This is a genomic window from Kaistella montana (assembly GCF_024436175.1).
Classification (GTDB): domain Bacteria; phylum Bacteroidota; class Bacteroidia; order Flavobacteriales; family Weeksellaceae; genus Kaistella; species Kaistella montana.
On sequence record NZ_JANFQP010000001.1, the window covers coordinates 173014 to 230684 of the forward strand.

Here is a 57671-nt window from a genome sequence, read left to right on the forward strand (position 1 = left end):
TTCTTTCTCTTTTCGTATTCGATTAATTCTCGTCACCTCGCTCGATTTTTCTTTTAATTCATTTTCAATATCGTAATCGTCTTGCAGTCCGAGCCAAAATTTTGGGGAATTTCCAAAGTAAGCACTTAGTCTCACTGCGGTATCAGCGGAAATTCTTCTATTTCCTTTAATGATTTCTGAAATTCTGGTTTGGGGAATTTCCAAATCTTTCGAAAGTCTATATTGCGAAATTTCGAGCGGAACCAAAAATTCCTCTAATAATATTTCTCCGGGCGTTATATTTCTTAATTTTTCCATGTTTTTCAATTTAATGATAATCTAAAATTTCAACTTCAAACGCATTTCCATTTTCCCATTTGAAAATAATTCTCCATTGATTGATAAATGGATTTCTTTGAATTATTCGTGTTTCAAAATTATAAATTCTATCACAAATTTTCTTCATAAAAAAACACCCCTAAAAAGATTAAACTTCTTAAGGGGTATTTCAAATTTTTCAAATCTAAATATCAATTAATAACTGTCTTCGTGAACGCTTATTACGGCTCTACCACTTGGATCGTTGGCGTTTTTAAAGGCTTCATCCCATTCTAAAGCGATAGGTGTGGAGCACGCAACCGACGGAACCGACGGAACTGTAGCCGCTGCGGTTTCGCTAGGGAAATGCTCTTCGAAAATCGTTCTGTAGCGGTATTCTTCTTTGTTTTGAGGCGTGTTCAGCGGGAATCGGAATTTTGCGTTCACCATCATCTCGTCTGTCACTTCTTTTTCGGCAACTTCTTTTAAAGAATCAATCCATGAATAGCCAACTCCGTCGGAAAACTGCTCTTTTTGCCTCCAAGCGATGGATTCCGGCAACAAATCTTCAAAAGCTTTTCTCAGCATCCATTTTTCGATTTTTGGTTCGTGCGCGGTAACCATTTTGTCTTTTGGATTTTGGCGCATCGCAACATCCATAAATTCCTTATCCAAGAAAGGTACGCGGCCTTCGATTCCCCAGCTCATCAATGCTTTATTGGCACGCAAACAATCGTATAAGTGAAGTTTTCCTAATTTTCTTACGTTTTCTTCATGAAATTCTTTCGCATTTGGCGCTTTGTGGAAATAAAGATAACCTCCGAATAATTCATCACTACCTTCGCCCGAAAGCACCATTTTTATTCCCATCGATTTGATGACTCTTGCTAATAAATACATCGGTGTGGAAGCCCTTACGGTAGTTACATCATAAGTTTCCAAGTGATAGATCACATCGCGAACCGCATCCAAACCTTCCTGAACGGTAAAATGAACTTCATGATGAATAGAGCCGATGTGATCCGCAGCTTTTTGTGCAGCAACCAGATCTGGGCTTCCTTCCAAACCTACCGCAAAACTATGTAAACGCGGATACCAAGCTTCCTGAGTATCGCCACTTTCGATACGGTTTCGCGAATATTTTGCAGTTACCGCAGAAATAATCGAAGAATCCAGTCCTCCGGAAAGCAAAACGCCATAAGGAACGTCGCTCATCAATTGTCTGTGAACGGCTTCTTCCAATGCTTTTCTCAATTCAACTAAATCGGTGGTGTTGTCTTTTACGTTTTCAAAATCTTCCCAATCTCTTTTGTACCATTGCTGCAACTCGTAACCATCGAGGCTGTAAAGAAAATGTCCCGGCAAAAATGTTTCGATGGTTTTGCAAACGCCTTCCAAAGCTTTCAATTCAGAAGCTACATAATAACTTCCGTGTTGATCCCAACCTTGGTAAAGCGGGCAAATTCCCATGTGATCGCGGGCAACGAAATAAACATCATTTTCGATATCATATAAAGAAAAAGCGAAAATTCCATTCAGTTTATCCACGAAATCTTTCCCATATTTTTTGAATAAAGGAATGATGACTTCGCAATCCGATTCGGTTTGAAATTCGTAATCGGGAAATTCTTTTCTGAGTTCTCTGTGGTTATAAATTTCACCATTTACGGCAAGAACGATTTTTTTATCATTCGAAAACAAAGGTTGTTTCCCGGAAGTTGGATCTACAATCGCCAATCTTTCGTGAGAGAAAATTACTTTTTCGTCTTGAAAAATTCCGCTCCAATCCGGTCCGCGGTGACGAATTTTCTTAGACATTTCTAAAACCTGAGGTCTTAGGATTTCGGTTTTTTGTTTGGCATCAAACAAACATACAATTCCGCACATAGATTTATAATTATAAGTAATTGTTAATAATTGATTAATTTTGTTCTGCAAACATAAAGTAAATGTTTATAAAACAAAATAATGTTAAGCAAAATAAGAATATTTTACTAAAATTAGCTTTTAAAGCGGAAAAAATTAAGTTGAAAGGAGAAATTTAGAGAATCTGGTGGAAAAAATTCAAAAAAAAAGCAGACAAATGCCTGCTTTACGTTTCGTTAATGACTTTTATTTAAGTATTCCGCTGAATCAGCGCCATATAAAACCCGTCGAAACCTTCGCTCGGCATTATTTTTTCTTCTTTTATTAAAGAAAATCCGTCGTTGTTTTTCAGGAAAGTTTCTACTTGTTCGTTGTTTTCGCTTGGCAAAATTGAGCAAGTTGCGTAGATCATTTTCCCTCCTTTTTTAATGATTTTCGAATAATCTTGAAGAATTTGCTGTTGTTCTTTTTTAATTCTGTCGATGAAATCTTGGTCGATTTTCCATTTAGAATCGGGGTTTCTTTTCAAAACTCCCAAACCGGAACATGGCGCGTCAATCAGCAATCTATCGGCTTTTTCGTGTAATCTTTTGATGACTTTCGTATCGGTAATTTCTCGGGTTTCGATATTGTGAGCGCCGGCTCTTTTTGCTCTGCGTTTCAGTTCAGCCAATTTCCAACCATGAATATCCATCGCGATAATTTGACCTTTATTTTTCATCAAAGCCGCTAAGTGAAGGGTTTTTCCGCCTGCTCCAGCGCAAGCATCTACGACGCGCATTCCTTCGTGAACGTCCAAAAGTTCACCGATTTTTTGCGAAGAAGCATCCTGAACTTCAAACAAACCATCTTTGAAAGCCGAAGTTAGAAAGACATTCTTCTTTTCCGCGAGTTGAATCGCATCGGGATAATTTCTAATTTGGAAACTTTCTACATTTTCATCATTCAAATCGGAAACTAATTCTTTTGCGCTGGTTTTCAAAGTATTAGCTCGTAAAATTGTCGGAGCTTGCTCGTTCAAAGCTTCCATTTCGCGTTCCCATTTTGAGCCCAATTCTTTTTCCAAAGTTTCGGCGAGCCATTCAGGAATCGAATATTCCACAGCTTTCGTAGGAACCGTATTTTTCTTGAGTTTATTGAGGATATCGGCGTTTTTAATTCCGTCGAACTCTTCAAATTTTTTGTAATGCGTTTTGGTCCAAAGGCAATAAGCGAGAATCATTTTGTAGATATTTCCCGGTTTTGCGCCTTCTCCCATGTAATATTCGAGGCGTTTTTTCCAACGGATGATGTCATAGAAAATCTGTGAAACCACTTTTCGGTCTTCGCTGCCCCATTTTCTGTTGGCTTTCAAAAGTCGTTCTATGACCTTGTCGGCGTATTTTCTGTCTTCAAAAAAAGTTTCTTGCAAAGCATCGTGAATTCCGATGAGGAGGTTTCTGTGTATAAGTTCCATTGGGAGATTTTAATAATTGAATTTTAGTTTTTTATCCTAAAATTTTTGCAAAAATACGGAATTTATATTTTAAAGTTTTAAAGGTCTTGTATCTATAAATATTCAGGAAAATGAGGATTTGACGGGAATGATAAAAAATATTACTTTTGCATGATAAAAATAGAAGAAATGAGCGATACTATTATCTGCCCGAAATGCCAATCTGAATTCACTTATGAACAGGATAATCTGATGGTTTGTTCCCAGTGTTTTCTCGAGTGGGATCCGAAAGAAGCATCAAATGATGATAAAATTTTAGACATGAATGGAAACGAGTTGCAAAACGGAGATTCTGTAATCGTGATGAAAGATTTGCCGGTGAAAGGCGCACCAAAACCGGTGAAAGCTGGAACAAAAGTGAAAAATATCCGTTTGAGACCGGATTCTGATCATAATATCGATTGTAAAATTGATGGTTTCGGAGCGATGGCTTTGAAATCTGAGTTTGTAAAGAAAGCGTAAGCAATTTTCCAAATAACAATATTAAACACGTTTCGGCGTGTTTTTTTTTGTCGATAAGACATAAAAAAAGGAAAAGTTTGGACAGGGTTCTTTTCCGGACTTGGTTGTTCGAGAACCGAACTAATTTCGTCTTAAAGTTGGAAAGAGAATTAACCAAAATTTTCCTTATTCGGGAAGTGTAAAGTTAAGTTTTTTCAAAGATAATGCCAATGATTTCTATTGAAAATCTTTCATTGTTGGGAAAATATCAGGTGAATTCTAAATCAACTGTATTTTTTAGTGGCTGTTCAGAGTAAACAACCAGTTTTTTTTCGTTCAAGGAAATTTTGTTCCAGAAATGGTTTCCTGCGAAGCGACTTTCCAAAACTTCAGCTTTCATTTTTTGGTCATTATTTTCTCCATTTGAAATTTTAATTTCGTGTGGAAACCAGAAGTTTTTTGTAAGATTCCAATGCTTTTTTTCATCATCAGAAAATACATTTACTTCACCAAATAATTTCGCAACATATTCATTATAAGGGTTTTTGTAAGTTTCTTCAGGCGAATCGTTTTGAATGAGTCTGCCTTCCTGAAGCACAATAATTTGATCGAGCCACGGCATTACTTCCTGAATCTCGTGCGTAGAAATCAGCATTGAGATATTTTTTTCCTTTACATAATTAAATAATCTTTCTCTAAGTTCTACTTTTCGTGAAAAATCGAGATTGCTGAAAGGTTCATCCAGCAAAAGCAGTTTAGGCATTACCGAAAGCGCGCGCGCAATCGCAACTCGTTGTTGTTGACCGCCACTTAAATATTTAGGTAAAACTGAAGCGTATTCTTCCAAACCAACTACCGCGAGCAATTCCATCACTTTTGTCTTTTTTTCAACCAAATTAATGTTCGACAGGAATTTCCCGACATTATCAGCGACGGTTGCGTAAGGCATTAAATCATAATTTTGTGCCACCAGTTTCATTTCCGGTTCACCTGGAACAAGGTTTTTCTTGGGGCCGAAAATAGGTTTTCCATCGAAGATGATTTCGCCTTTTTCCCAATCGAGTAAGCCGTAGATTAGGTTCAGTAATGTAGATTTTCCGCAACCGCTTTCACCTGCAAGAGCAATGATTTTGCCTTCGCTGATTCGCAGATTGAGGTTGTGAAAAAGCTTTTTTTCAGGATTGTATGAAAAAAATAATTGATTGATTTCTAAAAGCATATTGCGAAAATAACATTTTTATAAATAATCTAAATTTTTTTTATTAATTTAGCAAAACAATTAAAATTTGATTTTTTAAATGAAAACGGTAATCAAAACTACGATATTTTCAGCATTTATAGCAGGGATTTTATTGATTTCCTGCGGAAAAGACAAACCTTTATCCAGCGAAAGCAACGTGGTTTCTACTTCAAAAGAAGGAGATGTTTTTGTGTTGGATACGCTCAACAGCCGTATCGAATGGAAAGGTTTCAAAGTTGTGAAAACCGATAATACCAGTCATTTCGGAACATTGAAATTTGAAAGTGGAGAAGTAACGGTCAATAAAGGCAAGTTGGAAAGCGGAAAGTTCGTTGCTGATATGAATTCCCTAACATCAGTTGATTTAAAAGATGATGCCGAACAAATGAGTAAATTGAATGGACATTTGAAAAGTGGCGATTTCTTTGAAGTAGAAAAATTTCCAACGGCTTCTTACGAAATTACCAAGGTTTCAGAAAATACTTCCGGAGGAGATTACAATACCGTTTTAGATGGTAATCTTACCATTAAAGGAATTACAAAACCGGTTCAGTTTAATGCAAATGTTGCCCTAAAAGAGGGTGTTGTAAGCATTGCAACCGAACCTAAAGATATAAATCGCGAAGATTTTGGAGTGAAATTCCAAATGCCTGTTGCGAATGGTTTGATCAAAGATGAAATGAACCTACAGATCTTAGTGAAAGCCATGGAAAAGAAATAAAAAAAAATTTTTTTTATTTAAGTGTAATAAGTGATGTAAATCCGTCTCATTCTGTGGGGCGGATTTTTTAATAAACTTTTGTTCTTCAAGATATAAGATTAATTTTCAAGACTATAATTTGCCTTCATTTTTTACCTTAAAATTTCCTAAATTTGCATTCTTACAAAAACGCCAAAAAGCAATCGCTAAAAGCAAAACTCAACTATGACTTCACAACAGATACGAAAACAGTTTTTAGATTATTTTAAAGAAAAGGGACACCTTATCGTTCCTTCCGCGCCAATTGTACTGAAAGATGATCCAACTTTGATGTTCTCCAACTCGGGAATGACGCAGTTTAAGGATTATTTTCTTGGTTACAAACAACCGAAAGCTCCCCGAATTGCCGATACTCAAAAATGTTTAAGAGTTTCCGGTAAACACAACGATTTGGATGATGTAGGTCGCGATACTTACCATCACACAATGTTCGAAATGCTTGGGAACTGGTCTTTTGGCGATTATTTCAAGAAAGAAGCCATTGCTTTTGCGTGGGAATTGTTGACTGAAGTTTATAAAATTCCAAAAGAAAATCTTTACGTTACGATTTTTGAAGGTGATGCTTCTGAAAATTTAGAACGCGACCAAGATGCTTACGATTACTGGAAATCCCACATCGACGAAAGCAGAATTATCAACGGAAACAAGAAAGATAATTTCTGGGAAATGGGAGAGAGCGGACCTTGTGGACCTTGTTCTGAAATTCATGTTGATTTGAGGTCTGATGAGGAAAAAGCGCTTGTTCCTGGAATCGATTTGATCAATAACGATCATCCGCAAGTGGTGGAAATCTGGAATAATGTATTCATGGAATTCAATCGAAAAGCTGATGGTTCATTAGAGAAATTGCCTTCACAACACGTGGATACCGGAATGGGTTTTGAGCGTTTGTGTATGGCTTTGCAAGGAAAAAAATCCAATTATGATACCGATGTTTTCACGCCTTTAATTGCTAAAGTTGAAGAACTTTCAGGGAAAAAATACACTGGGATTTTAGAAGATGAAAAAGACATTGCGATTCGTGTTGTGGTAGATCATATTCGTGCTGTAGCATTTGCAATTGCCGATGGACAGCTTCCTTCGAACGGTGGAGCAGGTTATGTGATCCGAAGAATTTTAAGAAGAGCAATTTCCTATTCTTACCGATTTTTAGGAATGAAAGAACCTTTCCTTTTCGAATTGGTAGCGGTTTTAAAGAAAGAAATGGGCGAATTTTTCCCAGAATTGGTGAAGCAAGAAAAATTGGTAACCGAAGTAATCAAAGAAGAAGAAACTTCTTTCTTGAAAACCATCGAACACGGTTTGAAAAGAATCGATTTAATCATCAACGAAACTCTTTCCAGAAATGAAAAAACACTTCCTGGAGCCGAGGTTTTTGAATTGTATGACACTTATGGTTTCCCTGCAGATTTGTCGAGAATTATTGCCGAAGAAAAGAATTTAACCGTTGACGAAAAAGGTTTTGATGAAGAAATGGAAAAGCAAAAACAGCGTTCCAAAAAATCATCGGCTCAGAAAGTTCACGATTGGGTTATTTTAGAAGAAAAACAAGAAGTTTTTGTTGGTTACGACCAAACAGAAGTTGAGACATACATCACCCGTTACCGAAAAATAGAGAATAAAGATGGAGAATTTTACCAAATTGTACTCTCGAAATCTCCTTTCTATCCGGAAGGTGGTGGACAAATCGGTGACAAAGGAATCCTGATTCCAAGCTATACTGAAGGTTTTGATATCGCAAACCCTGATGTTTTTGATATTACGAATTGTAGCGAAATTGTTGAGGTTTTGGAAACCCGAAAAGAAAACAATTTGATCGTTTCTTTAATTAAAGATTTACCGAAAGATGCAGGTGCCGTTTTTTATGCAAAAGTAAACACCACAGACCGTAAAAATACTCAAGCGAACCACTCGGTAACGCATTTGTTGCACGAAGCTTTGCGCGAAGTTTTGGGAACTCACGTTGAGCAAAAAGGATCTTTCGTAGGTCCAGACTATCTTCGTTTCGATTTCTCGCATTTCTCGAAAATGAGCGATGAAGAACTGAAACTGGTTGAGGAAAAAGTGAATACGAAAATTAAAGAAAACATTGCGTTGCAGGAGTTTAGAAATATTCCGATTGCAGAAGCGATGGAGAAAGGTGCGATGGCGCTTTTCGGTGAAAAATATGGCGATACCGTGCGAATGATTCAGTTTGGAACTTCGCGGGAACTTTGTGGGGGAACTCATGTGAAAAGCACCGGTGAAATCGGTTATTTTAAAATTCAGAATGAAAGTTCAACTGCGGCGGGAATTCGCAGAATTGAAGCAATTTCTGGAGATAAATCTGCAGAATATTTCCAAAATTTAGAACTTCAGATTAAAGAAATTTCTGCATTATTGAAGTCCAAAGATTTAGCAAAATCAGTAGAAAAATTAATGGAAGAAAATTCCGCTTTGAAATCAGAGGTAGAATCATTGAAAAAAGAAAAAGCCAAAGGCGAAACCGCTAATTGGAAAAACGATTTTACAGAAAGTGGAGATAAAAAACTTTTGGTAAAAAAAGTTTCAATGGATGCCGGAAGTGTGAAAGACATCGTTTTCCAACTGAAAAAAGAGGTTGAAAACTCCGTGATCATCATTCTTTCCGATGCTGATGGAAAACCTATGATTACGGTAGGCGTTTCGCAAGATTTGGAAGCCAATTACCACGCAGGAAATATCGTGAAAGATTTAGCGAAAGAAATCCAAGGCGGTGGTGGAGGAAATCCTGGATTTGCTACTGCAGGTGGAAAAAACCTAGATGGAATTGAAAATGCTTACCAAAAAGCTTTAGCATTATAAAAAGTCAATTTATAGAGCAAAAAAAAATCCCGAAACTTCATTCGGGATTTTTTTTGATATTGTTTATTATTTGTTTCCGCCTCCTCGGGTGATTAATGCGATAATAATGATAAGAACTAAGGCTCCGATTACCCAAACTATTGGGTTGCTCATCCAATCAGCACCCATTGCATCCGTTCCTTTGTTTACATCTACATCAACCTTTAAATCTGCAGCTTTATCTTGTGCTTTAACTGCAATTGTAGCAAAATTTGCAAATAATGCTAATGCGAAAATCTGAATTTTGGTAAATAAGTTAGCTCGTGTCATAAGTTTATTTTTTAATGTTATGAATTGAGACATTCTAAAACTGTACCAAAATATATTAAATGAGAAATTTAATGATGATTAAAGATGCAATTCCATCAAAAAATCATCCATCACATAGCCGTTTCCGATGTCGAAAACCCCTTCCTTATAAACCGTAAATCCTTGTTTTTCATAGATTTGCTTCGCTGAATTGTTTTTGTTGACATTCAGAATGATTCGGTTGTTGGATGTTTCCGAAGTTTTTTCTTTAAGGAAATTAATTGCAGCTTTTCCAAGACCAAGACCTTTGAAATCCTCTAAAAGATAAATGCGATGGAGTTTGGTGGTGTTTTTTTCGTAATGGAATTCAAAACCGATAAATCCGGCTGCAATATTATCTTTTAGAATTAAATAATATTGATAATTGGGATTTTCGAGTTGCTTTGAAATTTCTTCATGTGAATACATTTGCTGCAACATATAATCGATTTGTTCTTGCGAAAGAATCTTTTTATATGCAGCATTCCATGATTGATTTGCCAATTCCCGAATCTGCGGAATGTCTGCTTTTATAGCTTTTTTAAATGAAATCATTGGGTTTAAAAAAGAATTAAACAAGTTCAATTAAAGTAATTTCCGGCTCAATTCCTACTCTTCCCGGGAAAGCAATTACACCGAAACCGCGGTTTACATAAAGATATTTGCCGGAACTTTCATATAAATCTGCCCATTTTTTGTAGCGATATTGCACCGGCGACCAACGAACATTTTTTAAATCAAGGCCAAATTGCATTCCGTGGGTGTGTCCGGAAAGCGTGAGTTGTACATTGGAAGGATGGTTTTTCACCACCGCATCGAAATGGGTAGGATCGTGGCTCATCAATATTTTTGCGGTATCAGCGGGAATTCCGGCGGACGCTTTATTTAAATCGCCGTATTGCGGAAATGGTTTTTCGCCCCAGTTTTCAACTCCCAAAATATAGAGTTTTTCCCCGTTTTTCTCGATAATCCGGTGTTCATTTCTCAACATTTCGAAGCCGGCTTGCTTTTGTAATTTAATTAAATTAGGAATGTTTTGGGCTTTTTCTTCAGCAGAATTCCATTCGGCATAATCACCATAATCGTGGTTTCCCAAAATTGAAAACTTACCATCTTTCGCTTGAATTGTAGAAAATAATGGAACGAACGGTTCAAATTCACTGGCGAAATTATTGACCATATCGCCGGTGAATAGGACTAAATCTGCTTTTTGCTCATTTATTAAATCAATGGCTTTTTGCAATTTTTCTGGATGAAAAAAACTTCCTGAATGCACATCGGAAATCTGTATGATTTTGTAACCTTTGAAAATTTCTGGCAAACCTGCGATTTTCAATTTTACTTTTCTTACGCTGTGGCGGTACTTTCCGAAGATAATTCCATCGATCACTAAAGCAGAAAAAATTCCGGCAATTCCTAAACCGATGAGGCTTATGAATTGTCTTCGCTCTGGAAAATAGGTTTCCGGTTTTACGAAAAAGGTAAAAAGATATCTGAAAAACCTTCCGATGTCTTCAATTAAAAGGAAAAATACAATGAAAAGCTTAGGAAGCAGAAAAATTAAAAAAATGGAAGAAACGATTTGTATCCGATGATGATCGCGGTCGCTTCGTTTGAAATTGAGTAATTCGTAGATGAAAAATCCGTACACAAAAAGCGTTACAATCCAATACCCAATACGCAACCAGTTGTTGGAGGTGAGGGTTTTAAATGCTTGATAAACATAGAATTCCAGAATAAAAATAATTCCGGTGATGATTAAAAAATTTTTCTGCATAAGTAGATTTCAATAAAAAAGCACAAAATGGTTTTTTGTGCTTCTTATGTTTTGTTTAAATATTTTATTTCGAAAAATAGGTTTAAGGAAATCTGTAAACAATTGCATTAATGTTCATTCCTGCGCCAACTGAAGCGAAAACGATATTGCCTTTGTCTTTGAATTGGTGACCTTTCATATTTCCTTTTCTGATCAAATCAAACATCGTAGGAATCGTAGCTACAGAAGAATTTCCGAATTCTTGAATTGTCATTGGAGCAATGTCGTGATCATAATCGGATTTTCCGTAGAGTTTGTGCAGCCTCGAAATCATTGCATAATCCATTTTAGCATTGGCTTGGTGAATTAATATTTTATCGATATCATCGATGGTTAAATCTGCTTTATCAATGGTTTCTTTGATGGCATCCGGTACATATTTTAAAGCGTACTCGTAAATTTTTCTTCCGTGCATTCTGATGTAGAGCGGTCTACGATCTTCATCTTTTTTTAGAGATGGCGCGTTTTCCAGATAATTCAGTTCTACATTGTTATCACAGTACGTTGCATCAGCAATGATTCCAACATTTTCTTCGTCTGTAGCTTTTACTACTACCGCACCAGCTCCGTCGGCAAAAATCATTTTGTTTCTGTCGAAAGCATCGGTAACTCGGCTTAAAGTTTCAGAACCAACAACTAGAATAAGTTTTGCTTTTTTTGCTTTAATTAAAGTATCTGCCAAAATCATGGCTTCTACCCAACCTGGACAACCGAAAATCATGTCGTAGTTCACGCATGTGCGGTTCTGTATTCCCAATTTATTTTTAACTCGTGCAGACATGGAAGGCATAAAATTGGTCATCCCATTTCTATCTACTTCACCAAAATTACTCGCGTAGATGATGTAATCTATTTCTTCCTGGTCGATATTCGCATCAGCGATGGCTTCTTTTGCGGCTCTGTACCCTAAGTCGGAGTTGAATTCATCATCTTCCAAATATCTTCGGTTTTCAATTTCTGTAATGTCTACAAATTTCTGAATGATTTCTTCGTTAGGTTTGTCTATTTCGTCACCTTCATCGGTATAGAAAACGGAATCCATAAAATGTTCTCGGCCGATAATTTTTGTAGGAATATAACTTCCTGAACCTATAATGATTGTATTGGGCATATTGTAATAGAAAATTTCCGACAAAGTTAAGAATTAATATTGTATCGGCTTGAATGAAAATTATTATTAAATTTGCAAAAGTTTTTTTATAACAAACAATATGAAAATGAGTGCGTCCACAAAAGGTCTGGTAATTTCGTTGATCACGGTACTTCTTGCCTTTGGGATTTACTTTTTGTTCCTTTCTAAAAAAAATTATTACCTAGTTGATAATCCTACCAATAACACTTTTTATTTCAAAATTAATAATGGTAGTGAAAATATTATTGCTCCCGGACAAAAACTGCATGTAGATTTATCGAAAGGGAAAAATCAAATCAAGGTTTTCGACGGACAGAAAAAAATGCTCTACGATTCTGGTTTTGTAGTCAATAAAGATCGTGGATTGCTGAATATTGCACATCAGGATTATTATATCAATGAGCAATTTTACGGTTACGGACTTAATAAAGATTCATTGATTGCTGCCAGAAAAGCTACCGTAATTGATGGAAAAAACTATCTCAACGAGCCTAAACATTTCAATAAATTATATACCGACGATTTCTATTTCAATATTGACGAAGATTACGATAAAATTGTGAAAAACGTACAGAAAGTAGAATCGCGCACCAAGATTTTCAGAAAACAGGACTTTCTGAATTATTACAAAGAATACTATCAATTTTAAATACAACATTTTGAACCAAGTAAAACCATACAACACTGAAGCAGGAAAAAAGAGTGAAGTTGAAGATATGTTCGACAATATCGCTCCCAAATACGATTTACTGAACCACGTACTTTCCATGAAAATAGATGTGCTGTGGAGAAATACTTTGGTAAAATGGATGCAGAAAGACCAACCGAAAGAAGTTCTGGATGTAGCGACAGGAACCGGAGATTTGGCAATTGCTGTACAAAAAGGAACTTCGGCGAAAGTAGTTGGTTTGGATCTTTCCCAACAAATGCTGAACGTAGGAATCGAGAAAATTAAAAAACTTAATTTAGACGAACAAATCTCGATGCAGAAAGGCGATGCAGAAAACCTTCCGTTCGAAAGCAATAAATTCGATGCAGTTTCCGTTGCATTTGGAGTGAGAAATTTCGAAAATTTAGAGAAAGGTTTAGCTGAACTTAGAAGAGTGGTGAAAGAAAATAAAAGCGTATATATTTTAGAATTTTCTAAGGTTGAAGGCTTTTTGGGACCTTTTTATATGTTTTATTTTAAAAATATTTTGCCACAAATCGGTAAATTGGTTTCCAAAGACAACAGAGCGTACACTTATCTTCCAGATTCGGTAAACGCTTTCCCGTTTGGCGAAAAAATGAAAAACATTCTTCTAAATACCGGTTTCAAGAAAGTAGAATACAAAAAACTAAGCTTAGGAATCGCAACGATTTATAAGGCAACCAAATAAAATATGGGAAAAACAGTTTTAAAAATCAATTTGCTTACGGCAATTTTTGTAGCATCATTGATGAATGCGCAACTCTTCCGTACCAAAGACCGAATGGACAATCTGGAAGGATTTGATAACCAAAAGTTCAGCTACGGTTTTTATCTTGCCGGAAACAATTTCGATTATAAACTGGTTTTGGATCCAAAATTTGGGATGGATGGGGATAAAAATCTCGTACGAACCAAATCTTCTTATAGTTTCGGTGCCGGATTAATCGGTAAATTGAGGTTGAATGACAATTTCGATTTAAGATTTGAACCGGGATTACAATTTGTTGAAAGAGAAGTGTATTTCGATACTCAATCGAATGATCAATATGCGTCAGGAACAACTGCGTATCCGCCTTTTATTCCAAGAACGCTCACCGAAGCCGACAAATTAAGAACCGTAAAATCCACTTATGTTGATTTACCGTTGCTTATTGAAGTTCATGGCGACAGATGGTACAATTCCCGTCCATATGCTGCAGCCGGAGTGAATTGGATGATGAATTTGCAATCGAACAACAAAGCGACCGACGATAATCAACAAGGAATTTTCCGAACTACCGCAAGCAATTTTGCTTGGTCCGCTGAGCTTGGAATTCAGTTTTATTTCAGTAGATTCAAACTTACGCCGGGTTTCCGTGGAACGTTTATGATTAACGACGAAATGGTTTCCGACAATCCTGATACACCACCTTATTGGAACGCCGCCATCGCCAATGGAAAAACCCGCGCATTGATGTTTGTTTTAAAATTTGAATAAGGAAAAAACGAGATATAAAATTTAAAGAGAAAGTAAATCAATGCTTTCTCTTTTTTATTTCAATAAATTGTTGAAATAATTCCTCAATTCAAATTAAAATTTTATATTTTTGCTAAATAGTTAGAATTAATTAAGCCTGAAAATGCTCAAAGATTTAGAAAATAACTTTTCGGTTTTAGAAAAAAAGATTCTGAGTGTAACTAAGAATTACCGGAATTTGGACGAAAAGTATGCAGAATTGTCTAAAGAGCATGACGAATTGAAGAAGAAATATGACGAGGAAAAAAGAAAAAACCAGGTTTTAGCAGAAGAACAAAAAAACATAAAATTGTATTCAGCCATTACAGGAAATCCTGATCACAACCGATTGATGAAAAACCACATCAACCGATTGATCAAAGAAGTGGATAACTGCATTGCTGAACTTCAAAACAGCGGGTTGTAATGGAAGTAAGAAGAATTACCATCAACATAGCCGGACGTAATTATCCGCTGAATGTACCTGCCGCTGAAGAAGAAACTCTTCGGAAAGTGGGAAAACAGATTGAAGCAATGATTAAAGATTTTGAACAAAATTTTGACGTGAGGGATAAACAAGATGCTTTGGCAATGTGCGCCTTAAAACTGGGTACCAACGCAGAAGTATCATCAATCTCCAACGAAAAAAATATACAAGCTTCCAACGAAAGGTTAATGCAGATTAACCGCTTGCTGGAGGAACTGGAAAAGTAGATTTTTCTTTTCCAAAATACAACTGCCTACAATAGTTCTAACACATTAAGGTAAACTCAACGCTAAACAATTACCGGACGAAAGTTCACTTGATGGCGCGCCGACTTGCTCGGATTACAGAAAGTGAAAATCAGTTCAAATCGTGTTGATTAGGAGTTTACTCTAAATCACTGAATTATTGTGGGCTTTTTTTTATCTTAAAAGTGGATGAAAAACAATTAACAAAACCGATTTCAAAATGGAAAATCCACCTTTGAAATCATTTAAATAAAGGAACATTAAACTAAACATATATGACAACAACCGCAATTATTATCGGTATTGTTTGCTTGGTTTTGGGAGCTATTATAGGAATGTTATTTTCTAAAAGCTCGCTCAACGCAAAAGCAAAATTCATCATTCAGGATGCAAAGAAAAATGCCGAAAACCTTATAGAAAAAGCCACTGTGCAGGCCGAATCCATTAGAAAAGAAAAACAACTTCAGGCCAAAGAAAAGTTTTTGGAACTGAAATCTCAGCACGATGCCGATATTCAATCAAGAGAAAAGAAGATGCAGGATGCTGAAAAAAGAATTAAAGACAAAGAAAACAAACTCAATGATGAGTTGAGCAAAACCGGGAAACTAGAAAAGGATTTGGACAGACAAATCGCCGATTACAGCAAAAAACACGAAATCCTTGAAAGAAAACAACATGAATTGGATATTGCTACTTCGCAAAAAGTAGAAATGCTAGAAAAAATCGCCAATTATTCTGCCGATGAAGCAAGAAATGAATTGATAGAATCCCTAAAAGCAGAGGCGAAAACAAGAGCTCAAGCGCACGTTCAGAGCATTATGGAAGAAGCGAATCTTAACGCAAAACAGGAAGCGAAAAAGATTGTAATTCAGACCATTCAGCGAATCGGAACCGAGCAAGCGATTGAAAATTCAGTTTCAGTTTTCAATATTGAATCGGATGAGGTAAAAGGTAGAATTATCGGTAGAGAAGGTAGAAATATCCGTGCTTTGGAAGCTGCAACCGGTGTTGAAATCATCGTTGATGATACTCCGGAAGCGATTTTGCTTTCATGTTTCGATCCGGTGAGAAGAGAAATCGCAAGACTTTCACTTCACCGTTTGGTAACCGACGGAAGAATTCACCCAGCGAGAATTGAAGAAGTGGTAGAAAAAACCAAAAAACACATCGAAGAAGAAATCATCGAAGTGGGAAAAAGAACCGTCATCGATTTAGGCGTACACGGACTTCACCCAGAATTGGTGAAAATCGTAGGAAGAATGAAATTCAGATCTTCTTATGGCCAAAACCTTTTGCAACACTCCAGAGAAGTAGCAAATATCGCTGCAACAATGGCTGCAGAATTGGGTTTAAATGTAAAAATGGCAAAAAGAGCAGGTTTGCTTCACGATATCGGAAAAGTTCCGGAGCAAGAATCCGAACTTCCACACGCGCTTCTTGGGATGCAATGGGCGGAGAAATATGGTGAAAATCCAGAAGTGGTTAACGCGATTGGAGCTCACCACGACGAGGTTGAAATGACTTCTTTGTTGTCGCCAATCATTCAAGTTGCCGATGCGATTTCCGGAGCGAGACCGGGAGCGAGACGCCAAGTTTTGGAATCTTATATCCAAAGATTAAAAGATTTGGAAGCTGCTGCGCTAAGTTTTGATGGCGTTTCCAGTGCTTATGCGATTCAGGCGGGACGTGAGCTTCGTGTGATGGTGGAAAGCGGGAAAGTAAATGATGACCAATCTTCCCAACTTTCTTATGATATTTCAGAAAAAATTCAAAATGAATTGACTTATCCAGGACAAGTTCGAGTAACGGTAATCCGCGAAACCAGATCAGTAAATATTGCAAGATAGTTTCTTGTTATCGATAATAAAAACCTTCCGATTTCCAGGAAGGTTTTTTTTTGAAATAATTTTTATAAAAACGGCTTCATCTCATCTTCTATATTTTTTCGAAGATCCATAAGCTTTATGGCGTATTGTTCCATTTGTTTTTCAGCTTCAGTTTCGGGTTCGAATTTTGGAACTTGTACTGAATTTCCTTCATCATCGACTGCCACAAAAACAATGATACAGTGGGTTTTCTTTTCAAAATCTTTTCGCTTGATATTTCTGGAAAATACATTGATGGCAATATGCATGCTCGTACTTCCGGTATAGATTACTTCCGCTTCAACTTTCACGATGTGACCAATTTTTATGGGAGAATAGAAGCGGATTCCGCCCACATAAACGGTTACACAATAGCTGGAGCTCCACGAGCTTGCGCAAGCATAACCAGCCTGGTCGATCCATTTCATTACACTTCCGCCGTGTACATTTCCGCCATAATTTACATCGCTGGGTTCGGAAATAAACTGAAAAACGGTTTTTGTCTGCATTTTTTACATAAATTTTGAATAAAGATATTGATAAAATTTTTAAATTCCTTTTATTAAGACTATTTTTGAAAAATGAAAAAAGTATTTTATTTAAAAACCTGCGATACCTGTCTGAAAATTCTTAAAAAATTCAGTTTAAAGGATTGGGAATTGCGCGAAATAAAAATAAACCCGATTTCAACCGAAGAACTGGAACAGATGTATCAGTTAGCGGGTTCTTATGAGGCGCTTTTCAGTAAGAAATCGAATCAAATCAAGTTGAGAGAACTCAATTTAAAAACAATGACAGAAGACGATTATAAAGAATTGATCTTAGATCATTATACCTTTTTGAAAAGACCAGTTTTTATGACCGACAAAGAGATATTCATCGGAAACGAGAAAAAAAATCTGGAAGCGCTCCGAAGTTTCTTCGCAGAGTAAAAAAAACCGTCTGAAGGAATTTCAGGCGGTTTTATAATTAATGATTCAATAAAACGAATTCAGTTTTATACGAAAGGCAATTTCACAACTTTCGCAGGAATATTTTTATTTCTAATTTGAATGAAAATTTCTGAACCTATTTTGAAATGAGGTTTTGCAACGTAAGCTAGTCCAACTCCTACTGATTTCATTGGGCTCATCGTTCCGGAAGTTACTTTTCCTATTTCGTTTCCATCGGCATCTACAACCAAGTAATCATGTCTTGGGATGGCTCTTTCCTGCATTTCGAAACCTACTAATTTTCGGGTAACGCCTTCTTCTTTTTGTTTCGCTAGGAATTCTTTGTCCACAAAATCTTTATCGAATTTGGTGATCCATCCCAAACCAGCTTCTAGTGGAGAAGTGGTATCATCAATATCGTTTCCGTAAAGACAAAATCCTTTTTCCAATCTCAAAGTGTCTCTGGAAGCAAGTCCGCAAGGAATCAATCCGAATTCTTCACCAGCTTCGGTAATAGAATCCCATATTTTTTCGGCACTTTCATTTTTAAAATAAACTTCGAAACCTCCACTTCCGGTATAACCTGTGTTGGAGATTATCACGTCGGAAACTCCCGCAATAGTCCCAATCGTAAAGTGATAATAAGGAATGTCTGAAAGTTGCGTGTCGGTTAATTTCTGAAGCGTTTCCGTAGCTTTTGGACCTTGAATGGCGATCAAAGACATTTCGTCCGAAGCATTGGTGAGTTTCGCACCGAATTTTTCTTTGTATTTTGAAATGTGATTCCAATCTTTATCGATATTGGAAGCATTTACCACCACGAAATATTTTTCATCGGCCATTTTATAAACGATCAAATCATCTACAATTCCACCATTTCCGTTGGGAAGGCAAGAATATTGCGCTTTTCCGTCTTCCAGAGTGTCTACATTATTAGTCGTTACATATTGTAGTAAATCTTTTGCAGAAGGTCCTTCCACAAAAAACTGCCCCATGTGGGAAACATCGAAGATTCCTACTTTTTCACGTACAGCAAAGTGTTCTTCCGTAACGCCGGAATATTGTACAGGCATTTCGAAACCTGCAAAAGGTACCATTTTTGCGCCCAAAGAAACATGTTTGTCAAACAGCGCAGTTCTTTTCTCCATTCTTTAAATTTATTAATTAGATTATATTTCGATTATTGTTAAAGATGATCTTTGTATTCTTTTAAAATGATTTTGAACCATTCTGTGAAATGTTCAGGATTTTCTTTCATTTCTTCATCAAGTTGTTGCATGGAAATATATCTTATTTCCGAAACTTCATCTTCATTCAGCACAAAATTACCTTCGTAATTTCCTGTAAAAACGTGGTCTAACTCGTGTTCCCAAAGATTTTGGCCTACATCTGCTTTGTAAACAAAACTAAATTTCTCCGTAAGATCGGCACTAATGCCCAATTCTTCATTCAACCGACGTTGCGCGCCTTCCAAATAAGTTTCATTGATTTTTGGATGCGAACAAACGGCATTGGTCCATTGGTTTGGGGAGTGGTATTTTGAGGAAGCGCGCTTCTGAAGGAGCATTTCGCCTTTGTCATTAAATAAAAAAACGGAAAATGCACGATGAAGAATTCCATTTTCGTGGGCCTCCATTTTTTCCATCAGTCCTAAAATTTCATCATTTTCAGAAACTACAACTACTTGTTCTTCCATATCTCACAAATTTAAGTTTTAAAACTTAGTTGGTAAAATTTTTAATAAAAATTTATGCTTTCAGTTTTTTAATTCAGAAACCCGAAAAATTAAAAGGCTTTAAACCAATCAAAATTTGTAATTTTGCCTCTTAAAATTTTTGAAATGGAACTAGAACATAAAGACCATCTAAGCCCAATACTGAAGGGAGGAGTGAAGAATTACCTCATAGATATCGATGGAACCATTACCGATGATGTACCCAATGAGGAGCCGGAAAGAATGATTGATTGCGAACCTTATCCTGATGCATTGGAAACCATCAATCGGTGGTATGATCAGGGACATATCATTTGTTTTTTTACGTCGCGCACCGAGAATCTAAAGCAGATTACGATTGACTGGCTCGATAAACATGGGTTTAAATATCACAGTGTTCTGTGCGGAAAGCCGAGAGGTGGAAATTATCACTGGATTGATAATCACCTTGTGAAAGCGACGCGATTCAAAGGAAAATTTACCGATATGGTAGAAAAACAAGTAACAATTGAAGTATTTAAAGATTAATAGATGAAGATATTAGCTAATGATGGTCTAGACCAATCTGGGATTGATGCGCTTACAGAAAAAGGTTTCGAAGTAATAACCAACAAAGTTCCTCAGGAATCTTTAATAGATTTTATAAATGAAAATCAAATCCGCACCATCCTTGTAAGAAGTGCGACGCAAGTACGAAAAGAGTTAATAGATGCATGTCCAAGTATCGAAATCATCGGAAGAGGTGGAGTAGGAATGGATAATATCGATGTAGATTATGCTCGCTCCAAAAATGTTCATGTCATCAATACGCCTTCTGCATCTTCTGAATCAGTGGCGGAACTTGTTTTTGCACATTTGTTTTCTGGAGCTCGTTTTTTGCAGGATTCCAACAGAAAAATGCCTGTAGTAGGTGATTCTGAATTTGCAAAACTGAAAAAAGCTTATGAAAAAGGCATCGAACTTCGCGGAAAAACCATCGGAATTGTCGGAATGGGAAGAATCGGACAAGAAGTTGCAAGAATCGCATTGGGAATGGGAATGAGAGTTATCGCAGCAGACAACAACGTGGGTCGCGCAAGTATCAAAGTGAAATTTTACAATAACCAATTCATCAACGTTGATATCGAAACCGAACCTATTGAAGATGTTTTGAAACATGCTGATTTCATTACTTTGCACGTTCCTGCTCAGAAAAACGGTTATATGATCGGTGAGAAAGAGTTTGATTTAATGAAAAACGGCGTGGCAATCGTAAACTGTTCTCGTGGTGGTGTCATCGACGAAGATGCACTGATTGCGGCTTTAGATTCCGGAAAGGTTGCGTTCGCAGGACTCGACGTTTTTATCAATGAACCAACTCCTTCTAAAAATATTCTGAACCATCCAAAAATTTCTCTTACTCCTCATACCGGTGCTTCAACCGTGGAGGCGCAAGACAGAATCGGGCTTTCTTTGGCAGAACAAATTTGCAGTATTCTGCAAATTCAATAAAATTTAAAGAACATATTAAACAAAAAATCCCGGAAATTTCCGGGATTTTTTATGATTGTTATTTTGAATTATTTATTCTTCAAAAGATCTCTGATTTCAGCCAAAAGAACTTCTTCGTTAGAAGGTCCTGCAGGTGCTGTTTCAGCTGGTTTATTTATTTTGTTAGCCGCTTTAATCAGCCAGAACAATACCATTGCGATACATAGGAAACTGATGATTGCAGATAAGAAATTTCCATACTTAACTCCGTTCCACGTCAGAGTCGCAATATTCTCTGCACCCGCTGCTTTCAGCGCAGGATTCAATAGTAAAGGAGTAATTACATCTTCCACTAAAGAAGAAACAATTTTTCCAAATGCAGCTCCAATGATCACACCGACTGCTAAATCTACCACATTTCCTTTGAAAGCAAATGCTTTAAATTCTTGTACAAATCCCATAATTTTATATTTTTTAATGTTTTTAAGTTCAGCTAATTTAATAAATATTTTTAAAATTCTACAAAAAATTCTATAATTCGTTGATAATAAAAGTATAAATGATGCTGAGTTCTCAATTTTCACTAAATTTATTGGATATTTAATTTCTTGAAAAATGAAAATCTTTTCAGCCCAACAAATCAGAAATTGCGATCAATTTACCATTGAAAATGAACCGATTTCTCCCATTAAATTAGTGGAAAGAGCAGCTGAAACATGTGCAAGATGGATCGAGAATCACTTCAACAAAACTTCTGAATTCCAGGTGTTTTGTGGAAACGGAAACAACGGTGCAGATGGTTTTTCATTGGCAAGAATCCTTTATACAAAAGGTTTTGATGTGAATGTTTTCATTAATGAAAAGAATTCAAAATACAGTCAGGAAGCGGAAATTAATTTAAAAAGAATCCGTGAAATTTCAGGAATTGCGGTTTATGATTTTAATGAAATTGAAGATTTGGGTTTTCAAGAGAATTCGGTGTTAGTAGATTCAGTTTTTGGAACAGGTTTGAACCGGAAAATTGAAATTTCTGTCAAAAATTTAATTCAAAAACTCAACCATCTCAGTTTTCCGAAAATTTCGATTGATATTCCGTCCGGATTGTTTGCCGATCGGTCTTTGGAAGAAAATCAAATCGTTTTTAATGCAGATGAAACTTTAAGTTTTCAGTTTTGGAAAAAGAGTTTTCTTCATCCTGAAACCGGAAAATTCTGTGGAAATATTCATATTTTGGAAATTGGTTTGAGCCAAAAATTTATTGAAAATGAACATTCGGATTATTTTGTAATTGATGAAACTGAAATTCATAAAATTTATCGACCAAGAAATCAGTTTTCACACAAAGGAAATTTCGGGAAAACAACGATTGTTGCTGGAAGTTTTGGGAAAATTGGTGCTGCCGTTTTAGCCACAAAAGCTGCCTTGAAATCGGGAAGTGGAATCACTTTCGCGCGAATTCCTGCGTGTGGATATTTTGTTTTGCAAAGCGTTTGTCCCGAAGCGATGGTGGAAGTTTCTGGTGAAAATTTCGTTACAGATTTTCCTGTTGAAAATGATCACGTATTGGGAATTGGCCCCGGTTTGGGAACGAATTCTGAAACTCAGAAATCTTTTTTTGAATTCCTTAAAAACTATAAAAATCCGGTGGTTTTGGATGCTGATGCATTAAATTTAATTGCTCAGAACACCGAAATTTTGTCATCGATTCCTAGAAATAGCATCATCACGCCGCATCCTAAAGAATTTGAAAGGCTTTTCGGAAGCACAGAAAATTCGTTTGAAAGATTGGAACTTGCGAGAAAAAAATCGAAGGAATTTGGGATTTACATCGTTCTTAAAGATCATCACACGCAAGTTATTACGCCTGAACAAAAGGTTTTTTATAACATTACCGGAAATTCTGGAATGGCAAAAGGCGGAAGTGGCGATGTGCTTTTGGGAATTATTACTTCACTTTTGGCACAAAATTATTCTCCGGAAGAGGCTGCTGTTTTTGGAGTTTGGCTTCACGGAAAAGCAGGTGATTTTGCTGCCGAAAAAAATTCAAAAGAAGCGATGTTGCCTTCAGATTTAATTGATGAATTGGGCAATGTTTTCAAAATTTTAGCATAAAAAAACCTTCCAAAAAAATTGAAAGGTTGAATTATTTTTAAATAAAAATTAATCGGGTTGTCCGTTTTCTTCTTCCGTAATTTTGTTATTTTTAGAATACCACATGCTCACCAAACCTGCAATCATAAACGGAATTGAAAGAACCTGACCGGTATTTAAACCTGCAAAAGTAATAAACTCATCGCCTTGAGGTTCCTTTAAAAATTCCACAAAGAATCTGATCGCCCAAAGAATGACGAAAAACACACCGAATAACCAACCTTGTTGGTACTTTTTGTTGGTGTAACGGTACAAAGCCCACAATAAAATAAAGAGTAAAAAGTAACCTGTTGCTTCGAAAAGTTGAGTTGGATAACGTGGAACAATCGCGCCATATTCAGAACTTTGCTGAGGAAAAAGAACTGCAAACGGAGATCCTTCAGGAGCCGGTTTTCCGATAATTTCAGAATTGAAAAAATTTCCGATTCGTACGAAAGCGCCGCCTAAAGCAACTACAATTCCGATTCTGTCGTACACCCAAAAAGGGTTTTTCTTGATGATTTTATAGGAATAATAAAGTGTCGTGAAAATCAACGCGATGGTAGCTCCATGACTTGCCAAACCTGAAAAACCGGTGAATTTGAGCTGAGGTTTTGTTTGGATCGGAAGAAAAACCGACCAAAAATCCTGCTTGAAAAGTTCAGGTTGGTAAAAAATAACGTGCCCCAATCTTGCCCCAAGAATAGTTCCTACCAAAGTCCACGTGAAAAGTGGTTCCAAATATTTTTGGTTGACATTGTCGATCTTGAAAATTTTCGTCATAATTGCATAGCCAAGTCCGAACGCTAAAACGAACATTAAACTGTAATAATGAAGCGTGATCGGGCCTAAATTGATACCTGTCGACGGATCCCAAGTAATATATAAGAATGAAGCCATATTTTTTATTTATTTTTTTAATGTTGATGTTCACATTTCGGTGGCACCGGATCATAGCCTTCGCCACCCCAAGGATGGCACCTAGAAATCCTTTTTGCTCCCAACCAAAATCCTTTGAAAAGCCCATGAACACGAAGTGCTTCCACCATGTAATGGGAACAAGTTGGCTCGTATCGACAGTTTTTTGGAAGGAGCGGCGAGATGAACCACTGATAAAATTTTATCAGGACAACCAAAGGAAATGTGATGATTTTGTTGAACATTGCGTTGCAAAAATAACGAAATAGTTTAATTTTGTTGAAAGTTTATGGCTAAACTTAGTAGTGAAGTCTATTCTGATCCATTAATTTTCAATTTTCTACTTTGAATTCTAACATTCCACTTGCCGAATTACTGCGACCTAAAACTTTGGATGAAGTTTTGGGACAAGAACATCTTACCGGAAAAAACGGAACGGTGAGGAAAATGCTGGAAAATGATACGCTGAATTCCCTGATTTTTTGGGGACCACCCGGAACTGGGAAAACCACTTTAGCAGAAATTATTTCAGAAAAATCTGGAAGGAAATTTTTTAAACTTTCAGCAGTTTCTAGCGGAGTGAAAGACGTTCGAGAAGTGATTGAAGATGCCAAAAAACAAAATCTTTTTTCCGGAAAATCGCCCATTTTATTTATTGATGAAATTCACCGGTTCAATAAATCTCAGCAAGATTCGCTGCTTCACGCCGTCGAAAAAGGGTGGATTGTTCTTATCGGCGCGACCACAGAAAATCCTAGTTTTGAGGTGGTTTCGGCTTTGCTTTCGCGTTCGCAAGTGTATGTCCTAAAATCTTTAAGTTATGAAAAACTCGAAGAATTGGCTGAAATTGCATTAAAAAAATACAACGAAAACGCCCAAACTGATTTTAAGATTAAAGATAAAGAAGCGTTCATTCAATATTCCGGTGGCGATGCCCGAAAGCTCATCAATTCTGTAGAAAATGTTTTGAATAATTTTAAAAATTCAAAGAAAAAAGAAATTTCCAATGAGGATGTTTTGGAGGTTTTGCAGGAAACGATGGCGCTTTATGACAAAAATGGCGAACAACATTACGATATCATTTCGGCTTTCATCAAATCTATGCGCGGTTCCGATCCGAATGGCGCTGTTTATTGGCTCGCACGAATGTTGGCAGGTGGTGAAGATATCAAATTTATAGCGCGAAGAATGCTGATTTTGGCTTCCGAAGATATCGGTTTGGCCAATCCGAATGCGTTGGTGATCGCTAATAATTGTTTTCAGGCGGTGAATGTGATCGGAAATCCGGAAGCGCGAATTATCCTGAGTGAAACAGCGGTTTATTTGGCGGTTTCGCCGAAAAGCAACTCGACTTATTTGGCGATAAATGAAGCGTTGGCGATGGTGAAAAAAACGGGAAATCTTCCGGTTCCGCTTCATTTAAGAAACGCTCCTACCAAATTGATGAAGGATTTGGATTATGGTAAAGATTATCAATATGCGCATTCTCACGAAGGAAATTTCGTTGATTTGGAGTTTTTACCAGAAGAAATTTCCGGAACCAAATTCTATGAGCCGGGAAATAATTCCACCGAAAATAAAATCGCCGAACAGCTCCGCAAAAAGTGGAAAGATAAATATTAAATCATTTTTGATATTTAAAATAATCAATCTTCCAGTTCGTATTCGTTGTAGTGGCCGATAAATTTAGCTTCGGCACCGATGGATTTTAGTTCTTCCAGAGAATTTTTGTAGAGAATATTTTCCCAATTTCCTTCGACATTGATGTAGAAAAAATAATTTCCGAGTCCGGTTTTCAGGGTGCGGCTTTCAATTTTCGAAAGGTTCATTTTTCGCCAGGCAAAAACCGATAAAACCTGATGCAAACCTCCGGCGTGATCTTCGGGAAGTGTGATTAATAAAGAAGTTTTCTCAGAGGTTTTCTTGAAATTGAGTTGTAAAGTTTCGTCTTTTTTAGAAATTACAATGAATCGGGTGTGATTTTGCTCAAAATCCTGAATATTTTCGTCGATGATTTTTAAACCATATAATTTTGCAGCGTAATGATTGGCAATCGCAGCGATTTTATCTTGTGGATTTTCCGAAACCAATTTGGCAGAAGCGGAAGTAGAAGAAAAATCTTGGCTTGGAATATTTCCGTATTTGTTGATTCGAAAATGAAAAGTTTGCGCTAAAGCTTGAGGATGCGAAATGATTTTCTCGAAATTTTCGTTTTCCGGATGAATCATTAAATGGTGGGAAATCGGCATTATCACTTCGCTTTGGATGAAAATTTCATCAAATTGATAAAGATAATCGAGGGTCATTGAAACGGTTCCTTCAATAGAATTTTCCAATGGAACCACGGCTTTTTCAGCGTCGCTATTTTTCACGGCATTAAAACAATCTAAAATACTCGATTGGGGAACGAGTTCTTCTGCGGGAAAAATTTGGGAACAGGCAAGTTGTGTAAAGCTGGCTTGCGGACCGAGAAATGCTATTTTCATGCAACAAAAATAAAAAAGCTGTCGATAAATACAGCTTTTCTTAGGTTTTTATTTTGAATTATTCGGATTTGAAGATTTCGGAACGCTCGGAAATTCCATTATTGTTAAATGCTTCGATCTGAAAATAATAAGCATCGGTTCGATCGGCGCCTGTGAAAAAATATTCGTTTTTGCCATAAACCATGATGCTTCCGTATAATTTGTCGGGAGTTTTGCCGAAATAAATGGTGTATCCATCGGCATTTTGGTTTTGTTTCCATTTCATCCAGATGCTTCTTCTTTCGCCAAATTTTTTTGGATCAGCACGCAACGGAACGAAATTTTCAACTTTTCCGGGTTTTTCTCCTGCACCTTTTCCAAAAACTCTGAAACCACTTAGCGCAAATTTTCCGGTGGGCATTTTCAGGTTTTCCATTTTCAGGAATCTTGCTTTTACAGGTTTTTCTAGTTCAATATAATCATGTGGAACGTCGGTAGTGTTTTTGCTTTTATCAATCAAAACTTTCCAGTTTTTACCGTCGTTGGAACTGTAAATTTTATATTGATGCATTTTTCCTAAAGTTTTCCCCATAAATTCTGCATCCTGATCAGCATAATTGACCTGAATAGCATGAATGGAAGAAATTTCTCCCAAATCGGTTTGAAACCATTCTCCGGGATTTCCGGTTTTGGCAGACCAATAGGTTTTGATGTCTTCATCTACCGCAAAATTCGGTTGATATCCACCCAAAGTAGAGGAAACCGATACTGGTTTATTATAATTTAAAAGCATCCATCCGGTAAATAAACCTTTGGTAAAGTCTTTTCCTTGCGCATATTCTGGGATTAGAGTAGGGTAGTCGCCGTATGCAGTGTTGCTGTACATAACATCGTCTTTGTCGAAACCAGCGGGCCAAATTCCCAATCGTCTTTCGAAATTATTTTTAACGGAAATAAAAATGGTAGAAACATGCCAATAATTCCCGTAATTGTCCTGAAACGTTGCGCCGTGACCTGCACCTCTAGCAAAACCGCCTGGTTTGTAAGAAAATGGGTTGTGTTGTTGGTATTCATAGCCTTCCAAAGGATTTTTGGAAACATAAACGCCATCCGCATAACCACTGAATTCGGTTGCCGGTGCACCGTATTGCATGTAATATTTTCCGTTGTGTTTTGTTACCCAAGCTCCTTCCACAAAGGGTTGCAGAAAAACATTGTCGTTGTATTCTCCGAATCTTTCCCAGCCGTGATCTTCCGGTTTCAGTTTTATAATTGGTTTTACGTAGCCTTCGGATTGCAGATTTTTCACTTTCACTTCCGTTCCCAAAAGGGGCCATTCGTTGCTGGATCCCCAATATAAATAGAGTTTGTTTTTATCTTCATCATAATGAAATGCAGGATCCCAAGCGCCTACTTTCAAGGTGTCTACCGCAATTTTCCATTCTCCTTTTTTGGGATTGGTTGATTTCCAGATCGGGAAATCAGATTCCCAAGTGGAGCCATAAACATAAAGCGTATCCTTCATTGCCCAAACTGCAGGTGCGTTCAAATCATGGATGTATTTATTGTCGCGAAGAAATTTTCGGGAAATAAATTTCCAGTGAAGCATATCGTCGCTGTGCCAATAACCTTCTTGATTGGTCGAGAAAAGATAGAGCTCTTTTTTGAAATTCACGATTACCGGATCGGCTGTAGCCCGATGTTTTCCTTGTTTGGCGAATACTTCGAAGGGTGTGTAACCATAATCGATATTGATCGGATTGCAATAGGTTTTCTGCTGAGCAAAAGCAAGCTGAATGCACCATAAAACCAAAGAAAAAATGAGTAATCGGGATTTCATAAAAAGATTTTCTAAGTAAAAGTAAAGTTATGAACAAAATTTTAAATGAAGAATCTGCTTTTTTTGTGCTGAAATTTCTAAGTATCTTTGCGTGTAAATTACTGCATTATGAATATTGTTCTTGCTTCTACGTCCACGCTTTTTGGTGGCAATTATTTGGAATATCTCACGGAGGAAATTAAAAATCTTTTTAATGGAATTGATGAAATTGTTTTTATTCCTTTTGCAAGACCTGGTGGAATTTCTCATGAAGAATATACCGAAAAAGCCAAAGCTTTTTTTGCCCCACTTGGAATTAGGGTAAAAGGATTGCATGAATTTGAATATAAAACTAAAGCAATTGAATCTGCACAAGGTTTTTTCACCGGTGGCGGAAATACTTTTCTTTTGGTAAAAACTTTACATGAAGAACATCTGATGCAGGTACTGAAAGAAAATATTGAAAAAGGAAAACCTTATCTTGGTTGTAGTGCCGGTTCGAATATTGGCGGGATGAATATGAAAACAACGAACGACATGCCTATTGTATATCCGTCGAGTTTTGATTGTATGGGATTGGTTCCTTTCAATATCAATGCGCATTATCTGGATCCCAACCCGGATTTAAAACATAACGGAGAAACCCGTGAAACTCGAATTAAAGAGTTTTTAACCCAAAATGATGTTAAGGTCATTGGTTTGCGAGAAGGAAATTGGATTCGAAATAAGGATGGCCAAATCACCGTAGAAGGAAGTGAAATGACCAGAGTTTTCGAAAAAAATAAAGAACCTTACGAAATCAAGCCGGGAACAGCGCTTTAATTATTCTTGCCATTTTTTTTCGATGAGGCTCATCAGAAAATCGGGGCATTTTATGATTTTATTGGTTTTGGAATCTAGAAAAAAGAGGGTAGTTTTTGCCTCGGTAATTTTCAGTTTAGAACTGTTATAAATTTCATATTCAAATTCAATTCTAACTCCCGGAATTTTTTTGATGTAGGTATGGATTTCCAGAATTTCATCATACAAAGCAGGCTTCAAATACTTAATGGAGAACTCCGAAACAGGTAACCATATCCCCTGATTTTCAATCTCATAATAAGACATTCCGAGCTCCCGAAATAGTTCCACTCTGGCCACTTCGAAGTATTCGGCGTAATTGCCGTAATAGACGTATTTCATGGGATCTGTTTCTCCGTAACGTACTCTTAATGAGTGTTTTGTGTGTATCATGGTAATTGGTTAATCTGTCATACAAATATATTTTTTAATAACCAATAGCACAAAAATTTTTTTATCAAAATTAAAAATTAGATATTTGTCTTCCTGTCCAAAAAATAAAATTTGCCGGAAAAAGCTGAAAGAAAATGAATGAAAATTTAACTATTATCTGGGAGAAATGTCTACAGTTCATGAGGGATAACCTCAATGCAGCAGAAGACAATACCGACCTGAAAAAACTCGAAAACTCTTTTGATTTACTCTTTGATAATGTGCAGCCAGTTTCATTGGTCAGCAATAATCTTACGCTATTAGTCCCGAGCGATTTCTACAAAGAATATATTGAAGACAATTATTTGTCTTTATTATCTGCTGCCCTAAAAAAGAATTTAGGTAAAGGCGTAAAGCTTTGGTATTCCGTCATGGAAAATAAACCGGCCGGTCAGGAACAGCCTATTACCATGAACGTTAAGGGCAAAAGCATTCCTACACCAAAAGTACAGGAAACTTTGCCACCTTCATTTTCTGCAAACCTGATCAACCCGTTTGTGGTTCCAGGAATGAAAAAAGTAAATATTGACTCTAATCTAAAAGCTGATTTTTCTTTTGACAACTATGTAGAAGGAGAAAGCAATAAATTTGCTGCTACTGTTGCAAGATCTATTGCTAAAAGACCAGGAGCAACCGCATTTAACCCTTTGTTTTTATATGGAGGTTATGGAGTTGGGAAAACGCATTTGGGACATGCAGTTGGTTTGGAAGTAAAAAATGCTTTTCCGGATAAAGTAGTTCTTTATTTATCTTCAGAAAAATTTATTCAGCAATTTGTATCGGCTGCAAAAGCTCATAAACAGACAGAATTTGCAAATTTCTACCAAATGGTGGATGTTTTGATCATCGATGATATTCAATTTCTTTCCGGTAAGAAATCGACTCAAGACAGCTTCTTCCATATTTTCGATTATCTGCACCAAAACGGAAAGCAAATTATCTTGACTTCCGATAAAGCGCCGGTTGATATTTTAGATATTCAGGATCGAATTGTTTCCCGTTTCAAATGGGGACTTTCTGCAGAAATAAAATCTCCGGATTTTGATACCAGAAGAAAAATTATTGTAGATAAATTAAGCCGTGATGGAATCGTTTTGACAGAAGATATGCTCGATTTTCTAGCATCTGAGGTGAAAACCAATGTTAGAGAACTGATCGGGGTTATCAATTCTGTGATCGCTTATTCTACGATTTATAAATCTGATTTAAGCCTTGAACTTCTTAAGGAAACCATCAATAAAATTGCAGCCAACCAGAAAAAGGTGATCAATATTCCTTATATTCAGGAAGTGGTTTGTGAGTATTTCGGAATCCAGCGAGAGCAGCTTTTATCGAAAACCAGAAAAAGAGAAATTGCCTTGCCAAGACAGCTTGCAATGTATTTTGCAAAAGAATTTACTAATGCCACCTTCACCAAAATTGGCGAGGAAATGGGCGGAAAAGATCACTCTACCGTGATGTACGCTTGCGATACGATTAAAGATGTTTCCAAAATCGACAAGGAACTGAAGAAATACGTAAAAGAACTTACCGAGAAAATCAAGCAATAAATTGTCGAGGTTTTAATAAAAATTAATAGAATGAAGAATAGCGATATTCTTCATTTTTTGTAATATTGCTCATCATCGATATTGTTTATTCATTATGAAAATATTAGCCGTTTGTCTCGGAAATATCTGCCGAAGCCCACTCGCAGAAGGAATACTGAAATCTAAACTTCCCGAAAATTTTACCGTAGATTCTGCCGGAACTATTTCTATGCATGAAGGCGAACATCCCGATCAACGCTCCATTTCTACGGCCCAAAAACATGGACTTGATATTTCCAAACAACGTTCCAGACCAATTACAGCGCAAGATTTTGAAGATTTTGATCTGATTTATTGTATGGATTTGAGTGTTTTCGAAACGGTGATTTCAATGGCAAAAAATGAAAATCAGCGCCAAAAAATAGTTCTTTATTTAGAAGAAGCTGGTTTCACGGGTGATCAAACTGATGTTCCGGATCCTTATTGGGGCGATCTTTCCGATTTTGAAAACGTTTACCAAATACTCGACGAAGCAGCCGATTCTATTGTGGCTAAATTGATTTCTTAAGTGGAAATTGTCTTTTTTGTCTTTTGATTATTTTCTAAATATCATCAGCTTCGAATTTAAAATATTATGCGGGTAAAGGAAAAGCTCCGTAGTCTTTCGGTATTGTCGGAAGAACGGTTGATGGCACATTGCTTTAATATAGCTTATCCTTGAACTAGACATGAAGTATACTACAAGTAGATAGGGCTTTGGTACGGCTCAACTATGGCTGAAGTACGGCTCAACCTTTGTGATTGGCTTTCTGTAAGTGGTTTCGAGAGAATTAATAGGTGGAAAAAAGTGTTTTTTCGGAAGGGAGTGTGTTGTTATCACAATGTAAAGTAAAAATATGAAAATAATGTGGAAGGTGTGGTTTTGCAGTATAAATTTATTTGTGTGGATTTTGTGTTTTTGATGTAATTGTGCAATTTGAGTGAGGTACAAACCGAAGTGTATAAAATCGATTGGCTTATTTTTCTTTAATAAAGAAGAGAAGAGATATTTAAAGAGAGTGAGACATAGGTGTTTCTAATTGCTTAATTTTAAGTGTTTAAGATATGGCTTTACTTTTTGGATTTGTCTTAAATAATTTTTCTGTGAAGAATAGGAAAATAATGAACCAAAAATTAAAAGTAATATTGGTAAAAGAGTGAATATGAATTCGGAAATGTTTCCTTTTAATAAAAGCAAGTTTTGATATTTTTCTGGGGAATTTAGAAATCTTTCAAAAATATTTATGGTTGGTGAAAGGATTATGATGAAAATGAAAATTGAATGTTGGTGCCAAGTTAGCGTGTAATTTGGGTATTTTTTAACGAGCTTAAAATCTTGATAATGATGAAGATAGTTGATGAAAACCGCTATTTCCATTGCGATGAGTATGGAAATCGTGAAAATTCCAAATTTTTCAGCGTCAAAAAGTAATAAGCCTGTGAAAATCATTATCAGTGGTAAAACGCTCCATTTTAAGGCAAATTGAAGGTTTGATATTTCGTTTTCTTTTCTCACTTTACGCATGAAATCTGAGACATCTTCTAGACTCAAACTTCCGTTCCAGTAGGGTTTTAGTTCGTTTTGCCATGAGTTTTTTGTTTTATCAAATGCTTGATTAAAATCTTGCTGTTCATGATTTTGCAGTTCATTAATTTGAGTTACAAAATGATCTTCCACTTCCATTAAAACATCTATCGGAAGTTTTTTAGAGAGTAGGTAATTCCGGATTTCAGATTGTGGTTGATCGGACATTTTAATCTAAATTTATATTGCCTAAGCAAGTTTTAAAAACTTTTTTATTTTCTTCATTTTTTTTGCAAATCTAATTTGCCAGATTCCAGTATAAATAAGTACAAAATAAATAGCTACTAAACCTAAAATTTTCAGAATTATTGTTTGTGAGAATTCAAAATTGATAAATGCAGGAAGCCATTCATCAAATGGTTTCAGATATATCAGCATGAAATATACAAAACTGAATACCCAAAAAATGCGATCATGGTATACTGAAAATTTATACTTTTGATACTTCTTTTTATAAGCAGCCGAATTTATAATCAGATTATAAAGAATTGGTAGAAATGCAAATGCATAGCAAACCCCTAAAAATATTTTAATTGAAAGAAGATGGTATTGAACACCATTCATTCTGGTTACAAAAAACAATAATACAATTATTAGCACTGCAGTAAACAGTGCAGCCTTAGATGTGCTCCATTGAGCATCTCTTCGCACCCTGCTTTCAAACTTAGTTATTGCTCCATCTGCTCTGTTAGCTAAAATATAAAAAGGTATTTCCCACGAAAGCTCATCAGCCCAACTATTTTTTGTTTTAAGAAATGCTACTTCATACGACATGTTTCCTTTATCTATTTCACTGTTTATTTGAGAAATAAAATGATCTTCTACTTCCATTAAGATGTCAATCGGAAGTTTTTTCGATAATAGATAATTGCGGATTTCGGTGAGTTGAGGTTCGGTTATCATATCAATTTGTTTTTAAGAAGTTTTCTACTGTTTTTACCTCTTTTTTGTAGTTTAGGAATGCCAATATTCCGTAAACCAAAAATCCGTTGGCTACAATAATCCACAAAAATGGAGCATATAAAATATGATTTGATGAATTGATGTTTTCATAGAATTTTGCTGGTCTGTCATCAAAGCTTAGCAATTCCAACAAATTATATAAAAGTCCTGTAAAAATAGATGATATTAAATATTGTGAAGTTGCAATTTTATGATGTCGGAATTTTCTTTTTATAATAAAAATCTTATAATTAGAAATGAGAATGTAAGTAACAACAGCAAAAGCGAGAATATAATAAGCTTTGTAAAAATAGCTAAATGATTCATTGTTCATAGTTTTTGCCAAAACGATAAACATTCCTAAAACGATTAAAGAAAATAACAGAGCTTTCATCCAGAATATATTGGATTCCTTACTAATCAATTTTTTCTGGATTTTCGGCATTCTTCCTGCACTGAAAAGAAACATTCTTGCTGGTTTCAATTCCGGTTCCCATAATTTTTTTACCTCGTCAAAAGCGTCTTCAAAGTTTTTTCCTTTAAACATTAATTCGTCCAATTGAGCAATCATGTGGTCTTTTATTTCCAGCATGATATTGATTGCCAATCCGCATCCTAACAAATAATTTTTTATCCTTTTCTCTTGTTCCGAAGTTATCATAAATCAAAAATGGAATTAAGGTTAAAAATATAGCTTCTCATTTCGTCTTCCTGCGTTTTTTGTTGGCGTTTTCCCTTTTCGGTGAGTAGGTAATATTTGCGGTCGCGGCCGTTCACGGTTTGAATTTCTGAGAAAATGATTCCCTCGGCTTCCAGTTTGTGAAGAAGCGGATAGAGGGCTCCTTCTGTCATTTCCAACTCTCCTTTGGTGAGTTCTTTTGCCCGCTGCGTCAGTTGATAGCCATACATTTTTACTTCCGAAGCTAAGAGTTTCAGGATAATATTTTGGAGTGTGCCTTTGTAAAGCGCATTGTTTTTCATACCTAATTAAATTATGTATTACAAATCTATGTATAATTTTCTTAGGTATCAAAATTTTTTTTCTCCTTCTTTGAAAATATTTTCTTCGGGATTTTTTTTCCTTTCAAAAACTCCATTTAATTCTACCCATTTTAATAAATAAAACCATTAACAGGAAAGGGAATTCAAAACAAATCAATATATTTGAAGCGGCTGGTGGAAATTCTGTTGTTGAGTTTCTTGTTTTAAATCAGCTGGAAAATGGTTTCATCAAACTTTTGTTTTTATGTTGTTTTTAATTCCCGCTTATCTGTCTGAAAATTCGCCCATTGAGTATTTTGCACCTTCGATTAAAGAATATATTCTTAAAACCGATTATTTCTTTGTGGAAAACGAAAAAACCGCCAGAAAGGTGATTAAGTTCTTCGCACCCGAAAAAAAACAGGCCGATCTTAAGCTTTTTCTTTTGGATAAATATTCCACAAATGTTAATTTAAAAGAAGCGCAAAAGCTGATGAAAAACGGCCAAGATTTTGGTTTGCTTTCCGAAGCAGGACTTCCGTGTATCGCCGATCCGGGAAATTTAATGGTGAAATGGTGTCACGAAAATAACATTAAAGTTGTTCCGATCAATGGACCTTCGTCGATCATTTTGGCTTTGATTTCAAGTGGTTTTAATGGTCAGGAATTTACCTTTCATGGCTATTTGCCGATCGATAAAACTGAAAAGAAAACGAAGATTCATTTTCTTGAAAATCAGGTTCAGAAAACCGGTTATTCGCAGATTTTCATGGAAACTCCGTACCGTAATAACCCGCTTTTCGAGGATTTGTGCAGGTTTCTTTCCCCAAATACGAAACTTTGTATCGCTGCTAATATTAATGATCCAAATGAGGAATTTATTAAAACTTTAACCATTAAAGAATGGCAGAAAAATAAACCGGAACTTCATAAAATTCCGGCGGTTTTTGTGATCGGGAAATAGTTATTGTTTGTGATAAACGTAGGTGAATCCGTCATTCGTATCGTCACTGAAAACAAGTTCTCCATCTTCATTTTTGTTGATGACCACATCGTTTGAAAAATTGGAGAAATGCAAAAAAGTAACTTCGTAATGCGATAAGTCGGAAACATCTTTGTATAAACTGAAAGTGCCCTCGTTCGTCACCGTTCCGTCGGTCGTAAAACTGTATCTGTCGTCCTCGGTAAAAGTCAGGATGATGTTTTTCCCAGTAGAATTGGGCGTTTCTGTTTGTCCGCCAATTCCTCCGGAGGTAGAAACCCAATCCCAGTTTCCGACTAGATTTTTGGTGTCTAATTCGTTTTCATTTCGGCAAGAAATTAGGCTGAAAATAGCCAAGAAAGCGATAAATATTGATTTCATGATGTAGTTTTTTTTGATGAATTGATTCTATTAATATTTAATTCCCCATTTCTTTAAAATAAAATGCAGAAGCCAGATCGGACCGACCAAAAGAAACTGCAAATCCTTCATGAAACTTGGTTTTTTGCCTTCTATTTTATGGCCATAAAACTGACCAATCCAAGAAATTACAAAAACGGCGAGGAAAACGATCCAGGATTTGTTTTCAAATTTGATGTTGATGAAATATACCAAATGTTCCATCAAAAGCATGATAAGAATCATCATCAAAGCAATGCGCCACGATAACCTGAAATAAAAAACCGTTACTAAAAGCAGCGCTGCCAAAGAAACCAAACTGATCGCTCCAAAATATCGGACGAAAAAGTGCGGCGCCGGAATCAGCGAGACAAATCCCAAAATAGACCAGAAAATCAACGGTACACAAATCCAGTGAATGGTTTTGTTGGTGAGGTTTTGATGGCTTTCGGCATATTCGGCGAAAAGCTGATCGATTTTTCTCATGGCGATTGAATTAATTATTAAAAATAAAAAAAAGATTTTGAATAAGCTCAAAATCTTTTTTTTATGATGAATAAGAAAGTTTGTTTAGCCGATTTCCACGCCGTTTTCTACGGGAACATCTGGAGTTACAAACGCTAATTTTCCGTCGGGTTTGGTGGTTAAAAGTAACATTCCTTGAGATTCAATACCGCGGATTTTTCTTGGTGCAAGATTTAATAAAATCATCACCTGTTTTCCTACACATTCTTCCGGAGTGAAACTTTCGGCAACTCCTGAAACCACGGTTCTTACGTCAACGCCTGTATCTACAGAGAATTTCAGCAATTTGTCAGCTTTTTCCACTTTTTCAGCGGTAAGGATTGTTGCGGTTCTTAAATCGATTTTGGTGAAGTCGTCGAACTGTATTTCGTCTTTCATAGGATTGGCATTTGGGTTGGTTTTTTTGTTGGAAGCTTTGGTGTTTTCTAATTTTTGAATTTGGAATTCGATGGTTTCATCTTCAATTTTAGAAAATAAAAGTTCCGCATTATTGATTTGATCTCCGGTTTTAATTAAAACCTTATTGTTTTTCAGTTGCTCCCAATTGATTTGAGGAACATTGAACATTTTCTGAAGTTTTTCAGCGCTGAACGGCATGAACGGTTCGCAAACTTGAGCCAAACCAACCGCAATTTGTGCAGCTACGAAAAGGGAACTTGCAGCTTTTTCTGGGTTGTCTTTTATGGTTTTCCAAGGTTCTTCTGTTTGCAGATATTGGTTTCCAAATCTTGCTAAATTCATCATTGCAGACAATGCATTTCTGAATTCGAAATTTTCGAGGAAGTTTTCGATTTCGGTGGCAGCTTTTGTGATTTCATTGAGTTCTACAGCATTTTCGTCACCTGCAGGAACCACTCCGTCGTAATATTTATGAATCAGAACGGCAACTCTGTTGATGAAGTTTCCGAAAATACCTACCAATTCTGAATTGTTTTTGGTTTGGAAATCTTTCCAAGTAAAATTGTTATCTTTCGTTTCCGGAGCCGAAGAAAGTAATGCGTAACGCAAAACATCTTGTTGACCCGGGAATTCTTCCACGTATTCGTGCGCCCAAACCGCCCAGTTTCTGGAAGTTGAAATTTTATCGTTTTCAAGATTCAAGAATTCAAAAGCCGGAACGTTTTTCGGCATGATGTAATCTCCGTGAGCCTTCATCATTGCAGGGAAAATAATACAGTGGAACACGATGTTATCTTTTCCAATGAAGTGAATCAAATCAGATTCTTCATTTTGCCAGTAATCTTTCCAGTTTTTACCGTTTTTTTCTGCCCATTCTTGGGTGAAAGAAATATAACCGATTGGCGCATCAAACCATACATAAAGTACTTTTCCATCAGCATCAGGAAGCGGAACAGGTACACCCCAATTGAGATCTCTGGTCATTGCTCTTGGTTTCAAGCCATCATTTAACCATGATTTTACTTGTCCGTAAACATTGGGTTTCCAATCGTCTTTATGGCCTTCGATGATCCATTCGTTTAGGAAATTTTCATAATCATTTAAAGGAAGATACCAGTTTTTGGTTTCCTTTAAAATAGGAACATTTCCACTCAACATTGATTTGGGATTGATCAATTCGGAAGGCGAAAGGGTAGAACCGCATTTTTCGCATTGGTCACCGTAAGCATTATCGTTGCCGCAATTTGGGCAGGTTCCTACGATATATCGGTCGGCAAGAAATTCGTTGGCCTGTTCGTCGAAGTATTGTTCTGAAACTTCTTCGGTGAATTTTTCTTTATTATACAATGTTGTGAAAAAATCCTGACTTACTTCGTAGTGTTTTTTGGAAGTAGTGCGGGAATATTCGTCAAAAGAAATGCCCAAATCGGCGAAAGATTTTTTGATGATTCCGTGGTATTTGTCCACAATATCTTGTGGAGTAACGCCCTCTTTTTTAGCTCTAATGGTAATAGGAATTCCGTGTTCATCGGAGCCACAGATAAATGCAACCTCTTTACCAAGTCTTCTTTGAAATCTTGCGTAAACATCTGCGGGAATATATACCCCTGCTAAATGGCCAATATGCACGGGCCCGTTTGCATAGGGCAAAGCCGCAGTAATCATCTTTCTTGCTGACATAAATTGATCTCTTTAATTTTTGCAAAGATAAGGGTTAGGAATGTTAATATAAAATTATTGAATAGTTAATAATTCATTGCTTAGTTATAGAAAAAGGGGGAAGTTATAGCGTAAAAAAGATAAACATTCGTTTAACTTTTTGTTAATGTTTATATTCTCACTGGTGAGACAATAAAATAGTTAAGGTGTTGATAATGAATGTGTTCATTTAAATATTCACAATTAATATATGATAATTATCAGAGAAAATTAACAATTTTAATAAAATTTTAGGAATAATTGAATATTTGTTTAAATTGCAAGACTTCATGATGTGAAGAAATTAAGTAAAGAATATTAATCCTTAAATTTTATTTTTGTGAGAAACTATACTACAGTTTTGAAAATTGCACCGGCCTTTTTGTTATTGGCGGGTTCAATGTTGCACGCACAAACAGCGGATTCAGTGAAAACTGCTGATATCGAACAAGTTGTTTTGATTGGATATGGGAAGCAAAAGAAAGCTGACCTTACGGGATCAATTGCATCTATTTCGTCTAAAGATTTCAACGGAGGGGCAACTTCTGCAGATCAATTGATTCAAGGGAAGGCTCCGGGAGTTACCATCACCGGAAACGGAGGGAATCCGGGCGCGGGTTCTACGATTAGAATTAGAGGAGGGGCTTCGCTTACGGCAAGCAATGACCCATTAATTGTTGTCGATGGTTTACCTATGGATTTCGGAGGCGTTTCAGGAGCATCAAATGCATTGGCTTTGATCAACCCGAACGATATTGAATCATTTAGTGTTTTGAAAGATGCATCCGCAGCAGCAATTTACGGAAACAGAGCTTCAAACGGGGTAATTTTGATTACTACCAAAAAAGGTTCAGCAGGAAAACTGAAAGTGAACTTCTCTACTTCAGCGTCAGTTTCGACCAAAATGGGAAATCAGGATGTATTGACGGCTGATGAATTCAGAGAATATGTAATGAAGCATGCTACCCAGCAGAAATACATTGACATGCTTGGTACATCGAATACCAATTGGCAAGATGAGATTTTCCAGACTGCATGGGGAACAGATAATAATGTGTCGTTATCAGGTGGAATTAAAAAATTACCTTATCGTTTATCTTTAGGATATACCGAGCAAAACGGATTGGTGAAAACTAATGAATTTAGAAGAACATCAGTAGGATTAAATTTGACTCCAAAATTCTTTGATAATCATTTAGCAGTAACAGCAACCTTCAAAGGATCGATGACTGAAAACCGTTTCAATGCGGGAGTTATTGGAGCAGCACAGCAAATGGATCCTACCCAATCTGTACGTGATTATTCTGCACAAGGGGACCAAGTAGGAAACTATTGGGAATGGTTTTTGCCGAATGGAGCTCTTAATGTGAATGGTACAAGTAACCCACTTTCTTCATTGGAAGCACGAAGAGATGTTTCCACTGTATTCAGAGGGATTACAGGTTTACAATTGGATTATAAATTCCACTTTTTACCAGATTTGCACTGGAATATCAACTTAGGATATGATTACCAAAAAGGGACTGGAGCAGTGACCGAATATGCAGGTTACCGAAGCACTTTCTTTAATCTTGGTACTCGCAGAGATTATACTCAAGAAAAAACCAATAAATTATTAGAGACTTATTTGAATTATGTGAAAGAGATTTCAGCTATTGATACCAAATTGGATTTGATGGCAGGTTATTCCTACCAAAAATTTAATGATAAAGTACCAGGAGCTTTAACTTACAATGGAGATCCTTCTTATAATGCACCTGCTCCATCAAGAGATTATGAAGGTAATCTGGTATTATTAGGATTCTATGGTAGAGGTATTTTTACAATAGCAGATAAATATATCCTTACTGGATCTGTAAGAAGAGATGCTTCCTCAAGATTCTATAACGGTACGGATTTGAAAAACAACTGGGGTACCTTTATGTCGTTCTCCGGAGCATGGAAAATTAAGAGTGAAAACTTCCTAAAAGATGTCAATGCAGTTTCCGACTTGAAACTAAGAGGAGGTTGGGGAGAAACCGGACAACAAGAAGTAGGAGGTTATTATAATTCATTCCCTTCTTACAACGTTTCAGACGCAACTGCACAATACGGCTTCGGTGAAGAGTTTTATTTTATGTACCGTCCAACACAGTATAATCCTAATTTGACTTGGGAAACTACTGCTACCATCAACGCAGGATTGGATTATGGATTCTGGAACAACAGAATTACCGGTTCCATCGATTGGTTTAAAAAGAATACTTCCGATTTGCAAGCGAGAGTACAAGTACCTGCGGGAGAATTCAGTAATACAAACATCAAAAATATCGGTAAAATGGAAACCGAAGGTGTTGAATTCCTCATTAACGTAATTCCAGTGAAGAAGGAAAATTTCACTTGGGAGTTTAGTTTCAATGCATCTCATTACAAACCAACGATCACTCATTTTGATGATGTAGCACCAGATTATGTTATTCAACAGGGTGGAATTTCAGGAGGTATTGGTAACACCGTACAAGCACATGTTGTAGGAAATACCCCATTCAGCTTCTGGCTTTACCAACAAGTTTATGACAATAATGGAAAACCACTTGATGGTGTATATGTTGACAGAAACGGAGACGGAAAAATTGATACTAAAGATAAATATCTGTATAAATCGACAACACCAGATGCGACTTTAGGATTCTCTACCAAAATCAACTACAAAAACTGGGATCTTTCTACTTCTTTGAGAGCGGTATTAGGAAACTATGTTTATAACAACTTTGCATCACAATCGAACGTACAAAGTATTGCAACCAACGATTATTTGATGAACTTGTCGAGTGTTACCGCAGAGTACGGTTTCAAAACGCCACAATATTGGAGTGATATCTTCGTAGAAGATGCTTCTTTCCTAAGAATGGATAACCTTACTTTAGGATACAATTTTGGAGATGTTTTCAATAAAGGAAGCAACCTTCGAGTATATGGTATGGCTCAGAATGTTTTCGTAATCACTGATTATTCAGGAGTTGACCCTGAAATTTTCGGAAATATCGATAACGGATTCTACCAAAGACCTAAAGTATATTCATTAGGATTAAACTTTCAATTTTAATAATTTAAGAAAATGAAAAATTTCAAAATAACAAAAAATACTATAGCTGCAGCACTTTTAGGACTTACCCTTACCGCAACTTCATGTGTGAATGATTTAAGACAAGAGCCTATCACAGAAGTAACAGCAGCAAGTTTATACAAAGATTTCGGAAATTATAAAAACCTATTGGCTAAATTATATGGAGGTTTGGCTGTAGGAGGTCAATCGGGAGGTGACGGAAACGGAGATATAGCAGACATTGATGGAGGTTTTTCCAATTATATGCGTTTGCTTTTCGTTTTACAAGAAATCACTACAGATGAAGCGGTAATTGGCTGGAATGATGGTTCATTGCATGAATTTCACAAAATGATCTGGACTCCGGCAAACGAATTCAATAATGCGATGTACTATCGTTTATATACTGAAATTGCTTTCTGTAATGAGTTTATTAGAAACACTTCTGACGAGAAATTAAGCCAAAATGGAATTTCTGGGGCGGATCTTGATGAAGCAAAAGTGATGAGAGCTGAAGCACAATTCCTAAGAGCACAAGCTTATTATCACTTATTGGATCTTTATGGAAACGTACCTTTTGTAGATGAAACAACTTTGGGTTCAGTGCCAAAGCAGATGCCAAGAGCAGAAGTTTTTGCATATGTAGAAAATCAATTGAAAGAAGCAGAAGCTGGATTGAAAGCTCCTAAAAGTAATGAGTACGGTAGAGTAGATAAAGCTACCGCATGGTCTTTGTTGGCAAGATTGTATTTGAATGCAAAGGTTTATACCGGAACAGAAAGAAATGCCGATGTAATTGCGTATTGCGATAAGGTAATTGGTGCAGGTTATGCGTTGAAAAACAACTACGAAAGTTTATTCTTAGCAGATAACCACGTAAACAATCCTGAGAATATTTTCTCTATTGTTTATGACGGAACCAATACACAAACGAATGGTGGAACCACTTACCTTGTGCATGCAGCGATTGGGGGAGATATGGTTGCTGCAGATTTCGGTGTGAACGGTGGATGGGGTGGACTTAGAACCACGAAAGCATTTGTTCAGAAATTTGAAGGTAGTGATAAAAGAGGTCGTTTCTATACTGATGGACAAACTCTTGAAATCAACGATCTAGGAAATTTTAATGATGGATATGCTTTTATCAAATACAAAAACCTTAAGAGCGATGGTACACCAGGAATTCATGATAACTGGGTTGAAACAGATTTGCCAGTTTACCGTTTAGCGGACGTATATCTAATGTATGCAGAAGCTGTTTTGAGAGGTGGTGGTGGAAACATGGCTACCGCGCTTAGTTATGTAAATGCATTGAGAACCAGAGCAAATGCTTCATCTGTTTCTGTTCTTACTTTGGATTTTATCCTTGATGAGCGCTCTAGAGAGTTATCTTGGGAAATGACCAGAAGAACAGACCTTATCAGATATGGTAAATTTACTTCATCCGCTTATTTATGGCCTTGGAAAGGAAATGTAAAAGACGGAATTGCTGTAGCAGAATACCGCAATCTATTCCCGATTCCAAATAATGATTTGGTAGTAAACCCGAATCTTGTACAAAACCCTGGCTACTAATTATTTAATTTACAAAAAATGAAAAATAATATTTTTAAAAATTTTATACTTGCGGCAACCGTGATTCTGGGTCTTAGTTCTTGTGAAGACAGAGAATTAATTACCATAGCTCCAGAAGCTGCCCCAATTGTAATGGATCTTTCCGCACAAACTTTGGTGTTGGATCCTAATTTTCCATCTAATCCGGCTATTACCGTAAGTTGGGATCCTGCAAAGTTTAATGTGCCTGTAGAAACAAAATACACAGTAGAAATCAGTGCATCAGAAAGTTTTGAGACTAAAGAAATTTTAGGTTCAACCATTCAATCGGTTACTCATCTTTCTTTTTCAAATGTAGAAATGAATAATGCTGCAAAGAAAATTGGTTTTTTACCAGGTGTTGAACAGGAAATGTACTTTAGAGTTGTATCGTTCATTGGTGATAATGATTTTGAGCAAGTTTCAAATGTTACCAGTTTGAAGATTACCCCTTATTTAGCAGCACCTATTTACAAATATGTTGATTTGTACCTTATAGGAGATGCAACTGCAGGAGGTTGGGATAACTTAGCAAGTAACAATAATCTATTACCATTATTAAAATCAACAGAAACTGGGCAATATACCTTTACCGGTTTATTCAAAGTTGGAGGATTTAAAATGATTAAAGTAAAAGGATCTTGGGATGCTCAGTTTGGTTTAGGTTCTGCAGCTGGAATGTTGAGTACTGATGGTGGTTCAGGTGATATCAAAGTATTATCTGAAGGATACTATAAGCTTACTGTAAATACTACAGACCTTACTTATACCTTAGAGCCTGTAGCTGCGCCGACAAAAACTTATACAAGTGTTTCAATAATAGGTTCAGTGAATGGAAATTGGGATACCGATACGCAATTGACACAATCCACTTTCGATCCACATGTTTGGATGGCTCATTCAGTATCGTTACAAGCTGGTGAATTTAAATTCAGAGCAAACAATGCTTGGGATGTTAGTTGGGGAACCAATGCTGAGTTCTTTGGAACTGCAGTACAAGGAGGTGCCAATATTCCTTTAGGCGCAGAGTGGACTTATGATGTGTATTTCAATGATGCAACAGGAGCATATACTATTATTCCAGTTGAGTAATGTTGACTCCTTTAATTCTTAATAAAAATTTTATGAAAAATATATTTAAATATTTATTAGTAGCCATGGTGTCAGCCTTTGTTTTCACCTCTTGCGACCGAAGTGCAGATAGAGACTGGACTACTCCGGAACCTTCATTTACTCTGTATAATACTACTTTAGGAGCTGCAGTTTTGTATCCAACGATGGCTAATAACCCTTTTGTGTTAAGATGGGATAATTCCAAAACTACAAGCGGAACTTACACCGTTGTTGTTTCGAATTCTGAAGATTTTGCAACTAAAGTGGAGTTGGGTACTTCTACTACAAATACCTTAACTACTACTATTGGTGAATTAAATACTGCGATGTTGCAGGCAGGGCTTTCGCCTTATTCTTCGCAAAATACTTATGTAAGAGTAGAAACAGGTTCTGAAGTATCGAATGCCATTAGTTTTATGGTTACTCCTTATCCTTCCGGAAAACCTATAATCAAAAACCCTACTGCAGGTCAATTGATTACATTGAATGCTGATGCGCCATTAGAAACAGCTGCCACTATTCTTTGGTCGGATTATACTTATGGAGTTGCCGTAGATTACACAGTGGAGATTGCTGCTGCTGGATCGACAAACTTTCAAGTATTAGGAACTACTACTGATGAAACTCAGTTGGCGGTTTCTAATTTTACCTTGAATGATATTGCTATCAAAGCAGGACTTCCTGTGAATGTAACATCTTCTGCTGATATTCGAGTTACAGCAACTACAACATCAACAGGAGGTACCATTACTAAAGCTTCCGATATTGTTACCTTTAAAGTTACTCCTTACCAACCTGCTTATGTAGATTTCTATCTTGTAGGTGGTGGTACTGCAGTGGGCTGGAATGCTTCAGGAGCACAGCTTTTGAAAAACACCAATGAAATTTCTGAAATTTATACTTATTTGGAAAACAATGGTGAATTCAGATTCTTAGGTCAACAAGATTGGAATCCTATTAACTACAGTTTAAATGCACCTGGAATTAATGATTCTTATAAGTATTTCAAAACTTGGTCAAGCAATTTAGAGCCTTCAGGAGCGGAAAACATGAAGTTTACCGGAGACTCTGGAATGTATAAAATCACCATTAACCAAAACTCAAGAGACATCACTGTGACTCCTTCTTCAGTTCCTACTTTACCGACCAATGTTTATTTGGTAGGATCTATCCAAGGTTGGAATGCAGGAGCTGCACTTGAAATGACTCAAGTTGGTGACGGTGTTTACGAATATGAAATCGCTGTTCCGGATGGAGCTGAATTCAAATTCCTTGGTCAGCAAGATTGGTCAGGTATGGAATGGGGTAATATCCATGGCGCTGGAAACTCAGGTTTCTTAGGACCAAACGGTGATAACAATAACATTCAATACAATGGTGGTGGCGCTACTTATAAAATTACTGCCAACATCAAATTAGGAACTTATAAATTGACTCCTCAATAGTCTGATTTTTTCCTTAAAATTTTTTAAAAAAAACTGTTGCATTTTAGCAGCAGTTTTTTTGTTTTTTGGGGATAAAAAATGCTCAAAAACTTGGTCATTACTAGCATTTTCTCTAAATTTATTGATTCGAAATAATCATTATGAAAAATATAAAAATCTCAGCACTTTTTCTATTATTAGGAAGTATTTCCCTGAACGCACAATCCCTAAAATCCCCCGACGGAAAGTTTGAAATGAACTTTCAGCTCAAGAGCGGAGTTCCTTATTATAACCTAAAATACCAAGGAAAAACCGTTGTTGAAGATTCTAAATTAGGATTAAGACTTTTGCGAGATGGCGATATTCAGTTTGCTTCCGAAATTGAAAATAAAGACCAAAAAGGCAAAGATTTATCAGGAGGATTTACCAAAACAGCTGAAAAATTTGATTCCAAAAACGAAAGTTGGAATCCAATTATGGGCGAGAAAAAATCGTATGTCAATCACTACAACGAACTTGCGGTAACCCTCAATCAGGATGCGAATGATCGTCATATTGTATTGAAATTCAGATTGTTTAATGATGGACTTGGTTTTAGGTATGAGTTCCCACAACAAAAAAATCTGAACTATTTCATCATCAAAGAAGAAGATTCTGAAATCGATTTGCCAACCGATATGAAAGCTTGGTGGCTTGCCGGAGATTACGATTCTCAAGAATACCAAACTCAGACGACCAATCTTTCGGAAATTCCTGCAAAATGGCCAACTTCCTATGATGGAAATGCTTCGCAAACTTTAATTAAAAACGCGGTTCAAACTCCTTTAATGCTTAAAAAAGAAGGAAAGGACCAATTGTACGTGAACATTGCTGAAGCTGCGGTAATTAATTATCCTGCTTCCAACCTGGAATTGGATGCTGCTCAATTTAAATTTAAAACCCACCTAACCCCTGATGGACAAGGCGCAAAAGGATATATTCAAACGCCGGCGGTTTCTCCTTGGAGAACCATTATTGCTTCCCCAAAAGCGGAAGAAGTTTTGGCTTCGAAAATGATTTTTAACCTTAATGAACCGACTGAATATAAAGATACTTCCTACATTAAACCTACAAAATATATGGGTGTTTGGTGGGAAATGATCATCGGAAAATCCAATTGGTCTTATTCCACAGCGAACAACGTACACATCGGAAAAACCGATTTTTCTAAACTCACACCGAACGGAAACCACGCTGCCAATAATACTAAAGTGAAAGAGTACATCGATTTTGCATCAGCAAATGGTTTCGATGCTTTACTTATCGAAGGTTGGAACGCAGGTTGGGAAGATTGGTTCGGGCACAGCAAAGAATTTGTATTCGATTTCGTGACGCCTTATCCTGATTTTGATATTAAAATGTTGAATGACTACGCTCATTCCAAAAATATGAAACTCATCATGCACCACGAAACTTCGGGTTCGGCAACCAATTACGAAAGATGGGCAGATGATGCTTTCAAATTGATGAACAAGTATGGCTACGACGCTGTGAAAACAGGTTATGTAGGAAATATTATTCCGAGAGGAGAACACCATTATTCACAATGGATGATCAATCATTATTTAAGAATTGCAGAGAAAGCCAATGATTATAAAATCATGGTTAATTCCCATGAATCTGTTCGCCCAACAGGTTTGAACAGAACCTATCCAAACTGGATTGCTGCAGAAGCCGCACGTGGAACTGAATTCGAAGCATTTGGAGGAAATAATCCCGATCACCAAACCATTTTGCCATTTACCCGATTCATGGGTGGACCGATGGATTACACACCGGGAATCTTCCAGACTAAATTCGATTATTATTTCCCAGGTGATAAACGTTTTGTGAAAACTACCTTGGCAAAGCAGTTGGCACTGTATGTGGTGATGTATTCTCCGCTTCAGATGGCTGCTGATTTACCTGAAAACTACGCAAGACATATGGATGCATTCCAATTTATCAAAGACGTTGCTTTGGATTGGGATGATACCAAAATTTTGGCTGCTGAACCAGGAGATTATATCCATACTGCCCGTAAAACCAAAGGAAAAGACGAGTGGTTCGTAGGCGGAATTACCGATGAAAATGCTAGAAACTTCACGGTAGATTTTTCTTTCCTTCCAAAAGGGAAAAAATACGAAGCAACCGTTTACGCAGATGGCGATGATGCGGATTACATCAACAATCCACAGTCTTACAAAATCTATAAAAAAACAGTTACAAGTTCCTCTAAACTACCGATGAAACTCGTGAGAAGTGGCGGATATGCAATTTCTGTTAAAGTAAAATAAACTCAACCACACCTTGCAGGTTTCTTCAACCTGTAAGGTTTTTTTTGAAAATATGAAAAAATCACTTTTGTTTATTCTTATTTCGGCTCTTTCTTTTGGACAAATTCAGAAGGTGGAACCCGCTTTTTGGTGGAAAGGAATGAAGAATCCGGAACTTCAGATTTTAGTTTACGGAAAAGATATTTCTAAATATTCGGTAGAACTTTCTGACCAAATTCAGATTAAAGATTTAACCAAAACCGAAAACCCCAATTATGTATTCATCACCGTGAATACTAATGAAATCAACCGTTCTCTTTTTAAAATTAATTTTAAAGAAAATAACAAAACCGTTTATTCCTATAAATATGAACTCAAAAACAGAAAACCCAATTCTGCCAACAGAGCATCGTACACTTCGAAAGATGTGATGTATCTAATTATGCCCGATCGGTTTGCCAACGGGGATCTATCCAATGACTCCCAAAAAAACCTTACCGATAAAGCTAATAGAAATGCACCGAGCGGAAGACACGGCGGAGATTTGCGAGGGATTATCAATAATCTCGATTATCTTCAAAATTTGGGTGCTACTGCACTTTGGCTGACTCCGGTGAACGAAGACAATGAAAAAAGAACTTCCTACCATGGCTACGCACAAACCGATCTTTACCAAATCGATGGTCGATACGGAACCAATGAAGAATATCTGGAACTTTCCCAAGAATTGCAAAAACGAGGAATGAAGCTCGTTCAGGATTATGTGACTAATCACTGGGGAATTTCGCATTGGCTGATTCAGGATTTGCCTACCAAAGCCTGGATTCACCAATTTCCGGATGGGGAAGGGAAGTATGGTTTCAAAAGATCCAATTACAGAACCACTTCTCAGTTTGACACCAATGTCGCAGAAATCGATAAAAAAGAAGCCTTAAACGGTTGGTTCGATACCACGATGCCTGATTTGAATCAAAGCAATCCTTTGGTTTTGAAATATTTAACGCAAAACGCAATTTGGTGGATTGAATATGCGGAATTAGGCGGAATGCGCGTGGATACCTATCCTTACAACAACAAAGAAGCCATGGCAAAATGGGCGAAAGCTATTACTGACGAATATCCGAATTTCAATATCGTGGGCGAGGCATGGATGTACAGCCCGGCGCATATTTCCTATTGGCAAAAAAATTCCAGGATTGCGGAAATTGATGGCTATAATTCCCATTTACCGGCAGTGATGGATTTTACTTTGTACACCGATTTACCTGTTGCACTGAAGGAAGAAGACGGTTGGGACAAAGGAATGATCAAGCTTTATAATGTATTCGGAAACGATTTTCTCTATCCCGACATCAACAATATTCTCGTCTTTTTTGAAAACCACGATACCGAAAGATTCAATGAGATTTTCAATGGAGATTCGAGGTATTACAAAATAGCACTGACTTTAATTTCCACCGTTCGAGGAATTCCGCAGATTTATTATGGTTCCGAAATTGGAATGCGTGGTGACAAAAATAAAGGGGGTGATGCCGATATCCGAAGAGATTTTCCGGGTGGTTGGAAAGGGGATTCGCAAAATGCCTTTAACCCGAAAACCCAAACTCCTGAGCAACAAGATTTCTATAATTTTACCCAAAAAATATTGAATTGGAGAAAAGGAAAAGATGTCATCCACAACGGAAAAACCAAGCATTATATGCCAAAAGAAAAGGTATATGTCTATTTCCGATACAATGACAAGGAAAAAGTAATGGTGGTTATCAACAACAACGAAAAAGAGCAAACCTTTGATTTAAGCCGTTTCGCAGAATCTTTATCAGGAGTTTCTGCCGGAAAAGATGTGATTTCAGGAAAAGATTTTTCGATCAATCCACAAAATAAACTCACCGTTTCGGGAAAATCTTCCTTAATTTTAGAGTTAAAATAATTCTGAATCCTTTGTGCTAAAAACAAACACTAACCAAAATGATTACTATGAAAAAAATAACTTTTATTGGAATTTTGTTGTTGATTTTCAATTTTTCCGCAACAGTTTCAGCCCAGAAAAAAGGCTTCTACGAAAACGTTCAGAAGAAAAATGTCGCTAAAGTTCTCGACGATTTGAATGCTTTCGCTGCCGCTGCAGATTATACCAATTATTTCGATCTGTATGCCGAAGAATCCACTTTCATCGGAACCGATGCCACTGAAGTCTGGAACAAAAAAGAATTCATGGTTTGGGCAAAACCCTTTTTCGACAAAGGAAAAGCTTGGAATTTCATTTCATTGAAAAGAAATATCACCTTCAGCAAAGATGGCAATTACGCTTGGTTTGATGAGGTTTTAGATACCCAAATGAAAATCTGTCGCGGTTCTGGTGTCCTCGAAAAAATCGGTGGCAAATGGAAAATCCGACAATATGTATTATCGACTACTGTTCCCAATGAGGTGATCGATGAGGTGGTGAAGGCGAAAACTCCTATCGAAGATTCCCTCCTGAAAAATTTAAAGAATCAATAATTTTTGAATATCCAATTTACCTAAAGCATTATGGCAAAAAAAATAAAACCTAACCTCAGTATCGCTCAAATTATCAATATGAGTATGGGGTTTCTCGGAATCCAAATGGCATTTGGTCTGCAGAACGGAAATGCAAGTAGAATCCTCGCCAACCTCGGCGCAGATGTTCACGAGCTATCTTGGTTCTGGCTCGTTGCGCCTATTACGGGCCTTATCGTGCAACCGATTATCGGTCACATGGGCGATAATACTTGGAGTCCGCTCGGACGTAGAAAACCTTACTTTTTAATCGGGGCTGTTCTTTGCGCCATCGGTTTGGTGCTCCTTCCCAATGCAGCTTCTGTTACCCATTTAATCGCAGCCAATGTTTTGCTTTTGGCCGTTATTTTCCTCGCGATGATGGATTTTTCCGTGAATATCGCGATGGAACCTTTCCGTGCGTTGGTCGGCGATATGTTGCCGAAACATCAAGGTACAATAGGGTTTTCGGTACAAACTATTTTGATCGGAATTGGCGCCGTTATCGGTTCCGAAATGCCCAATTGGCTTACCAAACTTGGCGTTTCCAATGTTGCTGAGAAAGGCTTCGTTGCAGATAATGTGATTTATGCATTTTACGTAGGCGCCGCGGTGCTTATTCTTTCCATTCTATACACCATTTTCACTACCAGAGAATACTCACCACAAGAATTTGCCGACTTTTCTGACGATAAGCAAGAGCCGGAACATTCCAAATTCATGGATATTTTCAAAGATTTTGCTACCATTCCGCCTTTGATGAAGAAGTTGGGTGCCGTGCAATTTTTCTCTTGGTTTGCTTTGTTTACCATGTGGGTTTTCACCACAAGTGCTTTGGCGACTCACCATTTCGGTTTAGCGCCCGAAGATACCCATTCCGATGCGTTCAATAATGCCGGAAACCTTACAGGACACCTTTTCGGATTGTATAATTTATTTGCCATTCCTTTCGCATTCCTTTTAACCCCAATTGCCAAGGCGATAGGCAAAAAACAAACCCACGCTTTGGCTTTATTTGCAGGCGGTTTGGGTTTAATTTCCATGTTCTTTATTAAAGACACTGGGATGTTATGGATCTCCATGGTCGGTTTAGGTTTCGCGTGGGCAAGTATTCTCGCGATGCCTTATGCAATGCTTATTGATGCCATTCCACAGCGCAAAATGGGCGTTTACATGGGAATATTCAATTTCTTCATTGTAATTCCGCAAATCATCAACGGAGTTTTCGGAGGCCCGATTGTGAAAAACCTTTTCGGAAATATGGCCATCGACTATGTCGTAGTAGGAGGGATCTGCATGATTGTAGCAGCTGCCGTTACGATGTTTTTAATTAAAGACGAAACCCCAGAAACCCCTAAAGAAATCGAAGAAGAAATCCAGCAGGTGCATTTTTAAAATTGATTTTTGATCAACTACCTCAATCGATCCCAAAAAAATATCATACATTTATAGTCCTTAAAGCCTCAAAAACTTTAAGGATTTTTATTTTTAATATTTTCAAATGAAGTTGATATTCAAGATTTTCACCAAACAAAACACCTTTCTGTTCCTCTTGGCATCGATGGTTTTGCTCGCCAAATTCGTTCCGTTTCGTCCGTCTTATAACCAATGGTTCCCGCTCTCGTCCTTCATCGATTGGGGAATCGCAGGAATATTTCTCTTATATGGTCTCAAGCTCAACCTCAAAGAAGTCTTGAAAGACGTCTCCAATTGGAAACTCCATCTTTTAATTCAGTCCGCAACCTTTCTCCTTTTTCCTTTTCTGGTGTTCATTTTTTATCCCGCCTTTCGAGATACTGCGTATTATAGCATGTGGTTATCGGTGTTTTTCCTGGCAAGCCTTCCTTCCACGGTTTCCTCATCCGTGGTGATGGTTTCTATCGCCAAAGGAAATGTCACCTCTGCCATTTTTAATGCCTCTATTTCTGGGCTGATTGGTATTGTGATGACTCCGCTTCTGATGAGTTTCTTCTTAAATGCAAACCCTGAAAACGCTGACCAAACCGAAATCGTTGAGCAGTTGTTGCTTAAAGTTCTGCTTCCTATTATTTTAGGGATAGCTTTGAATCCTTTCTTTAAAAAATGGGTAACGCGGTATTCCAATATCATTTCAGAGTTCGATCGGCTCATCATTCTTTTGATTGTTTACGAAAGTTTTTCCACCGCATTTATTGAAAATATTTTTGCCTCAGTACCAAGTTTTGTCTTTTTACTCTTGACTTTCAGTGTCGTTTCTTTATTTTTTATGACCTATCATATCATTCAATTCATTGCCAGAAAAATGAATTTTAAACCCAAAGAAATCATCACGGCAACCTTTTGTGGTTCCAAAAAATCCTTGGTACATGGTAGTTTGTTTTTGCTTGTTTTAGGAATTCCGGATGATCAGAAAGTGCTTTTCCTTTTACCGGTGATGATTTATCATAGTTTTCAATTGTTTTATGTAAGCTGGCTTGCCAACAAAATTGCCCAACGAAATCCTCAGGAATCAGAAGCATTTTAAAGCTTTGTTCTTACCTTATGTCAATGGTTTTGAAACTTATAAATGGTAGATTTGTATCATTATAAATCATTAAAATATACCGTTATGAAAACAATATATCACCAAGCAGAAACCCGTGGCTTCGCAGACCACGGTTGGTTAAAATCCCATCACACTTTTAGTTTTGCCAACTATTACAACCCAGAAAGAATGAATTTCGGTGCTCTTCGCGTTTTAAACGACGACCAAGTAGCTTCAGGAATGGGTTTCGGAACTCATCCACACCGAGATATGGAAATTATTTCCATTCCTTTGGAAGGCGATTTGGAGCATAAAGATTCTATGGGAACTACAGCAGTAATCAGAAAAGGAGAAATCCAGGTAATGAGCGCCGGAACCGGAGTCATGCACAGCGAGTATAATAAAAATAAAGACGAGCTTGTAAAGTTTTTACAGATTTGGGTGATCCCGAATAAGATGAATGTTACCCCGCGTTACGACCAAATCAGCATTAAGGAAAACGAAAAAATCAACGATTTCCAACAAATTCTTTCGCCAAACACAGAAGATGAAGGCGTTTGGATTCATCAAAATGCATGGTTCAATATGGCTAATTTTGAAGCTGGAAATGCTAAAGAATATCAAATTCATCAACCCGGAAACGGCGTTTATATTTTTGTTTTAAAAGGTTCCGCAAAAGTTGGCGATCAAATTTTAGAAACCAGAGACGGCTTCGGAATTTGGGAAACCGAAAGTTTTACTTTGGAAGCATTAGAAAATTCAGAAATTTTATTGATGGAAGTTCCGATGAATATTTAAAATAGGTATCTTTTAAAAAAAATTGAAACAATGAAAATACTCGCTTTTGCAGGAAGCAATTCTACGGTATCGATCAACAAGAAGCTCGTTACCTTTGCTTCTACATTCTTCTCGGAAAATGAGGTGGAAATTTTAGATTTAAATGATTATGAAATGCCCATCTACAAAAGAGAAATCGAACTCGAATCCGGAATTCCGCAAACCGCATTAGATTTTGCGGCCAAGATTGACGCTTCTGATCTGATTTTGCTTTCCACCCCGGAAAACAACGGAAACTTTTCGGCAGTTTTCAAAAACTTGATGGATTGGATGTCTCGTATTAAAGGCAGAAAGATTTTTGCTGAAAAACCGATGTTTCTGATGGCAACTTCCGATGGAGCAAGAGGCGGAGCCAGCGTTTTAGAAATCGCTGAAAAAAGATTTCCTTTCGATGGAGCCAAAGTTTTAGAAGTATTTTCGCTCCCAAAATACAGCGAAAGTTTTGATCCTGAAAAAGGAATCACCCACGAAGAAAAACTCGCCGAACTGAAAGAAAAAGCAGAAAGCGTAAAACAAAAATTGAATTAAAATAGATAAAAAAAAGAAGCTGCCTCAACACTGAAGCAGCTTTTTTTTGTATCCAATTTTCAAAGTGGTGAAAAATTAAATTTTGTTAATATTTACAAACTACGCTGGTTGATTGACAATTTTTGACGCAATTCATTATTATATTTGTTAAAAATTAAAATGATATGCAGAAACTCACTCACCTTATGAAAGTGATGCGCGAATATCTTGCATCACAAATTTTTATCGATAAAAGTATTCTTTAAACCAATCAAATTGTTTTTTTTAAAGTGAAAATCATTCACCAAATCCCATATCTATATTAAATTAAAAAGAAATCCGCCTCAGTTCTGAGACGGATTTTTGTATTAAGCTTGTTCCGCTTTTTTCTTTTTTACAAATCGAAAAGCTCTTTTAAACAGCATGAATATCGGAACCATAATCAAACCAGCGATGATTCCGAGCAATGCTTCCCTCACTGTCGATGGTACATCCGGCAAGAAATGATGGTGAAGCCAATCGATATTGTGAGCAAAAATTCCACCGGCAACCAAGATTAGAGCGACAGTTCCTACAATTCCTAAAAGTTTAATCACCCAAGGAAGCGCCTTTACCAAAAGTTCGCCCAAGGTGTTGATGAACCCTTTTCCATTTGATTTTCTGATGAGTTTATAACCTGCATCATCCATTCTTACAATCAATGCTACAATTCCGTAAACCCCAACTGTTGCAATAATCGCGACGATAGAAACAGTTAGAATTTCTACCAAAAGTGGGTTAAATTGAGATTTTAAAGTTTCAAAACCATCTTTTGCAGAAGCCAAAGCAATAATTACAATTTCCAGGGAAAGAATAAAATCGGTTTGAATGGCTGAATTTACTTTTGCTGCTTCTTCCTCTTCACCGGCGTTGCTTGGTTCTTCGATTTCTTCTACTACTTCGTGGCCTGTTTTTCTTCGGTGAATGATGAATTCAATAATCTTTTCAACGCCTTCATACGCAAGATAAAGTCCACCCAAAATCAAAATGATCGTTATTGCGGGAGGATAAATCCATTGCAACAGAAACACCACCGGAACGATGATGAGTTTATTGATAAAGGAACCTTTCATGATTTTCAGCAAAACCGGAACTTCACGAGAAGATAGGAATCCGGTCGCTTTCTCAGCGTTTACGGCAAGATCATCTCCTAAAATTCCTGCAGTTTGTTTGGTTGCTAATTTCGACGTTACCGCGATGTCGTCCATCAAAGCAGCAATATCATCTAAGATCGCAAAAAAGCCTGAAGCCATATTGTATTTTTTTATGTTGAGCAAAAATAGGAATTTCAATGACAATTCAGCTCTTTATGGTTTTATAAAACCTTCTTTTTTCAATTCCATTTTTTCTTTTCACAGAAAAATCTTATTTTCGCAGAACAAAATTTGTATCCTTGAAACCGAAAAAAATACATTCCCAGAAAGAGAATTTCCAAAATATTGGATGTGTAATTTTCGCCAAAAAATAATAATGAGCCGACGTCTGTATGATTGTCGGCTTTTTTGTTCTCGGATTTCATTGAAATTCAAGTTTTGATGATCGTAAAATTTAATAAAAAGTAAAAATGAGCAATACGTACAAATCCGCAGGAGTTGACAAAGAAGAAGGTTACAAAACTGTCGACAAAATAAAATCGGCAGTTGCCGAAACCCACAACGAAAATGTATTGAACAATTTGGGAAGTTTCGGTGCTTTTTACCAGATTGGCGGTTACCAAAATCCAGTTCTGGTAAGCGGAACTGATGGAGTAGGAACCAAGCTGAAAGTCGCTTTAGATTCGAAAAAATATGATTCCATCGGGGTTGATTGTTTTGCGATGTGTGCGAATGATATTATTTGTCATGGCGCGAAGCCTTTGTTTTTCCTTGATTATTTGGCTTGTGGAAAACTCGATTCCGATATTGCAGCCGAAATTGTGATGGGAATGGTGAAAGCCTGCAAAGACAATAATTGTGCGCTCATCGGTGGTGAAACAGCCGAAATGCCTGGAATGTATCAAGCCGGAGATTATGATGTAGCTGGTTTCTGCGTAGGAATTGTAGAAAAAGATCAAATTATCGATGGTTCCAAAATCAAAGAAGGAGACCAAATTATCGCATTGCCAAGTTCCGGTTTTCACAGCAACGGATTTTCTTTGGTAAGAAAAATTTTCCCTGATTTTAATGAAGAGTTTGAAGGAAAACCTTTGTATGAAACACTTCTTGTTCCTACGAGACTCTATTATCAGCCGATTCATAAAGTTTTAGAAGAAGTAAAAATTTCCGGAATTGCCCATATTACTGGTGGTGGATTGATCGAAAATGTTCCGAGAATTATCCCAGAAAATCTTTGTGCGAAGATTGATACCTCAAAAATAAAAATTCCGAGCATCATGCTGGAACTTGAAAAACGTGGAAATATCGAAAGATCAGAAATGTATGGAACCTTCAACATGGGCGTTGGAATGGTGATCGTGGTGGATGAGAATCACGCAACGAAAGTTTTGGATTTGCTTGAAGATGCTTATGTCATCGGAGAAATCGTCAATGATTCGGAACAAATAATTTTAATGTAACCATTTATAAATTTAACAATTTAACAGTTTACCATTTTTTGATACATTTTTTAGATTGTTAAATTATTACATTATTACATTATTACATTATGAAGAACATCGTTATTTTAGTTTCTGGTTCCGGTTCCAATCTTCAGCGGATCATCGATGCGATTGAGCAGGGTGAAATTCCGAATGCCAAAATTGATTTGGTAGTTGCTGATCGTGAATGTTTTGGTTTGCAAAGAGCCGAAAACCACGGCATCAAAAATATTTTAATCAAAAGAGGAAAAACTTTTTCCGAGAATTTAGCGAAAGAAATTCCTGAAAATACAGATTTAATTGTCCTTGCAGGGTTTTTATCGATTTTGAATAAAGAATTTGTAGAGAATTTTAAAGGCAAAATTATTAATATTCATCCTTCACTTTTGCCGAAATTCGGTG

The 57671-nt window shown here is 36.7% G+C and carries 56 protein-coding genes (2 of these 56 only partly in view); 31 read left to right on the plus strand and 25 right to left on the minus strand.

Annotation, left to right across the window (positions count from 1 at the left end; all coding sequences use genetic code 11):
* From NOV28_RS00850 to NOV28_RS00860, 3 genes are all read right to left on the minus strand, one after another.
* Positions 1 to 297, minus strand: partial view of a HigA family addiction module antitoxin gene (locus NOV28_RS00850; RefSeq protein WP_255926582.1) — the 5' portion only. Its footprint begins 12 nt before the window's first position; only the first 297 of its 309 coding nucleotides appear in the window; the start codon lies at positions 295 to 297; the stop codon falls past the left edge of the window.
* A gap of 216 nt (positions 298 to 513) precedes the next feature.
* Entirely contained in the window at positions 514 to 2184 is a 1671-nt protein-coding gene (gene asnB / locus NOV28_RS00855; protein WP_255926584.1) for an asparagine synthase B, read from the minus strand.
* A gap of 229 nt (positions 2185 to 2413) precedes the next feature.
* Entirely contained in the window at positions 2414 to 3619 is a 1206-nt protein-coding gene (locus tag NOV28_RS00860; protein ID WP_255926586.1) for an RsmB/NOP family class I SAM-dependent RNA methyltransferase, read from the minus strand.
* A gap of 168 nt (positions 3620 to 3787) precedes the next feature.
* On the opposite strand from NOV28_RS00860, the gene NOV28_RS00865 reads away from it, so the two are divergent.
* Positions 3788 to 4120 (plus strand): zinc ribbon domain-containing protein YjdM, encoded by a 333-nt coding sequence (locus tag NOV28_RS00865; RefSeq protein ID WP_255928666.1) that lies wholly within the window; start codon positions 3788 to 3790, stop codon positions 4118 to 4120.
* A 247-nt stretch (positions 4121 to 4367) separates the two neighbouring features.
* Here the strand turns inward: NOV28_RS00865 and NOV28_RS00870 are convergent, their stop codons facing one another.
* A complete protein-coding gene (locus tag NOV28_RS00870) occupies positions 4368 to 5318 on the minus strand; it encodes a sulfate/molybdate ABC transporter ATP-binding protein (protein WP_255926588.1) in 951 nt (316 codons plus the stop codon).
* A gap of 79 nt (positions 5319 to 5397) precedes the next feature.
* On the opposite strand from NOV28_RS00870, the gene NOV28_RS00875 reads away from it, so the two are divergent.
* Both NOV28_RS00875 and alaS read left to right on the plus strand, forming a co-directional pair.
* The gene (locus NOV28_RS00875; RefSeq protein WP_255926590.1) at positions 5398 to 6060 is read left to right on the plus strand and encodes a YceI family protein; all 663 of its coding nucleotides are present in this window, start codon (positions 5398 to 5400) and stop codon (positions 6058 to 6060) included.
* 204 nt (positions 6061 to 6264) lie between these two features.
* Positions 6265 to 8922 (plus strand): alanine--tRNA ligase, encoded by a 2658-nt coding sequence (alaS, locus tag NOV28_RS00880; protein ID WP_255926592.1) that lies wholly within the window; start codon positions 6265 to 6267, stop codon positions 8920 to 8922.
* 66 nt (positions 8923 to 8988) lie between these two features.
* Here alaS and NOV28_RS00885 read toward each other — a convergent pair whose 3' ends face one another.
* The 4 genes from NOV28_RS00885 to NOV28_RS00900 all read right to left on the minus strand — a co-directional run bounded on the left by NOV28_RS00885 (position 8989) and on the right by NOV28_RS00900 (position 12176).
* Positions 8989 to 9231: a hypothetical protein gene (locus NOV28_RS00885; protein ID WP_255926594.1), complete on the minus strand. Its 243-nt coding sequence runs from the start codon at positions 9229 to 9231 to the stop codon at positions 8989 to 8991.
* Positions 9232 to 9309: 78 nt separating this feature from the next.
* Complete coding sequence (locus NOV28_RS00890) at positions 9310 to 9804, minus strand: GNAT family N-acetyltransferase (RefSeq protein ID WP_255926596.1); 495 nt, start codon at positions 9802 to 9804, stop codon at positions 9310 to 9312.
* A gap of 16 nt (positions 9805 to 9820) precedes the next feature.
* The gene (locus NOV28_RS00895) at positions 9821 to 11026 is read right to left on the minus strand and encodes a metallophosphoesterase (protein WP_255926598.1); all 1206 of its coding nucleotides are present in this window, start codon (positions 11024 to 11026) and stop codon (positions 9821 to 9823) included.
* An 82-nt stretch (positions 11027 to 11108) separates the two neighbouring features.
* On the minus strand, positions 11109 to 12176 hold the full coding sequence (locus NOV28_RS00900; protein ID WP_255926600.1) for a 3-oxoacyl-ACP synthase III family protein: 1068 nt from the start codon (positions 12174 to 12176) through the stop codon (positions 11109 to 11111).
* Positions 12177 to 12276: 100 nt separating this feature from the next.
* Between NOV28_RS00900 and NOV28_RS00905 the strand changes: the two genes are divergently transcribed.
* The 6 genes from NOV28_RS00905 (at position 12277) to rny (ending at position 16962) form a co-directional block, all read left to right on the plus strand.
* On the plus strand, positions 12277 to 12846 hold the full coding sequence (locus NOV28_RS00905) for a hypothetical protein (protein WP_255926602.1): 570 nt from the start codon (positions 12277 to 12279) through the stop codon (positions 12844 to 12846).
* Between the two features lie 7 nt (positions 12847 to 12853).
* Complete coding sequence (ubiE, locus tag NOV28_RS00910; RefSeq protein WP_255928668.1) at positions 12854 to 13576, plus strand: bifunctional demethylmenaquinone methyltransferase/2-methoxy-6-polyprenyl-1,4-benzoquinol methylase UbiE; 723 nt, start codon at positions 12854 to 12856, stop codon at positions 13574 to 13576.
* Between the two features lie 3 nt (positions 13577 to 13579).
* Positions 13580 to 14365 carry a type IX secretion/gliding motility protein PorT/SprT gene (gene porT, locus NOV28_RS00915; protein ID WP_255926604.1) on the plus strand — a complete coding sequence of 262 codons (786 nt, stop codon included), beginning with the start codon at positions 13580 to 13582 and terminating at the stop codon, positions 14363 to 14365.
* Between the two features lie 142 nt (positions 14366 to 14507).
* A complete protein-coding gene (locus NOV28_RS00920) occupies positions 14508 to 14810 on the plus strand; it encodes a hypothetical protein (RefSeq protein ID WP_255926606.1) in 303 nt (100 codons plus the stop codon).
* Positions 14810 to 15097, plus strand: a complete 288-nt coding sequence (locus NOV28_RS00925; RefSeq protein WP_255926608.1) for a cell division protein ZapA — start codon at positions 14810 to 14812, stop codon at positions 15095 to 15097. Before NOV28_RS00920 ends, NOV28_RS00925 begins: the two co-directional genes overlap by 1 nt.
* Positions 15098 to 15390: 293 nt before the next feature.
* The gene (rny, locus tag NOV28_RS00930) at positions 15391 to 16962 is read left to right on the plus strand and encodes a ribonuclease Y (RefSeq protein ID WP_255926610.1); all 1572 of its coding nucleotides are present in this window, start codon (positions 15391 to 15393) and stop codon (positions 16960 to 16962) included.
* A gap of 62 nt (positions 16963 to 17024) precedes the next feature.
* Here the strand turns inward: rny and NOV28_RS00935 are convergent, their stop codons facing one another.
* Positions 17025 to 17489, minus strand: a complete 465-nt coding sequence (locus NOV28_RS00935) for an acyl-CoA thioesterase (RefSeq protein ID WP_188321301.1) — start codon at positions 17487 to 17489, stop codon at positions 17025 to 17027.
* A gap of 72 nt (positions 17490 to 17561) precedes the next feature.
* Between NOV28_RS00935 and NOV28_RS00940 the strand changes: the two genes are divergently transcribed.
* Positions 17562 to 17912, plus strand: a complete 351-nt coding sequence (locus tag NOV28_RS00940; protein ID WP_255926616.1) for an arsenate reductase family protein — start codon at positions 17562 to 17564, stop codon at positions 17910 to 17912.
* Between the two features lie 65 nt (positions 17913 to 17977).
* Here the strand turns inward: NOV28_RS00940 and gcvT are convergent, their stop codons facing one another.
* A complete protein-coding gene (gene gcvT / locus NOV28_RS00945; protein ID WP_255926618.1) occupies positions 17978 to 19060 on the minus strand; it encodes a glycine cleavage system aminomethyltransferase GcvT in 1083 nt (360 codons plus the stop codon).
* Positions 19061 to 19098: 38 nt separating this feature from the next.
* The gene (gene idi / locus NOV28_RS00950) at positions 19099 to 19608 is read right to left on the minus strand and encodes an isopentenyl-diphosphate Delta-isomerase (protein ID WP_255926620.1); all 510 of its coding nucleotides are present in this window, start codon (positions 19606 to 19608) and stop codon (positions 19099 to 19101) included.
* Positions 19609 to 19752: 144 nt separating this feature from the next.
* Between idi and NOV28_RS00955 the strand changes: the two genes are divergently transcribed.
* Positions 19753 to 20154, plus strand: a complete 402-nt coding sequence (locus NOV28_RS00955) for an LNS2 domain-containing protein (RefSeq protein ID WP_255926622.1) — start codon at positions 19753 to 19755, stop codon at positions 20152 to 20154.
* Between the two features lie 3 nt (positions 20155 to 20157).
* Positions 20158 to 21117 (plus strand): D-2-hydroxyacid dehydrogenase, encoded by a 960-nt coding sequence (locus NOV28_RS00960; RefSeq protein WP_255926624.1) that lies wholly within the window; start codon positions 20158 to 20160, stop codon positions 21115 to 21117.
* Between the two features lie 68 nt (positions 21118 to 21185).
* Here NOV28_RS00960 and mscL read toward each other — a convergent pair whose 3' ends face one another.
* Entirely contained in the window at positions 21186 to 21557 is a 372-nt protein-coding gene (mscL, locus tag NOV28_RS00965) for a large conductance mechanosensitive channel protein MscL (RefSeq protein WP_255926626.1), read from the minus strand.
* Between the two features lie 154 nt (positions 21558 to 21711).
* Here mscL and NOV28_RS00970 point away from each other — a divergent pair, with 154 nt between their 5' ends.
* Complete coding sequence (locus NOV28_RS00970; RefSeq protein WP_255926628.1) at positions 21712 to 23208, plus strand: NAD(P)H-hydrate dehydratase; 1497 nt, start codon at positions 21712 to 21714, stop codon at positions 23206 to 23208.
* A gap of 48 nt (positions 23209 to 23256) precedes the next feature.
* On the opposite strand, the gene lgt is transcribed toward NOV28_RS00970, so the two are convergent.
* Entirely contained in the window at positions 23257 to 24126 is an 870-nt protein-coding gene (gene lgt / locus NOV28_RS00975; protein ID WP_255926630.1) for a prolipoprotein diacylglyceryl transferase, read from the minus strand.
* 17 nt (positions 24127 to 24143) lie between these two features.
* Positions 24144 to 24389, minus strand: coding sequence for a membrane protein insertion efficiency factor YidD (gene yidD / locus NOV28_RS00980; RefSeq protein ID WP_255926632.1), 246 nt, complete (start codon positions 24387 to 24389; stop codon positions 24144 to 24146).
* A gap of 100 nt (positions 24390 to 24489) precedes the next feature.
* Between yidD and NOV28_RS00985 the strand changes: the two genes are divergently transcribed.
* Entirely contained in the window at positions 24490 to 25767 is a 1278-nt protein-coding gene (locus NOV28_RS00985; protein ID WP_255926634.1) for a replication-associated recombination protein A, read from the plus strand.
* Positions 25768 to 25790: 23 nt separating this feature from the next.
* On the opposite strand, the gene pheA is transcribed toward NOV28_RS00985, so the two are convergent.
* Both pheA and NOV28_RS00995 read right to left on the minus strand, forming a co-directional pair.
* A complete protein-coding gene (pheA, locus tag NOV28_RS00990) occupies positions 25791 to 26630 on the minus strand; it encodes a prephenate dehydratase (RefSeq protein WP_255926636.1) in 840 nt (279 codons plus the stop codon).
* Between the two features lie 58 nt (positions 26631 to 26688).
* Positions 26689 to 28449 (minus strand): discoidin domain-containing protein, encoded by a 1761-nt coding sequence (locus tag NOV28_RS00995; protein ID WP_255926638.1) that lies wholly within the window; start codon positions 28447 to 28449, stop codon positions 26689 to 26691.
* Between the two features lie 108 nt (positions 28450 to 28557).
* Here NOV28_RS00995 and pepE point away from each other — a divergent pair, with 108 nt between their 5' ends.
* A complete protein-coding gene (gene pepE / locus NOV28_RS01000) occupies positions 28558 to 29250 on the plus strand; it encodes a dipeptidase PepE (protein ID WP_255926640.1) in 693 nt (230 codons plus the stop codon).
* Here the strand turns inward: pepE and NOV28_RS01005 are convergent, their stop codons facing one another.
* Positions 29251 to 29661 (minus strand): acyl-CoA thioesterase, encoded by a 411-nt coding sequence (locus NOV28_RS01005; RefSeq protein WP_255926642.1) that lies wholly within the window; start codon positions 29659 to 29661, stop codon positions 29251 to 29253.
* A 134-nt stretch (positions 29662 to 29795) separates the two neighbouring features.
* Here NOV28_RS01005 and dnaA point away from each other — a divergent pair, with 134 nt between their 5' ends.
* Positions 29796 to 31250 (plus strand): chromosomal replication initiator protein DnaA, encoded by a 1455-nt coding sequence (dnaA, locus tag NOV28_RS01010; protein WP_255926644.1) that lies wholly within the window; start codon positions 29796 to 29798, stop codon positions 31248 to 31250.
* A gap of 94 nt (positions 31251 to 31344) precedes the next feature.
* On the plus strand, positions 31345 to 31797 hold the full coding sequence (locus tag NOV28_RS01015; protein WP_255926646.1) for a low molecular weight protein-tyrosine-phosphatase: 453 nt from the start codon (positions 31345 to 31347) through the stop codon (positions 31795 to 31797).
* A gap of 507 nt (positions 31798 to 32304) precedes the next feature.
* Here the strand turns inward: NOV28_RS01015 and NOV28_RS01020 are convergent.
* From NOV28_RS01020 to NOV28_RS01035, 4 genes are read right to left on the minus strand one after another with little or no spacing between them, the layout of a single operon-like run.
* The gene (locus NOV28_RS01020) at positions 32305 to 33021 is read right to left on the minus strand and encodes a hypothetical protein (RefSeq protein ID WP_255926648.1); all 717 of its coding nucleotides are present in this window, start codon (positions 33019 to 33021) and stop codon (positions 32305 to 32307) included.
* Positions 33022 to 33042: 21 nt separating this feature from the next.
* Positions 33043 to 33756: a hypothetical protein gene (locus tag NOV28_RS01025; protein WP_255926650.1), complete on the minus strand. Its 714-nt coding sequence runs from the start codon at positions 33754 to 33756 to the stop codon at positions 33043 to 33045.
* 1 nt (position 33757) lies between these two features.
* Positions 33758 to 34456, minus strand: coding sequence for a hypothetical protein (locus NOV28_RS01030; protein WP_255926652.1), 699 nt, complete (start codon positions 34454 to 34456; stop codon positions 33758 to 33760).
* On the minus strand, positions 34453 to 34776 hold the full coding sequence (locus NOV28_RS01035; RefSeq protein WP_255926654.1) for a PadR family transcriptional regulator: 324 nt from the start codon (positions 34774 to 34776) through the stop codon (positions 34453 to 34455). The genes NOV28_RS01030 and NOV28_RS01035 overlap by 4 nt, the downstream gene beginning before the upstream one ends.
* A 265-nt stretch (positions 34777 to 35041) precedes the next feature.
* Between NOV28_RS01035 and NOV28_RS01040 the strand changes: the two genes are divergently transcribed.
* Positions 35042 to 35740 (plus strand): SAM-dependent methyltransferase, encoded by a 699-nt coding sequence (locus NOV28_RS01040; RefSeq protein ID WP_255926656.1) that lies wholly within the window; start codon positions 35042 to 35044, stop codon positions 35738 to 35740.
* Here NOV28_RS01040 and NOV28_RS01045 read toward each other — a convergent pair whose 3' ends face one another.
* From NOV28_RS01045 to metG, 3 genes are all read right to left on the minus strand, one after another.
* Positions 35741 to 36139 (minus strand): hypothetical protein, encoded by a 399-nt coding sequence (locus NOV28_RS01045; protein ID WP_255926658.1) that lies wholly within the window; start codon positions 36137 to 36139, stop codon positions 35741 to 35743. It abuts the gene before it with no gap.
* 30 nt (positions 36140 to 36169) lie between these two features.
* Positions 36170 to 36643 carry an Mpo1 family 2-hydroxy fatty acid dioxygenase gene (locus NOV28_RS01050; protein ID WP_255926660.1) on the minus strand — a complete coding sequence of 158 codons (474 nt, stop codon included), beginning with the start codon at positions 36641 to 36643 and terminating at the stop codon, positions 36170 to 36172.
* Between the two features lie 84 nt (positions 36644 to 36727).
* Positions 36728 to 38761 (minus strand): methionine--tRNA ligase, encoded by a 2034-nt coding sequence (metG, locus tag NOV28_RS01055; protein WP_255926662.1) that lies wholly within the window; start codon positions 38759 to 38761, stop codon positions 36728 to 36730.
* Positions 38762 to 39119: 358 nt separating this feature from the next.
* Here metG and NOV28_RS01060 point away from each other — a divergent pair, with 358 nt between their 5' ends.
* From NOV28_RS01060 to NOV28_RS01110, 11 genes are all read left to right on the plus strand, one after another.
* On the plus strand, positions 39120 to 41864 hold the full coding sequence (locus NOV28_RS01060; protein WP_255926664.1) for a SusC/RagA family TonB-linked outer membrane protein: 2745 nt from the start codon (positions 39120 to 39122) through the stop codon (positions 41862 to 41864).
* A 12-nt stretch (positions 41865 to 41876) separates the two neighbouring features.
* The gene (locus tag NOV28_RS01065; protein WP_255926666.1) at positions 41877 to 43439 is read left to right on the plus strand and encodes a RagB/SusD family nutrient uptake outer membrane protein; all 1563 of its coding nucleotides are present in this window, start codon (positions 41877 to 41879) and stop codon (positions 43437 to 43439) included.
* Between the two features lie 18 nt (positions 43440 to 43457).
* The gene (locus NOV28_RS01070; protein ID WP_255926668.1) at positions 43458 to 44549 is read left to right on the plus strand and encodes a SusE domain-containing protein; all 1092 of its coding nucleotides are present in this window, start codon (positions 43458 to 43460) and stop codon (positions 44547 to 44549) included.
* Positions 44550 to 44581: 32 nt separating this feature from the next.
* Positions 44582 to 46015, plus strand: a complete 1434-nt coding sequence (locus NOV28_RS01075) for a SusE domain-containing protein (RefSeq protein WP_255926670.1) — start codon at positions 44582 to 44584, stop codon at positions 46013 to 46015.
* Between the two features lie 140 nt (positions 46016 to 46155).
* Positions 46156 to 48309 (plus strand): glycoside hydrolase family 97 protein, encoded by a 2154-nt coding sequence (locus NOV28_RS01080; protein ID WP_255926672.1) that lies wholly within the window; start codon positions 46156 to 46158, stop codon positions 48307 to 48309.
* Positions 48310 to 48361: 52 nt separating this feature from the next.
* A complete protein-coding gene (locus tag NOV28_RS01085; RefSeq protein ID WP_255926674.1) occupies positions 48362 to 50218 on the plus strand; it encodes a glycoside hydrolase family 13 protein in 1857 nt (618 codons plus the stop codon).
* Between the two features lie 47 nt (positions 50219 to 50265).
* Positions 50266 to 50790, plus strand: a complete 525-nt coding sequence (locus NOV28_RS01090) for a nuclear transport factor 2 family protein (RefSeq protein ID WP_255926676.1) — start codon at positions 50266 to 50268, stop codon at positions 50788 to 50790.
* Positions 50791 to 50820: 30 nt separating this feature from the next.
* Positions 50821 to 52203, plus strand: coding sequence for an MFS transporter (locus NOV28_RS01095; protein ID WP_255926678.1), 1383 nt, complete (start codon positions 50821 to 50823; stop codon positions 52201 to 52203).
* Positions 52204 to 52309: 106 nt separating this feature from the next.
* A complete protein-coding gene (locus NOV28_RS01100; RefSeq protein WP_255926680.1) occupies positions 52310 to 53311 on the plus strand; it encodes a bile acid:sodium symporter family protein in 1002 nt (333 codons plus the stop codon).
* An 84-nt stretch (positions 53312 to 53395) separates the two neighbouring features.
* Positions 53396 to 54109 carry a pirin family protein gene (locus NOV28_RS01105; RefSeq protein WP_255926682.1) on the plus strand — a complete coding sequence of 238 codons (714 nt, stop codon included), beginning with the start codon at positions 53396 to 53398 and terminating at the stop codon, positions 54107 to 54109.
* Between the two features lie 30 nt (positions 54110 to 54139).
* A complete protein-coding gene (locus NOV28_RS01110; RefSeq protein WP_255926684.1) occupies positions 54140 to 54676 on the plus strand; it encodes an NADPH-dependent FMN reductase in 537 nt (178 codons plus the stop codon).
* 347 nt (positions 54677 to 55023) lie between these two features.
* Here the strand turns inward: NOV28_RS01110 and NOV28_RS01115 are convergent, their stop codons facing one another.
* Complete coding sequence (locus NOV28_RS01115) at positions 55024 to 55947, minus strand: DUF808 domain-containing protein (protein ID WP_255926686.1); 924 nt, start codon at positions 55945 to 55947, stop codon at positions 55024 to 55026.
* Between the two features lie 311 nt (positions 55948 to 56258).
* Here NOV28_RS01115 and purM point away from each other — a divergent pair, with 311 nt between their 5' ends.
* A complete protein-coding gene (gene purM, locus NOV28_RS01120; protein WP_255926688.1) occupies positions 56259 to 57248 on the plus strand; it encodes a phosphoribosylformylglycinamidine cyclo-ligase in 990 nt (329 codons plus the stop codon).
* An 89-nt stretch (positions 57249 to 57337) separates the two neighbouring features.
* On the plus strand, positions 57338 to 57671 hold the 5' portion of the coding sequence (gene purN, locus NOV28_RS01125; protein WP_255926690.1) for a phosphoribosylglycinamide formyltransferase. The gene runs 230 nt beyond the window's last position; only the first 334 of its 564 coding nucleotides appear in the window; its start codon is at positions 57338 to 57340; the stop codon falls past the right edge of the window.

Bases quoted from the DNA above. Each gene is read 5' to 3' on its own strand.
- asnB (WP_255926584.1), bottom strand. From the start codon at position 2,184: ATGTGCGGAATTGTATGTTTGTTTGATGCCAAACAAAAAACCGAAATC.
- NOV28_RS00860 (WP_255926586.1), bottom strand. From the start codon at position 3,619: ATGGAACTTATACACAGAAACCTCCTCATCGGAATTCACGATGCTTTG.
- NOV28_RS00865 (WP_255928666.1), top strand. From the start codon at position 3,788: ATGAGCGATACTATTATCTGCCCGAAATGCCAATCTGAATTCACTTAT.
- NOV28_RS00870 (WP_255926588.1), bottom strand. From the start codon at position 5,318: ATGCTTTTAGAAATCAATCAATTATTTTTTTCATACAATCCTGAAAAA.
- NOV28_RS00875 (WP_255926590.1), top strand. From the start codon at position 5,398: ATGAAAACGGTAATCAAAACTACGATATTTTCAGCATTTATAGCAGGG.
- alaS (WP_255926592.1), top strand. From the start codon at position 6,265: ATGACTTCACAACAGATACGAAAACAGTTTTTAGATTATTTTAAAGAA.
- NOV28_RS00885 (WP_255926594.1), bottom strand. From the start codon at position 9,231: ATGACACGAGCTAACTTATTTACCAAAATTCAGATTTTCGCATTAGCA.
- NOV28_RS00890 (WP_255926596.1), bottom strand. From the start codon at position 9,804: ATGATTTCATTTAAAAAAGCTATAAAAGCAGACATTCCGCAGATTCGG.
- NOV28_RS00895 (WP_255926598.1), bottom strand. From the start codon at position 11,026: ATGCAGAAAAATTTTTTAATCATCACCGGAATTATTTTTATTCTGGAA.
- NOV28_RS00900 (WP_255926600.1), bottom strand. From the start codon at position 12,176: ATGCCCAATACAATCATTATAGGTTCAGGAAGTTATATTCCTACAAAA.
- NOV28_RS00905 (WP_255926602.1), top strand. From the start codon at position 12,277: ATGAAAATGAGTGCGTCCACAAAAGGTCTGGTAATTTCGTTGATCACG.
- porT (WP_255926604.1), top strand. From the start codon at position 13,580: ATGGGAAAAACAGTTTTAAAAATCAATTTGCTTACGGCAATTTTTGTA.
- NOV28_RS00920 (WP_255926606.1), top strand. From the start codon at position 14,508: ATGCTCAAAGATTTAGAAAATAACTTTTCGGTTTTAGAAAAAAAGATT.
- NOV28_RS00925 (WP_255926608.1), top strand. From the start codon at position 14,810: ATGGAAGTAAGAAGAATTACCATCAACATAGCCGGACGTAATTATCCG.
- rny (WP_255926610.1), top strand. From the start codon at position 15,391: ATGACAACAACCGCAATTATTATCGGTATTGTTTGCTTGGTTTTGGGA.
- NOV28_RS00935 (WP_188321301.1), bottom strand. From the start codon at position 17,489: ATGCAGACAAAAACCGTTTTTCAGTTTATTTCCGAACCCAGCGATGTA.
- NOV28_RS00940 (WP_255926616.1), top strand. From the start codon at position 17,562: ATGAAAAAAGTATTTTATTTAAAAACCTGCGATACCTGTCTGAAAATT.
- gcvT (WP_255926618.1), bottom strand. From the start codon at position 19,060: ATGGAGAAAAGAACTGCGCTGTTTGACAAACATGTTTCTTTGGGCGCA.
- idi (WP_255926620.1), bottom strand. From the start codon at position 19,608: ATGGAAGAACAAGTAGTTGTAGTTTCTGAAAATGATGAAATTTTAGGA.
- NOV28_RS00955 (WP_255926622.1), top strand. From the start codon at position 19,753: ATGGAACTAGAACATAAAGACCATCTAAGCCCAATACTGAAGGGAGGA.
- NOV28_RS00960 (WP_255926624.1), top strand. From the start codon at position 20,158: ATGAAGATATTAGCTAATGATGGTCTAGACCAATCTGGGATTGATGCG.
- mscL (WP_255926626.1), bottom strand. From the start codon at position 21,557: ATGGGATTTGTACAAGAATTTAAAGCATTTGCTTTCAAAGGAAATGTG.
- NOV28_RS00970 (WP_255926628.1), top strand. From the start codon at position 21,712: ATGAAAATCTTTTCAGCCCAACAAATCAGAAATTGCGATCAATTTACC.
- lgt (WP_255926630.1), bottom strand. From the start codon at position 24,126: ATGGCTTCATTCTTATATATTACTTGGGATCCGTCGACAGGTATCAAT.
- yidD (WP_255926632.1), bottom strand. From the start codon at position 24,389: ATGTTCAACAAAATCATCACATTTCCTTTGGTTGTCCTGATAAAATTT.
- pheA (WP_255926636.1), bottom strand. From the start codon at position 26,630: ATGAAAATAGCATTTCTCGGTCCGCAAGCCAGCTTTACACAACTTGCC.
- NOV28_RS00995 (WP_255926638.1), bottom strand. From the start codon at position 28,449: ATGAAATCCCGATTACTCATTTTTTCTTTGGTTTTATGGTGCATTCAG.
- pepE (WP_255926640.1), top strand. From the start codon at position 28,558: ATGAATATTGTTCTTGCTTCTACGTCCACGCTTTTTGGTGGCAATTAT.
- NOV28_RS01005 (WP_255926642.1), bottom strand. From the start codon at position 29,661: ATGATACACACAAAACACTCATTAAGAGTACGTTACGGAGAAACAGAT.
- dnaA (WP_255926644.1), top strand. From the start codon at position 29,796: ATGAATGAAAATTTAACTATTATCTGGGAGAAATGTCTACAGTTCATG.
- NOV28_RS01015 (WP_255926646.1), top strand. From the start codon at position 31,345: ATGAAAATATTAGCCGTTTGTCTCGGAAATATCTGCCGAAGCCCACTC.
- NOV28_RS01020 (WP_255926648.1), bottom strand. From the start codon at position 33,021: ATGTCCGATCAACCACAATCTGAAATCCGGAATTACCTACTCTCTAAA.
- NOV28_RS01025 (WP_255926650.1), bottom strand. From the start codon at position 33,756: ATGATAACCGAACCTCAACTCACCGAAATCCGCAATTATCTATTATCG.
- NOV28_RS01030 (WP_255926652.1), bottom strand. From the start codon at position 34,456: ATGATAACTTCGGAACAAGAGAAAAGGATAAAAAATTATTTGTTAGGA.
- NOV28_RS01035 (WP_255926654.1), bottom strand. From the start codon at position 34,776: ATGAAAAACAATGCGCTTTACAAAGGCACACTCCAAAATATTATCCTG.
- NOV28_RS01040 (WP_255926656.1), top strand. From the start codon at position 35,042: ATGTTGTTTTTAATTCCCGCTTATCTGTCTGAAAATTCGCCCATTGAG.
- NOV28_RS01045 (WP_255926658.1), bottom strand. From the start codon at position 36,139: ATGAAATCAATATTTATCGCTTTCTTGGCTATTTTCAGCCTAATTTCT.
- NOV28_RS01050 (WP_255926660.1), bottom strand. From the start codon at position 36,643: ATGAGAAAAATCGATCAGCTTTTCGCCGAATATGCCGAAAGCCATCAA.
- metG (WP_255926662.1), bottom strand. From the start codon at position 38,761: ATGTCAGCAAGAAAGATGATTACTGCGGCTTTGCCCTATGCAAACGGG.
- NOV28_RS01065 (WP_255926666.1), top strand. From the start codon at position 41,877: ATGAAAAATTTCAAAATAACAAAAAATACTATAGCTGCAGCACTTTTA.
- NOV28_RS01070 (WP_255926668.1), top strand. From the start codon at position 43,458: ATGAAAAATAATATTTTTAAAAATTTTATACTTGCGGCAACCGTGATT.
- NOV28_RS01075 (WP_255926670.1), top strand. From the start codon at position 44,582: ATGAAAAATATATTTAAATATTTATTAGTAGCCATGGTGTCAGCCTTT.
- NOV28_RS01080 (WP_255926672.1), top strand. From the start codon at position 46,156: ATGAAAAATATAAAAATCTCAGCACTTTTTCTATTATTAGGAAGTATT.
- NOV28_RS01085 (WP_255926674.1), top strand. From the start codon at position 48,362: ATGAAAAAATCACTTTTGTTTATTCTTATTTCGGCTCTTTCTTTTGGA.
- NOV28_RS01090 (WP_255926676.1), top strand. From the start codon at position 50,266: ATGAAAAAAATAACTTTTATTGGAATTTTGTTGTTGATTTTCAATTTT.
- NOV28_RS01095 (WP_255926678.1), top strand. From the start codon at position 50,821: ATGGCAAAAAAAATAAAACCTAACCTCAGTATCGCTCAAATTATCAAT.
- NOV28_RS01100 (WP_255926680.1), top strand. From the start codon at position 52,310: ATGAAGTTGATATTCAAGATTTTCACCAAACAAAACACCTTTCTGTTC.
- NOV28_RS01105 (WP_255926682.1), top strand. From the start codon at position 53,396: ATGAAAACAATATATCACCAAGCAGAAACCCGTGGCTTCGCAGACCAC.
- NOV28_RS01110 (WP_255926684.1), top strand. From the start codon at position 54,140: ATGAAAATACTCGCTTTTGCAGGAAGCAATTCTACGGTATCGATCAAC.
- NOV28_RS01115 (WP_255926686.1), bottom strand. From the start codon at position 55,947: ATGGCTTCAGGCTTTTTTGCGATCTTAGATGATATTGCTGCTTTGATG.
- purM (WP_255926688.1), top strand. From the start codon at position 56,259: ATGAGCAATACGTACAAATCCGCAGGAGTTGACAAAGAAGAAGGTTAC.